This window comes from Corynebacterium striatum ATCC 6940, from assembly GCF_000159135.1.
Taxonomy (GTDB): Bacteria; Actinomycetota; Actinomycetes; order Mycobacteriales; family Mycobacteriaceae; genus Corynebacterium; species Corynebacterium striatum.
On record NZ_GG667522.1, the window covers coordinates 154,402 to 196,628 of the forward strand.

Genomic DNA, 42,227 nt, shown 5'->3' on the forward strand with positions numbered 1-42,227 from the left:
TCAGCACACATCGTCATCTGTGACGAAGGCTCCGGCTTGGTCTACCGCGGCAGTTGGTCCAGCGGCCCAGCCGTTGGCACTGCCTCGGGAAGCGGCACCTCCTACACCGCTACATTCAACAACGTCAGCCAGCTGCTGATTAATGGCAGCGAGTTCACAATCGTCCCAGACAGCACCTCTTCTGACTACAGCCAGCGAGACACCGGCCAGTTCAGCACCGTCTGGAGCGCCAACTAGCAAGCCGCTTTAGGCCACTTAACCTTTGCACCTGCGAATTCGGTGGCCAATGCACTGAGCATTTGTTGCGCCGAGCCATAGGCGCCGCTTGGCGACGTCGCGTAAATAGCAACTGCAATCTTCTCGCCACTGAGCTCTACCGTGCCCATCTGCCGTGCTTCATAGGCGCCCGAAGTATCTGGGCCCCAACCGCCCTTAAAAGATGAATTATCGAGGCTGCCTAAGCCATAGCTTTGGGCAGGATCAGAGGCGGCCATAGCAGTGAGCACTCCGCTACCCTGTGCGATACAACCCAACTGCCCCATAAAGCGCGCTTGATCAGCAACTGTCCATTGGGTCTGCCCGAAAGCGGAGAACCCCGGACGCGTAATCGTGGGCTGTACCTGTACGTCTAGCCCCGCTTCAGCCAGAACCGCGCTCGCAGCACTAGCTGCGGATTGTCCTCCACCAAGGGATTGCCAGATATTTTCTGCGGCCGCATTATCGGAATAGGTAATGGCCTGAGAAATCATCGAAGGATCTGCCGAACCAGCGCGCTCTGCGGCAATGGCCACCGGCACCTTCGAGGTAGACCATGCGGCTCGCGGTTCAGAAATACCAGCGCTATAGACCTTGTCTTGACCAGCAACGGCAATTCCTGCGGTACCGCCGTACTTGCTTTCCACGTCTTGGACGATCTTCTGCAGTGCTTCCTGGACGTTCTCCCCCGCTGGAGCAGGAACTGGGTCCTTGTCAGACTGTCCATCATCGCCTTTAGCATCTGCATCGGGCACCATCGTCTGCCCGCTCAAAGTGGGGCGTGGGTCCACATCCGTGCTGGTAGTCATGCTCACTTCCGTTCTTTCCTCCACATCACCGATAGTGCAGGCGCTTGCGGTCAAAGCCACGCATAGAAGGCCTAGGCCGCACAGGTTCTTTTTCTTCATCTAGTTGGGTCCTGTCTCTCTGCCGAAGCTGATTAAACGATGTACACAATGGCGTTGTTGCCGCCGGTGCAGGTGACATATTCGCCGTTGTCACGGCAATCCATCGTGTAGGTGATGCCAGTAACCGGGCTATATGCGGTGATGACCGCGTTATATTCCTTGGTAGATAGGTAATGCTCTACGTATGCACCGCGGACGGCGCGCGCGAACTCAGGAGAGGTCATCGTGGAATCACGGTAGACGTTGTTCAGGTCTCCGCCCGCAGCTCCAGACATAGCTGCCTCGTTTGCGGCCACCGCACCGGCCGGAAGCGAGGGATACGCTGGGCGTTTCGGAACCTTGGCCGCTTCTTCGGTTGGTGGCGCCTCGGTGGTTGTTGCTGCAGAGGTTGTCAGCATCGGGCTGGTGTTCTTCTCATCGCTGCCGCTCTTAAGAAGGAAAAATGCCAAAGCAGCGCAGAGCGCGATGACGGCAAGCACAATGAGAGCAATGATTGCCCACCTCGTACCGCTCGACTGCTTTTCTTGGTACACCAGCGCCGCCTGGCTGTAATCCGCAGAACCATACTCAGGACCATACTGCTGACCGTATCCGCCTTGCGCATAGTACGGCGCGGAGTCACCAACAAATGGTGAACCCATGTTGGACTGCCCGTATTGGCCGTTGTCCTGCGGCGGGTACCCCTGCTCTGAGTAGCCTTGCGGGAATTGCTGTTGTGGTTGATCCGCCGCGTTCTGCCCGTCTGACTGTATTGCCCAAGGGTTGGTATTGGGTGCTTCGTTTGCGCCTTGGTGGGGGCCAAAGCCATTGTTTTCGCCAGACAAAACGGTCTCCTCTATGCAGGGATACGGTAATTACTTAGATTTCTGATTATGACACACGCGTGCCCTTCGACCAGCTAATTTTTGTGCCGAACTCCCCCGAAGTAGGCGGATCTGGGGAAATTTCCTTGGCAGTAGGTGAAGTACCCAAATCTTCGGTTACATTGTCACTATTGCTATCACTGCTTATGTGATTCGCCACCGTCTTTGTTGAGGAAAGGCCGTTTTAGAAATCCCTATGACGAACTATCCAGGTTTCGGCTCGCAGCCTAATAACTCGCGTCCTAATTCATCGCCCCAGTTTGGCTACCCACAGTTTTCTGCGCCACAATCATCGCCACAATTTGGTTCCGGATCTTTTGCCCCCGGTACAAACCCCACGCACCCACCATCGGCTACGCAACCTAATAACTTCGGCGCGCAAATGCCAGCGCACAACGGCAAAGGATTGATTAGCGGCGCAATCATAGGTCTGATTGCCGCCTTCCTCTTCCTCTCCATTGTCTTAGGCGCCGCGGCATATTTTCTGCTGTCAAAAGACACTCCAGAAGCCCCAGCAGACACGGTGTCGACGCCAACCTCAACTGCGCCAACGACCATGAGCGACGTTCCATCCGAAAACGTCTAAAGGGGCCCAGCAACCATAAACTGCCCGGCCCCTCAGCTAATTAGCGCTGCGCCTAATTAGCGGCGCAACCTACTAATTCGCGATAGCGAATTAGTGGAAGAAGTGACGGGTACCGGTGAGGTACATCGTTACGCCAGCCTTCTTAGCGGCCTCGATGACTTCTTCGTCACGGATGGAACCGCCTGGCTGCACAACAGCCTTGACACCAGCGTTGAGGAGAACCTCCAGGCCATCTGCGAACGGAAAGAATGCGTCGGAGGCGGCAAACGAGCCGCGTGCGCGCTCGGCGCCATCCTCGGCTAGGGCGTTAGCGCGCTCGACGGCGAGCTTGGCGGAGTCAACGCGGTTGACCTGGCCCATGCCCACGCCCACGGAGGCGTTGTTCTTGGACAGCAGGATGGCGTTGGACTTCACAGAGCGGACGGAGCGCCATGCGAACTCAAGCTCAGCGAGGTCAGCGTCGTTGAGCGGCTCGCCGCAGGCCAGCGTCCAGTTCTCCGGATTATCGCCCTCGGCCTGGTAAGTATCCGGCTCCTGGCACAGAACGCCGCCGGAGATGTGCTTGATTTCCTCTGCTGGAGCCTCGTGCTCGGCAACGAGGATGCGGAGGTTCTTCTTCTCCTTAAGGATATCCACGGCGCTATCCTCGTAGGACGGAGCGACGATAACCTCGGTGAAGATGTCCTTGACCTGCTTGGCCATCTCGACAGAGACCTCGCGGTTGACGGCGATGACGCCGCCGAATGCGGAGAGCGGGTCGCACGCATGCGCGGCGCGGTGTGCCGCAGCGATGGACTCATCAGACACGGCGATACCGCACGGGTTGGCGTGCTTGATGATGGCAACACACGGACGCTCATGATCCCAGGCGGCGCGCCACGCGGCGTCAGCATCCTGGTAGTTGTTGTAGGACATCTCCTTGCCGTTCAGTTGCTGCGCGTTAGCCAGGCCCTTACCGGAGCCATCGCGGGTAACGGTGGCCTTTTGGTGGGAGTTCTCGCCGTAGCGCAGCGTCGTGGTGGCGCCGCCCTCGGTGAGCTGGTCCACGAACCATGCGGAGACGGCCGCGTCGTAGTCAGCGGTATGCAGGAAGGCGTCGCGAGCAAGAGCGCGGCGCTCCTCGAGGGAGAAGCCACCGTTCTTGGCAGCTTCAGCGACGTCGCCGTAACGAGCCGGGTCCACAACGATGGCCACGGATGGGTGGTTCTTCGCAGCAGCGCGGACCATGGATGGGCCTCCGATGTCGATCTGCTCAACGCAACCATCGAAGTCAGCGCCGGAGGCAACGGTCTCACGGAATGGGTACAGGTTTACAACAACCAACTGGAAAGCCTCGACGCCCAGCTCCTCGAGCTGCGCGAGGTGATCCGACTTGCGGGTATCAGCCAGGATTCCAGCGTGGACCTTCGGGTGCAGCGTCTTCACGCGGCCTTCGAGGCACTCTGGGAAGCCGGTGAGCTTCTCCACTGGGGTGACGTTGATGCCAAGGTCTGCGATCTTGGCAGCGGTGGAACCGGTGGAAACAATCTCAACGCCAGCTGCGTCGAGGGAACGAGCAAGGTCCTCGAGTCCGGTCTTGTCGTAGACGCTGATCAGGGCGCGCTTGATTTGCTTACGGTCATCGCTCATAGTGCGGAGAAAGCCTTCCTAAAAGTTTTAGAGCTGAATCGAAATGGTTTTGTCGGATTCCTGGGAAACCTGGGCGGAACGCAGGACCTTAACAATGAGTTGGCGTTCGACCACCTTGATGCGTTCGTGCAGGCTGGCCTCATCATCGTCAGCGCGGACCGCTACGGGTTCCTGCGCGATGATGCGACCGGTGTCTACGCCGGCATCGACAAAGTGGACGGTGGAACCTGTGACCTTCACTCCGTATGCCAATGCGTCGCGGACGCCGTGGGCGCCCTTGAAGGATGGCAACAGTGCTGGGTGGGTGTTGATGGTGCGACCCTCAAAGCGGGACAGGAAGTCTGCGCCCAGGATCTTCATGAAACCAGCTGAAACAACAATGTCTGGTTGCGCAGCATCCACTGCGGCAACCAGACGCTTATTCCATTCGGCGCGGTCTTGGCCCATCTCCACTACTTCTGCGGCAATGCCTGCGGCTTGGGCGCGCTCGATTCCCTGGCAAAGCACGTCAGCGACGACCTTGACCACACGATAGTTCTCATCCTGTGCATCGATGATGGCTTGCAGGAGTGAGCCGGTTCCGGAAACCAGAACCACGATTTCATTCGGACGGGAGTTACGGGCGTTTTCACCTTGTGGCTGATGCTGTGAAGTCACGGCACTTAGCCTAGTCCTTTGACCCCTTTTGCGGGAATTCTTCGACGATTTCTCCCTCCACTACTTCAAGATCTTCCTCTACGGCTTCGGCGCCTTCCTTGCTTACGCCCACGTCGCCCTGGGCTTGGTTCGACTGCTCGTCTGCCGGCTCCTCCGCAGCCTCTTCCACAGGTTCCCCGCAGCCTCTTCAGTCTCCGAGGAGGGAGCTCCCGCTTCGCCAACCGCGCTTTCCTCTATATCTTCTGTTTCTTCAGCATCGTCAGCACCTTCGGCTTTCCCTGCATCACCGGTATCACTGGCATCAGATTCCTCTATCTCTGCGTCCACTACGTCCGCATTCACGACGTCGTCGGGCGCTGCACTGGCCGCAGCTTCAGCCCCAGCGTCAGCCCCAGCGTCGACCCCAGTGGTGTCACCATCAGTCAGGGCCGCTTCCCCTGCAGCCTCTTCTGCTTCATCAGCAGCTGCGGCTGCAGAAGCAGAAGCGCTGCGGGAAGCATGCCATGCGCCGATCGCAAAGGCACAAGCAAAGGCGAACGCAATGGCCGCGAACCACAGTGCCACCAGCCCGGTAGTGGACCAGATGTTCAGACCGGTCGCACCATATGTACCGAGGGTGCCAGTCACAAAGTAGCTTGCAATCAGAGTAAAGAGAGCAACGAACACAGTCGCTGCAGCCGCGAAAGCAAAGCTCACGTGACGGCGTGCCCGCCAGACCACCACAATGGCCGCACAGATGGGCAGCGCCAACAAGCCGATTGCCCACGAGGACACAGCCCCCGGAACCACGCCGACGATAGGCAGCGGTGGCAAAGGCACCATGTGGATACTAAACAAGCTCACGCTGCTCTCAGGGCCAAACTGGAATTCGGAGCCAGCAAGGACGCCACTAGTCCCCACGATCGCATTGGGCAAGTAAAGCAGGCTCAGGCAATACAGAAGGAACGTTCCCACACCGTCGATTGCCGGGTAAGAATCCATCAACTGCCCTTGGCGGGACCAACCCACGATCCCCACGATGACAAAAACTAACGCGGCGACCGCACTTAGCGCGCCAAGGTAACGCAGGGCGGTAACCGCGGCGTCGACAAGCATGCGCGGAAAACCGAATCGCTTCGCCAGCGCCTTCCACAAGCGTGGGCCCATGCCGCCCGCCAAGGCCACAAGGTGTAGCAGCAACATGCGTGGCAGAACGGCGAAGAAGTTCGGCGGGGAAACGTCATAAACCTTGCCCGCGTCCCACAGCATCAGCCACGCGATGATCGTCAGAACCAATGGGACCGCCACCACGCACGCCAGCAGCACAAGGAGATCGTTGATGCTCACCTTGTGCTTGATGGCCTGGCGCACCCTATGCCCCACCACAAAAGCGAGAAGCCCCGCGGGCAGCAAAGGCATGACAGAGAGCTCAATGCCTCCTGCCGATACAGGCGCGAGATTAAAGACCATCAACGATTCCGCGACGATGGTGGGCAGCCACGCCAGCGGCGAGCTGGTCAACAACAACGCAGCCAGTGTTACCGAAAGCACGATGAGGACAACGACAACATTGGGGATAGCCACGGTCCAGAGCATGCGGCGAATGCGCCCGGCCATCGTGGTCGGCGCAGTGGCGCGGCGCGCTCGTGCCTGCGAGCCGACCTTGCTGGCAACGCGCGCAGCGGATTTAGAGCTAGCGGTTCCACCCCGCCCGCGCACTTGCGCGCGCGAGCGGGAGGCCGACCGCGTTTGAGGGCTGGTGTTTTTGTTCATCGGCTCCACTTTGCCACGGCACCAGGCGGTTATAAGGTTGGCACGACGACAAGGTACGCAAATCCTTTAACCCTCTACAAGAAGGCAGCGCTTTCGCCTGGTTTTAAGACGCCAAAACTCTCATGAAAATCATGAGATGCGCAATAGGCCTATATATAAGGAAAGGAAAGAAGAGACACACAGTGTGACTCTTCCAAGTGACGATTTATTTCCACCCCCGACAAATAGCAGCTGATGGAGCCAAATGTGATCCAAAATTTTTCTGCTATTTCCTGCGAATTTCACCGACTTTCCCGAAAAATCCAAAGAACGGGTTGCTGTTACTTTTTCGAGACGCTACTCTTACATCTCGTTGGTAACAGGAAGGTCACAATCGCATAACCAACCTCCCAAAGCTGTAACGCGAAACTTTGACTGATTTTATTGCGGGTGCGATTGGGTGATTGTGAAGATAATGGAAGAAGAATTCATGCGAAGCAAGACTCAGCGGAGCGCAGGCCGTCACCGCAAGATCACCACCTCGCAGACGGCGAAGGGTCGCCTAGCCCTGGTGACCATCGCTGCAGGAGCAGTGTCCACCGCAGGCGTTGGTGGCGCAGCAGCTGCAAACCTTCAGGCAGAAGATGCTGGCACCAAGGCACAGACTGTTGACTACAACTTGGCTAACGAGTCTGACGCCCTCGAGAACGTTCAGAACGGTGCCAAAGCGGCAGCTGATGCCGTGGCAGCCGCTACCCCACAGATCCTCGCTGTAGCTGAGGCTAAACCGGTCACTGACCTCACCGAGCAGCTCAACAAGGCAATTCAGGCTTCCGAGGCTCGCACCGCCGCTGACGAGGCTTCTCGCGCTCCGTCCGTAGCCCGCCCAGCAGAAGGCGCTTTCACCTCCGGCTTCGGCCCACGTTGGGGCTCTTTCCACTCTGGCATCGACATCGCTAACGCTGTCGGTACCCCAATCCTCGCCGCTATGGACGGCACCGTCATCGATTCCGGCCCAGCTTCCGGCTACGGCCAGTGGATCCGCATTCAGCACGACGATGGCTCCATGACCGTTTACGGCCACATGCAGACCCTCGACGTTGCTGTTGGTGAGCGCGTCCACGCTGGCCAGAAGATCGCCGGCATGGGCTCCCTCGGTTTCTCCACCGGTTCCCACCTGCACTTCGAAATCCACCCTGCAGGCCAGGGCGCAGTTGACCCAATCTCTTGGTTCGCTGAGCGCGGCATCGTTATCTCCTAAGACCGCTCAAGCCCCCAAAGTTTCTTCTTTTCCCACCCCTTCCCTTAATCTCGCAATGGCAATGAGGCACTTAGCTTCATTGCCATTTTTAAGCTTTCAGCCGCTTTCTTTGCCTTTTCTCTGCCATGAAATAGATCTCTTTTAGAGAATGTCTTTCAACTACAGCGAAATACTTGGAAAAAGCCCCCTTCCACCCTCATTTCAAAAATTCTGAAACCCGAGTTTGTGGGATCGTCCCCAAACGGAGACCGCTACCCTAATGATTGCCCCAAGAAGGCCGGACCATTGCCCTTTTAAAGCTTACCCGGTAAGCTCCAAAGTGATTACCCGGTAACCATCGAGTTTTTCAGATATCGCATACCAGCGCCCTCACTGTCCTTCCCAAAACTCTCCCAAGAACGGGCACCGACCATGTCAATGAAACATTCTTTGCTATCGCTTCTCAGCGCCAGGCCAGCCACGGCCAGCCAATTACAGCACGAGTTTGCCGATGCCATGGAGGGCCTGTGGCCCCTCAATATCGGCCAAGTTTCCCAAACCCTCAAACGTTTGGAACGTGACAGCTTCATCGTAGAAAGCGGCGAGGTTACCGGCCCCACGGGCAGAAAGGCCGTTGAATACTCCATCACTGAGGAGGGCCGGAGCGAGCTTGCAGCGTGGTGGACACGCAGCGTCGACAAGCAGCCCATCGAGCGCGACGAGCTCGTGCTCAAGATTGCACTCGCCGCCGGCCGCAGCGACGTTGATGCCCTAAGAATCTTGGATTCGCAGCGCTTTGCCACGATGAAGCAGCTTCGCATCCTCAATCAACAAGCCTCCGAAATGCCAGAAGAGCGCAGCGCACGAAGGTTGGCTCTAGAGAGGGAGATTTTCGACCTCGAAGCGCTCTCCCGTTGGCTCGATCGCGCAGAGTCTTTAGCCACTCCAAGATCTTTGTCCCCCACTACCAAGCCGGAAGAGGATTAACAATGAACGCCACCACCAACGCTCATGCACCGTTCCCCCTGGAGTTGCAGGAGGTCACCCGCGTCTTCGGCACGGGCGCCCGGCAGGTTACGGCCTTGGACAACATCGATCTCCAGCTGCGCCCCGGCGAGCTTGTGGCAGTCATGGGGCCATCGGGTTCCGGTAAATCCACTCTGCTCAACGTTGCCGGGCTCCTACTCCCGCCGACCTCGGGCAGGGTGCTTATCGACGGCGCGGATGCCGCCGATCTCTCCAAGTCAGCGTCTGCCACCATGCGCCGCCGCCATTTGGGTTTCGTATTTCAGAACTTCAACCTGGTATCCACGCTGACGGTCGGTGAGAACGTGACACTGCCTTTAGAGCTCGACGGCGTATCCCGCGAGAAGTGCCGGGAGGCCGCCGAGGAAGCGCTCGCAGAGGTCAGCCTCGAGGGCGTTGCTGACCGCTTTCCCGAAGAAATTTCCGGCGGCCAAGCCCAACGAGTGGCTATCGCACGTGCACTCATCGGGCCCCGCAAAGTGCTTCTGGCAGATGAGCCCACGGGCGCACTCGATACGAGTACGAGCGATTCGATCATGAAATTGCTACGCTCGCGCATCGACGCCGGAGCGTCCGGACTGCTGGTCACACACGAACCACGCTTTGCCGGCTGGGCCGACTCCGTGGTCATGGTCCGCGACGGCAAACTCAGCAAGGAGGGCAACTAGTCATGTCTTCGTTCTCGGCTGTCACGCGCCCCACGAGGCGCGACATGGTCAAACACCCGTGGCGCTCGCTCGCGGGTCTGTTACTGGTGGCTCTTCCGGTCGCGGCACTCATCGCGTTCGGAATCGGTACATCCTCTGAAAGCCAGTTCAGCTCGCTGATGTACAGCATGGATCGCACCATTAGCCCAGCTTCACCAGAATTCGACAACGGTTCGGAGCGAAACTTCCGCGACGTTGCGAACGAGGCCCTTCCTGGTGACCTGCAGGCTAGCCCTGTGGTCAATTTCTTCCATGGTCCTGTTCGCTTTGGCTCTAAGAGTGCTGGAACGACCTTTTCTCAGTTCGACGTAGACAATCCGCCCGCTGAGGCTGCGGTGCTTCTGGAGCACTATCAATTGCAACCTGGGCAAGTACTTCTTTCTGCTGATACGGCCAAGAAGATCGGCGCCGACGTTAGCGACGTGGTGGAGGTCAGTGGAGGAAAAGAAGCTAAGGTTGCGGGCATCGTTCCCGGCGTTGATAGCTACGCCACGGCACCGGCTTTGGTAAGCGACGAAGACTTGGACCACAATCCCGGCCAAGCCATGTGGGCGATCGTGGGCAGCCACCAGCTCACTGAGGATGACGCAAAAGCCCTAGCCAAGAAAGGCCTGGCGCTGTACGACAGCCACCTTGATTCCAACAGCGATGTGACACCCAGTCTAACCGGAGATGAGATCCTCTTCTTGCTTTTCGTTGCGAGCGTTTATTCCTTCGCAGCGTTGCTCGTTCTGGTCCTCGTTGCGCCAGTCTTCAGCTTTGCGTTGGGTAAGAACCTACGCCTTTATGCGCTCATGGCCTCGCAGGGTGCCTCACCGAAGCACATCGCCGCTGCCGTGCTGGCATATGGCTTCCTCACCGGAGTAGTGGGCGCGACGATTGGTGCAGTCTTGGGCTTTGCCATCGGTATCGCGGCCTGGTGCATTCGCTTCCCAAGTCTACCCCTCGATATCCCCTGGCTGATGTGCGCGGAAATCTGGGCGATTGCGGTCCTTGGCTCTACGTGCACTGCAGCAATTCCAGCTTGGTTGGCGGCACGCTCGGCGCTGACGACTGCAATCCAAGGCGGCAGACCTGACCGCATAGTGCGCTGGCGTAAAGAGATGGCGTACGGGCCAATGGCCCTGCCAATCTTGGTTCTCCTTTCCCTAACACCAGCAGGACAAAAGCTCTTCGGCCCTTTGGGGCTTTTGGCCTTCATCGCCGTCGGGGCAAGTGCGCCCGCCCTCATTTTTGCGGCTTCCCGGCTATGCAGCCACGGCGGCCTCGCTCTCCGCCTTGCCGGGCGAGGTCTACTGCGACGTGGCATGCGCACCATTCCCACTGCGGTGGCGCTCCTAGCAATCACGTTCACCGCAGCGGCGGGCTCTGTGATTTCCTTCCTCGATGCCGCCAAGTGGGAGGAGCAATCCACCTTGGTCAACCCAGGTTCAACGGCGATCATCGCCACCGATGACTATTCAAACGCCGTTGATAACCCCAACTCAAGTGCTGAAACAGCCGCAGCCGATGCCGCGCTTGCTCAGAAACCCGGCCACGCGATGGAGTTGCGCGGCTACGTGGACCCTTATTCCGCGCATCTGCCGGACTCGCAGGTACCCAGCGTCAAACTCACGATGGAATATGACTTCGTCTGCGAGCAGACGGATCCAACAGACAACGTCGAAGAAGCGACCTTCATCGATAGGCAAGGTCGAACAACTGATACTTCAGCTGAGGCTCGCGAGGCCTGTGCGCATGAAATGATGACATGGCTTCCCACCAGCGATCTGATGAAGTACGGAAGAACCCTTGAGGCAACGCCGGAGACACTCGATCTCTTCAACTTCGACAGTCCGGCAGACAAGGACAAGGCAGCTGCCACCCTTGAACAGGGCGGCATCGTCTTAGCCCACGGTCGCCATTTGGAGGGCCGCAGCGAAGCACGCTTCACCGCAGAACGCGCCGAGCAAAGAAATGGCAGCGTCATCGGCAGCGCTACTGCAAAGCTTCCGGCAGTTGAGGCATTGCCTATTTTTGCGCGCGACGTAACACTGATTAGCCCTGGCGCCGCGGAAAAGCTGAATATTAAAGCAGCTCGACTAGGAACCGCAGTAGCTTTTAACGAGACCCCTACGCCAAAGGAGCGGGAGGGCATCTCCTTTGATGTCGAGCAAGCATCAGGTGGAACCCACACTATTTCCTTCACCGGCACTCCGCAGAGTGATGAATGGGCCCCAGCTGCAATCCTCGCTGTGCTCAGCGTGCTGGCCTTGGTCTTCATCATTGCGAATACCGCCGTTGCCATGCGGCGCGAAGCAGATACCTATAACTCGCTGGGTGCGCCGCTGAGCTTGATGGCCAAGGTTAGTGCGTGGCAGACATGGATCATCGCCGGAGTCAGCATGCTGACGGGATATGTGTTGGGCCAAGCTGTCGGCGTGTTCCTCAGCGAAGCTCCCCGAAACCTCTATAACTCCAATCCATATTCAATTAACGGTATCGAGTACTTCCAACCGGACCGGTGGATGCTTCTGGTGGTTATTGCAGTGCCCTTGGCCGGTGCCGCAATTTCTGCGCTGAGCCAGGCACGGGGACGTGGCGGTGACATCACTGCCCGTGATCGCGACGAGCAGCGAGCCCTCGCCTAGAAAGCGGTCTAGGCACCAGCCTTGTCGCAGCTCATCCAGCGTTTCTCAGCACGTAGGAGGATTCACCCCCACAACACACCCCCACACATTAAACCCAAACTTCACAGTCGTAACTTCTTTCACATCAGTAACACGCGCAACATGCTGGCATGTTCGAATGATTTTCGAAAAATTCCGGCGTTTACCTGCAATTTCAGATATTGCAGTTCACGGAAAAGACCGATAGCTTTATCTCGTTGCCACAAACAGGCCGCCAAGCCGGGATTGAACTTTCCCGGCGTGTCGGACTTGAAATCAATGGCATCCCGCAGGCTTAACCGAGCCACCCCGAACATGCTCCGTCATGAAAAGGACTTGAAGTTATGAAGCGCAATTCCCGCGCACGCAAGATTGTGACGCTCACGGCTCTATCCTTGAGCACTGCACTTGCTACCACCATGGGCGCTAACGCCTCCGCCGCGCAGCCGGCAGCCAGCGTTGACGTCTCTGATGGCTCGTCAAAGCCAGAAGTTACAACTAATGCAGATAACACCACGCTTATCGACGCCTTCGTGGGACTCACCAAGTCCACCGCCGGCGTCTTGGCGGGCGCAGTCTCACCTGAGATTTCTAACAACGGCGGCGCCCTGAACATCGTTCTTGACCCATCCAGCATCCCAGGCCTCGCTGAGGCTTATGCCCCAGCGGGTGACCACTCCGGACTGACCCCAGTCAAGGGCCAGGATAGCTCCGGAAACACCGTTGTGTTCCCAACCTCCGGTACCTTCACCTCCGGCTTCGGCCCGCGTTGGGGCACCTTCCACAACGGTATCGATATTGCCAACCCGATTGGCACGCCGATTTACTCCATCATGGACGGTGAAGTTATCTCCTCTGGTCCGGCGCAAGGCTTTGGCCACTGGATCCGCATCCGGCACGACGATGGAACCATCTCCGTCTATGGCCACATGCCAGGTGACCAGCTCCTCGTAAACGTCGGCGACCGAGTCTCTGCTGGACAGCAGATCTCCGTCATCGGCAACGAGGGCCACTCCACCGGCCCGCACCTCCACTTCGAGGTGCACCCAGGTGGCGGCGCAGCCGTCGACCCGGTTCCGTGGTTCGCTCAGCGTGGAATCATCATCTAAGCGAGCTCCCCCTAGCGCCTAAAGCTTTTCCATCGGAACACCGCCGATAAGCATGAGGCGCACCTTGCCTGCCGATCCGAAGTCCACCGTCACGGTGGCGCGTGGACCGGAGCCGGAGGCATCGATGACCGTGCCCAGTCCGTATTTAGCGTGATTGACACGGTCCCCCACAACTAAATTCAACTGGTTGTTCTTTGGCATTGAGGTCGAAGAGGCAGGTTTCCGCGTGCGTTGCGAAGGGGAAGACGTAGCGCGCGGGGAGGTCCTGCCCCACCCAGACCAATCCGAACCATAAGAACGACCGTATTGGTAGGAGTCATCTCCACCCCATGCACTGGACAGCGAGCTGTCTGGTTCTTCACGGCGCCAGTCGATGAGGTCCTCTGGGACCTCGGCGAGGAAGCGGCTGGCCGGATTCGTCATCGGATTGCCCCACGACGAGCGAAGAATCGCACGGGTGAAATACAGCTGCTCACGAGCACGCGTGATGCCTACGTACGCCAGGCGGCGTTCTTCACTGAGTTCCTTGGGGTCCCCCAAAGAACGCATGTGCGGGAATTGGCCGTCCTCCCAGCCGGTGAGGAAGACGACTGGGAACTCCAAGCCCTTGGCGGTATGCAGCGTCATCAGCGTGACCACTCCGGACTCATTGTCTGGGATTTGGTCAGCGTCAGCTACCAACGACACCTTTTCCAGGAACGCCTGGAGCGAGCCGGGCAGGGCCTCCCCCTCGGCGAGCTCCGGGCTTATGTCGTTTTCAACATCGGCACCAGTGAATGCCAATTGGTTCGCGGCCTCGGAGCTAAACTCGCGTGCTACAGAAACCAACTCATTGAGGTTGTCCAAGCGGGCGCCATCTTGCGGGTCGTTGGAGTTTTCCAGCTCTGCGCGGTATCCGGTGGCGTCCAGTACTGCGCTCAACAGCTCGCCTAGGTCTGGCTGGTGCGTAACTTCATTGGTCATGCCCGGAATCTGGGCCCGGATACCTTCCATCATCTCGTTGAACTTCGACACCGAATTGACCGCGCGGGTACCCAGGCCCGCAACGTTGCCAGCTGCGGCATCATAAAGCGCCTTGCCAAAGCTGATGCCGAGGTTCTCCGCATGCAGTGCTATCTGGGCCTGGGCTTTGTCACCAATAGCACGCTTCGGCACGTTGATGATGCGGCGCAGGCTCACCGTGTCATCCGGATTATCGATGATGCGCAGGTAAGCCACCATGTCACGAATCTCCCGGCGCTCGTAGAAGCGCGTACCGCCAACCACCTTGTACGGAATGCCGGAGCGAACGAAGATGTCTTCCAGTGCGCGGGACGCGTTGTTGGTGCGGTACATGATCGCGATGTCCGAATAGTCGCGGCCCTTGTCAGACAAGGAATCGATCTCTGAGGCAATAAAGCGCGCCTCATCGTGCTCGTTGTCCGCAACGTAGCCGACGATCTTGGCGCCCTCCCCGTGAGCGGTCCACAGGTTCTTCTCGCGCCGGCCCTCATTCTTAGCAATCACCGCATTCGCGGCATTCAGAATGGTCTGCGTCGAGCGATAGTTCTGCTCAAGCAAGATGGTGTGCGCCTGCGGATAGTCGCGTTCGAACTCCTGGATATTGCGGATGGTGGCGCCACGGAATGCATAAATGGACTGATCAGAGTCACCCACCACGCACAGCTCCGGCGCGTCCGGCCCCAGTTCTCCCCTACCGACCAGCGCAGACACCAAAGCGTACTGTGCATGGTTGGTGTCCTGGTACTCATCGATCAGCACGTGCTTGAAGCGACGACGGTAGAAGTCCACCACCTGGGGATGCTGATTGAAGATGCGGACGACCTCACCAATCAGATCATCAAAGTCCACCGAATTAGCCGCGCGCAGGCGCCGCTGGTACTCGTCGAATACGCGAGCCACCGTAATGTCGAAAGGATTCTTGGTCTTCTCCGCCTCAGCCAAGGCATAGTCAGGGGAAACCAGCTCGTTCTTGTGATTCGAGATCTGGTTAGCCAGCACGCGTGCCGTGTACTTCTTCAAGTCCAGCTGCATGTCCTTGGCAATCATGGTCAGCAGGCGGCGCGCATCGTCCCCGTCATAGATGGTGAAGTTGGTATTCAGCCCTGGGACTAGCTGAGCGTTTTGGCGCAGGATGCGCACACAAATGGAGTGAAAGGTCGAGACCCACATGCGCTCAGCCACCGGACCCACGAGCTGGCCGACGCGCTCCTTCATTTCGGCCGCAGCCTTGTTGGTAAAGGTAATCGCCAGGATCTCCCACGGCGCCACGCCTCGGTTACGCATGAGATAAGCAATGCGGCGCGTGAGCACGGCAGTCTTACCTGAACCCGCGCCCGCCACGATCAGCAGCGGCGATCCTGCGTGCGTGACGGCCTCTATTTGTTGCGGGTTAAGCCCCTCCGTCAGCGGATCTGGGCCAGCTGGTCTCTGATCGGCTGCCGCGTGACTAGCGAGCCTCTGGCTGGCCGAGGCTGGTGGAGTGGCGGCGCGGGCAGGCTGCCCAAAGCCGCCGAAGAGATCCGGCTGCTGGCCAGCACCGAATCCACCGGCTGAATCGCCGGGGGCACCAGCACTGCCATGGCCTTCGGGGCGCGGGGCGGGAGAAAATGGAGACGCATCATTCATAATGCCTACCAACCTACTAGTCCCTCCGGACATTGCCCCATAACACGCCATACCCAGCACTTTCGAACACAACGGGAACGCCGCGTTGAAAGTTTCAATTTTAGTTTCCGAGTGGCACAATCGGTGTCTATGTCCACTGCACACGAAACTCCCGATCAGCACGGCGACGCCACCGCTGGTGTCGACGCTCATGACGTCAACGTCGTTGATAACGGCATGGAGATCCGCATGCCTTCCGGCACTGACGATCCCCTCACCGACGCGGAGATTCAAAACTATCGCCTCGAGATTAACCGTCTTGACCGAGTCATCCTCGATGCAGTAAAGCGCCGCTCCGAGATCTCACGCACCATTGGCCGCACCCGCATGAGCTCGGGTGGAACCAAGTTAGTACACACCCGCGAAATCGCCATCCTCAACGAGTTCCGCGACGAGCTCGGCGAAGAAGGGCCCGCAATCGCCACTGCCCTGCTGCGCATGGGTCGCGGCAAGCTCGGCTAATCACAATCAATAAATTTCAGTTTTCTGGATAAAATACCGTAATCTCATCAGCATGAATGCTGTTCTCATCGCGGTTATCGTCATGCTGGCCCTCGCGCTCCTGCGCGTCCACGTGGTCGTCGCGCTCTTTCTCGGAGCCCTCACCGGCGGCCTCCTCTCAGGCATGGGCCTCGATGCCACAATGCTTGCTTTCCAGGACGGTCTCGGCGGCGGTGCCAAGATCGCGCTAAGCTACGCACTCCTCGGCGCCTTCGCCATGGGCGTTGCCGCAACGGGCCTGCCCCAGCTGCTAGCTAACTTCCTTATCCGCCGCATCAGCCCGGCGACAGCCGGTACCGCGAATGGGGCGTCGCCAAGCGCGGCGTCTGCCACCAAATGGATCCTGGTGGTGGGTCTCATCGCCATGGCCGTGATGAGCCAGAACGTCATTCCCGTCCACATTGCATTCATCCCGCTCATCGTGCCGCCGCTACTTAAGGTGATGAACGCGCTGTGCATCGACCGCCGACTTATCACCTGCTGCCTGACCTTCGGCCTAGTCACCACCTACATGTTCCTGCCGGTGGGCTTCGGCTCCATCTTCTTGAACGACATCTTGCTGTTCAACATCAACGAGGCCGGCCTCGACACCGATGGCATCTCCATCATGAAGGTCATGGGCATCCCGGCACTGGGCATGCTGTCCGGCCTGCTCATCGCCATCTTCATCAGTTACCGCAAACCACGCGACTACGCCGACGCCCCAATCTCTGACGAAGAGCCCACCGAGGAAGCGCCCGCACCGTACAAGATTTGGGTCAGCATTATCGCAATTGTGGCAACATTCGCCGTGCAGATCATCATGCAATCGCTGGACTTCGAATCCGACGGCCTGATGGTCGGCGCACTGACCGGCCTGGGCATCCTACTCATCACCGGTGCGGTGAACTGGCGCAAGGCAGACAATGTCTTCTCCGATGGCATGCGCATGATGGCGCTCATCGGATTCATCATGATTACGGCCCAAGGATTCGCGTCAGTCATGAGCGCAACAGGTGAGGTCGAGGAGCTCGTCACCGCCACTGCGGATGCCTTCGGCAGCAACAAGATGCTGGCGGCCGGAGCCATGCTCTTGGTGGGTCTCATCGTCACGATGGGCATCGGTTCCTCCTTCTCCACCCTTCCCATCATTACGGTCATTTACGTCCCGCTGTGCATGTCCTTGGGCTTTAGCCCGGCTGCCACGGTGGCAATCGTGGGTACAGCAGGCGCGCTGGGCGATGCTGGCTCCCCCGCCTCCGACTCCACGCTGGGACCGACTGCGGGCTTGGGCGCTGACGGCCAGCACGATCACATCCGTGACTCGGTCATCCCGACCTTCCTCCACTTCAACATCCCGCTGCTGATCGCAGGCTGGATTGGCGCGATGGTTCTGTAATTTCTTGTCTTTGGGACAGCCGGCTAGCGACGGCGAAAGTCGCGACAGTGGACTACGGTGGATTGGGTAAAAACTCATGCCTAACTAATGCCAGAAAGGCCCTTGTAATGGACATCACCGCACAGCCCCAGTGGACCGCACTTGAGCAGCTGTTCCAAGAGAAGAAGAACCTCAACCTGCGTGAGCTTTTCGCCGCCGACGCGTCCCGCGCCACCACCCTGACTTTTGATGCTGCGGGCCTGCACGTCGATCTTTCCAAGAACCTTGTGGATGCTGACGTTCTCGCAGCGCTTGTCGACGTCGCCCGCGCCGCCGACGTTGAGGGCCGCCGCGACGCTATGTTCGCCGGCGAGCACCTCAACAACACCGAGGACCGCGCCGTCTTGCACACCGCGCTGCGAAAGCCTGCCGACGCCGAGCTCAACGTCGATGGCCAGAACGTCATCGCTGACGTCCACGAGGTTTTGGACCGCATGAGCACTTTTGCCGACGCCCTCCGCTCCGGCAAGTGGCTCGGCCACACCGGTGAGCGCATCACCACTGTGGTCAACATCGGCATCGGTGGCTCTGACCTTGGCCCGGCCATGGCGTCCAAGGCGTTGCGCGCCTACGAAGACGCTGGTGTCAAGGCCAAGTTCGTCTCTAACGTAGACCCGGCAGATATGGCTGCAGCACTCGATGGCCTCGACGCTGCCAAGACCCTCTTCATAGTTGCCTCCAAGACCTTTACCACCCAGGAGACCCTGACCAATGCGCACGCTGCTCGCGCATGGCTCATTGAGCAGCTGGGCAGCGAAGCCGCAGTGGCCAAGCACTTTGTTGCAGTTTCCACCAACGCTGAGAAGGTCGCCGCCTTCGGCATCGACACCGAGAATATGTTTGGTTTCTGGAACTGGGTGGGCGGCCGCTACTCCATGGACTCCGCGATTGGTCTATCCTTGATGTGCACCATCGGCCCGGATAACTTCAAGGCTCTGCTCGCGGGCTTCCACGCCATGGACGAGCACTTCCGCACCACCCCGCTGGAGAGCAATGTCCCGGTTCTGATGGGCATGCTCGGTGTCTGGTACTCCAACTTCCACGGCGCACAGACCCACGCGGTCCTGCCTTATTCCCAGGACTTGGGCCGCTTCCCGGCTTATCTCCAGCAGCTGACCATGGAGTCCAACGGCAAGTCGGTGCGCCGCGACGGCACCGCCGTGACCACCGGCACCGGTGAGATCTTCTGGGGCGAGCCGGGCACCAATGGCCAGCACGCTTTCTTCCAGCTGATGCACCAAGGCACCCGCCTCATTCCGGCTGACTTCATCGGTTTCGCTCGCCCGAAGCAGGACTTCCCTGCTTCCGACGGCACCGGCTCCATGCATGACCTTCTGATGGGCAACTTCTTCGCGCAGACTAAGGTCCTGGCATTCGGCAAGACTGCCGAGGAGATCGCCGCTGAAGGCGTGGACGAGGCAGTGGTTCCGCACAAGGTCATGCCGGGTAACCGCCCCACCACCACGATCCTCGCGGAGGAACTGACCCCGGAGATTCTCGGTGCGCTGATTGCGCTCTACGAGCACATCGTCTTCACTGAGGGCATCATCTGGGACATCAACTCCTTCGACCAGTGGGGCGTGGAGCTGGGCAAGCAGCAGGCGAACGACCTCGCTCCTGCCGTCTCCGGCAAAGAAGCCGCCAACTCCGGTGACTCCTCCACCGACGAGCTCGTGCGCTGGTACCGCCAGAACCGCTAAGACCACATCGCGCGTCCCGGCCTCGCCGGTAGCGCGCTACGGAGAAACTCTCAGTTCACCATCGCGGTGGAACTGAGAGTTTCTTTTTAGGACTGGGACGCGTCCTGCTGCTTCTTATCCCACACGTGCCTGCGGACCAAGTAGATAGGCAGCACGAGGACGAAGGAGAACGCCAAGAACCCCACGACGTTGAGAATCACTCCGTCCGAAGTCACCTCGCTCAACGGCACGCCTTCCTCATCGGAGGAGGCCACCCCGCCCCAGCCTATCCCCTGGCTTACATAAGACGTCGCAATGACCAGCAAAGGAAGGATGCGAGCTCCTCAAGCCTTTCTAGATCACTGACGGGAACGGTTGCCGCAACGCGTTTCCCAGTGCGGGTAACGATCGTCCGCTTCCCGGTACAGCGACTTTCATCAATAGTAACGCCCAATTCTTCGCGTCGGTGACGCAGCGAAATGGAGCTTTCGCGTTCACGTGGCGTCATATCGCCAGCCAAAGTAGTGCCAGTAGGTACAGAGTTTACAAAACACTGTGTGTACCATTTCTGATTGTTCTTCATTCTGTGGTCTTCGAGATAACCTTTAGGACGCTCGCCGAACGACAGTGGCGCATAATTCGTCGCCATGATCCCGCTGCGTACTCCGCCATGCAGGGTGCCATCGATGCTCTCGAGACCGATCCATTCCCCACGGGCTACGAGAAACTCCAAGGGCGAGAGGGCTATCGCATCCGCGTGGGAAGGTACCACGTGGGGTACATCGTTGACCAAGGACTACTCGTCATCAAGATTTTTACCCTCGGTGCGCGCGGAGGTGTCTATAAGAAATAGGGACGCCCACATCAACCGTGGCGTCCCTATATTTCCAGTGTGGTCTGCGTTTACGCTGCGCTCGATCCCTCATTCTTCGAGCTCAACGCAAAGCCGTCCACAGTGACCTTCTTCTGTGCGACGCCGGTCTCCGGTGCGGTCGCGCTGGCGGTGGCCGTGCCAGCCGGGCAGTCGAAGGTCACGTCCACGGTGGTGCCGGCTGGGGCGTCGAAGCCCACGGTGCCATTCTCCGCGGTGAATTTGAGTTCCTTGGTCTGGATCTCCGGCCACGTGCTCGTGTAGGAACACCGCATGGGAAGGCCGACGCGGTCCACGACGGTGAAGATGACGGTGCCCTTCGTCTCGGTCGGGGCGCTTGACCCGAGTCCCGGCACGAGGGAGGCGATCAGCGTGATGATGAGCGCGACCACCGCGGCGGCAGGGCCGGCGAGCTGTTGCAGTTTATCCAGGCTAAAACCAGGCATGACGAACTCCTTGTAAAAAATGAGAACCAGGTTATCCTCAGCCTATCCCATGTCCGCTGCCGATAACCGGTTTCTGGAGAAAACTCTTAGAGCTTGATCATGGGCTCCCAGCCGTGCGGGATGACATCCGAGTCCACGATCTTGCGGCCGAACGGGAAGCAGGTCACCGGGATCATCTTGAGGTTAGCCAGGGCCACCGGGATACCCACGATGGTCACGGTCTGCGCGAGCGCGGTGGCGACGTGGCCGATGGCCAGCCAGAGACCTGCAACGATAAACCACAACACGTTGGAGACGGCCGACATGCCGCCGGTGCCTCGGGCAGGCTGCACGACGGTCTTGCCAAACGGCCACAGGGCAAAGCGTGCCATGCGGAACGAGGCCACGCCCATGGGGATGGTGACCACGAAGATGCAGGCGAGGATACCTGCCAGGAAGTAGCCCAAGGCGAGGAAGAAGCCGCCGGAGATAAACCACATCACGTTGAGAATCGTCTTCATGAGCCCCAGCCTAGCCGCACAGACCTGCGGGGCGCGGGGCGGAACGCTCGGATCGGCGCCAGCGTCACCAGCGCCTAAGATTAAGCACCGTCATGAGCACACCGACCCCGCCCAAGAACATCCGCTATCCCCGCATCACTGCACTTATCGCTATCATCCTGGCCGCGGTGAATTTGCGCTCCGTCATCACGGCGATCTCCCCACTCATTCCGGAGATCCAAGCCTCCACCGGCATGAGCGGAACCATGGTTGGCATCATCGGCACGGTGCCCACGGCGATGTTCGCGGTCTCGGCATTCGTGCTCCCCCGTATCAAGGAACGCTTCACGCTCAGCGAGATGATGCTCCTCGCGCTCGGACTTACCGCCGTGGGCCAGCTGCTGCGCGTCGTCTATCCCAACGAGTGGCTATTGCTCGTCGGCTCACTCATCGCGCTGTTTGCCATCGGCATCCTCAACGCGACCATGCCGCTTGTCGTGCGCGAATACTTCCCGCGTCACGTGCCCAGCATGTCGCTCACCTTCATGATGTCGAGTCAGATCATGCTCGCCGCAGCACCCATTGTAGCCGTGCCCATGATGGACTGGGCGGAGAACATGGGCCTGCCCGGCTGGCAGATTTCGCTTGGCTCCTGGGGTGTGCTCGCCGCCATCGCGGCAGTGAGTTGGATGCCTCTGCTCATCCGCCGCGGCCCGAACCCCATCAACACCGCGCCCGAGCCCAACTTCCGTCTGCCGGTGTGGCGCACCACCATCGGCGTCGGCTTGGCCTTCATGTTCGGCTCCAATTCGCTCGTGGCCTACACGATGATGACGTTCATCCCGCAGATCTTCACCGACGCGGGCCAAACCGCGCAGTATGGGGCGAATATGCTCGCCATCTTCAGCGCACTGGGCATTCCTGTCACGATCGTCGGCCCGTGGCTGGCAGGTCGTTTGGCCAACGTCTTCCCCGTCGTCATCATGTCCGCGGTCTTCTTTTCTGCCGCGCTGTTGGGCCTTGCTTTCGCCCCGCTCGCAGCGCCGTGGCTCTGGGTCACGCTCGCCGCCGTCGGTACAGTCATCTTCCCCATGGGCATGGTGCTCGTCAATATCAGGGCACGCACCCTCGAGGGTGCCACCGCACTCACCTCTTTCGGCCAAGGTGTGGGCTACACCTTTGCCTCGCTCGGTCCCCTGCTCACCGGCGCCGCGCACGAGGCGACCGACTCCTTCTTCATTCCCCTCACGGTGATGGCCGCCATCGGCCCCGTTACCCTCGTCGCCGGCTACTTCGCATCCCGCCAGACCTACGTCGAGGATCAACTCCCCGCATAACGCGCGACCTCGCGCGCCATCACCCCGGTAATGAGCGCAATGTCCCGCTCCTCCAGCGGCCGCGACAAGCTAAAGCGCAGGGCTTCCTCCCCGTTTAGGCCCAAGGCCGTCAGCACCGGCGAGGTCCCCCGCCCGCACGCTGAGCCTGCCGATGCCGCCACTCCCGCCGCGTCCAGCGCCACCAGCAGCGCGTCGCCGGAGACGCCGTCGACGACAAACGAGGCATGTCCAGGCAGACGTTCCTCCGGGTGCCCCGTGAGCCGCGCACTCGGCACCCGCTCCAGCACCGCAGCGATGAGCGCATCCCGGCTGTTCATGAGCACCACCGCGCGCTGTGCGACGTCACGCCGCTGCGCTGCCACGGCCGCCGCAAATCCTGCAATGCCTGCGACATTCTCCGTCCCGGCGCGCCGCCCGCCTTCCTGAGCGCCGCCGTGGAGCAACGGCTCAAGCTCCACCGCCCGCTGCAGAAGCAGCGCGCCCACGCCCTGCGGGCCGCCAAATTTATGGGAGGCCAGCGCCACCGCATCCGGCCCCGGTCCCGGCCACCCGTCTGCCGCAAGGCTCAAGGGCAACGCGACCGCGGCTTGAACCGCATCGAGGTGGACCAGCGCCCCCACCGCATGAGCGCGCTCCACCACCGCAGCGACGTCCTGCACGGTTCCGATATCCGAGTTCGCCGCGCCCATCGCAACGAGCGTCGTCTCCGGCGCCAGCTCCCCCATCTCCACGCGTCCCGTCGCGTCGACGTCCGCGTAGTCGACCGCGAAGCCATGCATGCGCTCCAGGTAGGCGACCGACTGCCCCACTGCGGAATGCTCAATGCGCGTCGTCACAATCCGGCGCCCGCGTGGGTGCGCCAGCGCCAGACCGAGGACGCCTAAGTTATTCGATTCAGTCCCGCCCGAGGTAAAGACCACGTCTTCCGGAGCCACGCCGAAAGTTGCGGCGACCGTCTCCCGCGCATACTCGAGTTCCCGGCGCGCCGCCGCGCCCGCGGCATGCAGGCTCGAGGCATTCGCCTGCCCTGCGTCCCACACGCGCTCCATCGCGGCACGCGCCTCGGGGCGCAGCTGCGCCGTCGCTGCGGCATCGAGGTACATCACAGCTCGTCGAGCCCCAAGTCGAGCACGCCCGCACTGTGAGTGATTGCGCCGACGGAGATGACGTCCACGCCCGTCGCCGCGATCTCTGCGACCGTCTCGAGATTAACGTTACCGCTCGCCTCCACGGTCACACGGCCTGCGATGAGCTCCACCGCCGCCCGTAGATCCTCGAGCGAGAAGTTATCAAGCAAGATCGTGTCGACGCCCGCGTTCACAACGGCCTCGACCTGGCCCAGTCGGTCGACCTCCACGATGATCGACGTTGTATGCCCCACTCGCTCGCGCAGTCCGCGCAGCGCCGCCGTGAGTGCCGTGGCCGGGGCCTGCGCCACGCCGAGCGCCGCCAGATGGTTATCCTTCACCATCACCGCGTCCGAGAGCCCGAAGCGGTGGTTCGTCCCGCCGCCCACGCCCACCGCGTGCTTTTCGAATGCGCGCAGGCCCGGCGTCGTCTTGCGGGTATCCGCAATGCGTGCAGGCCCCGCGAGCTCCACGAAGCGCGCGGTGAGGGTCGCAATAGCGCTCATGCGTTGTGCGAAGTTGAGCGCCGTGCGCTCCGCCGTGAGAATTGCCCGCGCCGGGCCCTCCACCACGGCCAGGCGCTCGCCCGCGGCAAAGCGCGTGCCCTCGGGCGCGAGCTCCGCCACGGCGACGCTCACCTGGCGGAAGGCTTCTTCGATGACGGCGCCGCCGGCGAAGACGCCGGGCTCACGCGCGACGACGGCCACGCGCAGCGTTGCCTCCGCCGGGATCGCGGCCTCGGCCGTGATATCGCCCCACGGCGCATCCTCGCGCAGGGCCGCGGAGACCGCAGTACGGATGGTCTCGGAAGTTAGCATGCGGTGACCTCAGCTTTCAATCGCTGCGCGCGGGCGTGTGCCTGGCGCGGGTCGGTGTGCGGATAATCGGTGCGTTGATGGGCGCCGCGCGACTCGGTGCGCTCCAGTGCGCCCGCGGCGATGAGCTTTCCGATGCCCACCACGTCCGCCGCCGCCTCATCCGTCACGGTCGCCAAGGTGGCGGCGGCGTCGCGAATGCCCGCCCCATCGCGCTCGATGCCAAGGCCTGCCGCGATGGCGTGCTGGGCGTCAGCCAGCGTGCCGTTGCCGGCCCGTGCGGCCGGGGCGACGTCCATGACGGCACCGTGCAGTCGCGAATCGTCGAAGCGCCACTCTCCGTTTGCGGCCGCGGTGGGATCTGCGGCGGCCGCGTGGCCTGCTGCGTCGCCAAAGACGAGGCCTTCGAGCAACGAATTCGAGGCCAAGCGGTTAGCACCGTGCACGCCGGTATTCGCGGCCTCGCCAGCGGCGTAGAGTCCCGGCACGCTCGTGCGTCCATGGATATCCGTGGCGACGCCGCCCATTGAATAGTGCGCGGCCGGCGCGACGGGCACGGGTTCGCGCGTCCAGTCGTAGCCTTCGGCAGCGAGCATGCAGGAGATGCCGGGAAATTCAGCCGCGAGGCGACCAGGCTCGTTGCCCTCGACGGCCGTGGCGTCGAGCCAGATATGCCCGCCCGTCGCATTCTGCGCACGAAAGATGGCAGCCGCCACGACGTCACGCGGCGCGAGCTCCTCGCGCGGATCCACGTCGAGCATAAAGCGCCGGCCCGCGTCGTCGCGAAGCACGGCACCGGCGCCGCGCACGGCTTCGGAGATGAGGTGGCGCGTGCCTTCGAGCACCGTGGGATGGAACTGCACGAATTCCATGTCCGCGACGAGCGCACCGGCCCGCGCAGCGGCGAGAATGCCCTGGCCGGTGGCTCCGGGCGCGCCGGTCGAGCGCGGGTATACCCCGCAATATCCGCCGGTGGCGAGGACGACGGCATCGGCAAGCAGGATGCCCCGGTTCGTTTCCGCGCCGGTCACGACGCCGTCGCGCAGGACGAGCGAATGCAGCGCGTGCTCCGGTAGCTGAGTGATCCCAGGGGTCCGCGCGACCTCGCCGCGCAGGAACTCATGGAGCTCCGCGCCCGTGCGGTCACCGCTCGCGTGGACGATGCGCGAGAAGGCGTGCGCGGCTTCCAGCCCTTGGTCCAGTGTTCCGTCACTGCGGCGGTCGGCCGGGAAACCTGCGTCGAGCAGCGCGCGGACGCGCTCCCGGCCGCGGCGCACGAGCTCGCGGGCGGCGCGCTCGTCGACGAGACCTGCACCCGCGGCCAAGGTATCGGCGAGGTGCGACTGCCAGGTATCCGCCGGGGCGAGGGCCGCTGCAATTCCGCCTTGGGCAAGCTGCGTGCTGCCCGCGCTTCCCTGAATGGAGGGGCCAGGATAGGCGAGCGTGACGTGTGCGCCCGCAGCGTGGGCGGCGAGGGCCGCGCTTATGCCTGCAACGCCGGAGCCGGCAACGAGAACGTGACGCATCTAAGCCACCTTCGGATGGGCGGCGAGCATGCGTTCGAGGGCGACGCGGGCATCGGCTGCCACCGCGTCGTCGACCATGATGCGGTTGGGTATCTCGCCAGCGACGAGGGACTCGAGCGTCCACGCGAGGTAGGCCGGGTGGATGCGGTACATCGTCGAGCACGGGCAGACCACCGGGTCGAGGCAGAAGATGGTGCGGTCCGGGTACTGCGCGGCGAGGCGATTAACGAGGTTGATCTCCGTGCCGATGGCGAGCACGTCGCCCGGCCGGGAGGCTGCGACCTCGCGGCGAATGAGCTCGGTGGAACCGGCGGCATCGGCAGCCTGCACAACGGGTGCCGGGCACTCGGGGTGGACGATGACGCGCACGCCGGGGAACTCGGCGCGGGCGCGCTCAATCTGAGCGACGGTAAAGCGCTTGTGCACGGAGCAGAAGCCATCCCACACGATGACGCGAGCGCGCTCGAGTTCCTCCGGGGTGAGGCCCTTCCGCGGGTTCCACAGCACGATCTCCTCGTCCGGGATGCCCATGGCGTGCGCGGTATTGCGGCCCAGGTGCTGATCCGGCAGGAAGAGCACGCGCTGTCCCTGCTCAAAGGCCCACTCGAGGACCGTCGTGGCGTTCGAGGAGGTGCACACGATGCCTCCGTTGCGGCCGCAGAAGGCCTTGATATTCGCCGCCGAGTTCATGTACGTCACCGGGACGGGTGCCTCGATGGCCGCCGTGATGTCAGCCCACGCGCGCTCGACCTGCGCGAGCGTTGCCATATCCGCCATGGAACAACCCGCAGCGAGATTAGGCAGGATGACAGCCTGGTCCGCACCCGAGAGGATATCTGCGGTCTCCGCCATGAAGTGCACGCCACAGAAGACGAAGGCGTCTGCTTCCGGATGCGCCTTCGCGGCTTTCGCCAGGTTGAAGGAGTCGCCCACGAAGTCCGCGTATGTCACGACCTCGTCGCGCTGGTAGAAGTGACCGAGGATCTTCACGCGTTCGCCCAAAGTTTCCTTCGCCGCGGTGATCATGGCGTCGAGTTCCTCGGGGCTGGCTTGGGTGTAGCGCTCCGGAAGCGCGCTCTGGTGGGGCGCATGTTCAGGGAACGGGTCCGCGATGGAGGCGCCCGGGCCGTAGCTCGAGTTCTGATTAAGCGCCCATGGGTCTTGGGCAAGATCGCTGCCGCAGGCTTCGTCCTTTGTAGCAAGCCTGATGAGTTCGCGCACGCTGGGCATGGTGGTCTTCTTTCTAGTCTTCTTCGGGGCGGTATCTGTAGGTTTTTGCGGGTCGATGCTTCACGCCCGCCAGGGAGTGGCCGGTTTCTTCCAACGTCTTCGACGCCAGCATCTGTCTTCGGAAATTCGCCGGATCCAACGGGTGGCCGAGGATGATCTCGTGGACTTCGCGCAGTTGCGCGAGCGTGAACTCGGGGTCGAGGAAGCGGTGCGCCACGGCGGCATACGCCGTGCGCGAGCGCAGCCTTGTGAGCGCCGTCGCGATGATCTCCCCGTGGTCGAAGGCGAGATCCGGCAGGGCGTCGGCGCGGAACCACGCGACGTTGGTGTCCTCCCCGGCCGCGGCGGTGGCGCCTGCGGCATCGCGCGCGCTGTACTGCGCCCAATAGGCGATGGTGACAAGGCGCTCGGCATCCGCGCTGCGTTCGACCGAACCGAAAGAGTAGAGCTGCTCTAGATAGCTAGGCTCGATGCGCGTGGCCGCCACTAAGGTCGCGTGCGCGGTCTGCGTGAGCGTCTGGTTCCAGGCGGTGGGCCCGCCGGGCAGCGCCCACGCATCTTTAAAGGGTGCACGCACGCGGCGCACGAGGGGCAGCCACAGGCCCTGCTCCTCGTCTTTGGCGTGGACACGCGCATGCGCCGGGGGCCGCAGCGCAAAGGCCACGGTGGACACGGCGACGCGCGGCGACTGCCGCCGCCGCTCCGCGACGTTGAGTTTCTGCCAATCGCTCATGGGCCGCTCACCTCCACTTTTAGTTAAGGTCATTATGACTTTAAGTGAAAAGTAGTGTGGTCTCCCTCACGATGTCAAGCATTTTCTGCGGGCGGGGCTAGCGCCTACGCGCCGCGCGGGCCCGGCTGACAGTGCGGGCACCACCAGATAATGCGCTCCAACTCCCCTTCGTCGCCACCGGCATCGACGCCGCCCAGCACCCCTTTTTCAATGGGTGTTCCGCACCGCCGACAACGTGCGTTAGTGCGTCCGAAAACGTACGTCGTCTCCCCGGCGCGGCGTACCCCCGTGGTGACGCGAATGAGCGAGAACCGATTGGCCCACATGATTGTCCGCGAGACGTCCACGATCTTCTCGACGTCGACGTCGCCAACACGCTCCGCGGGATGCATGCCCGCGATAAAGCAGGCCTCTGCACGGTACTCGTTGCCAATGCCCGCGACATTCTTCTGATCGAGCAGCGCCGCACCGATGGCGCGTTCCGGGCGCGCTTCGATGCGCCAAATCGCCTCCTCGCGCCCGCCATTTATCTCCCAGTCCGGGTCGAGGATGTCTGGGCCCAGATGCTCGATGCGCCCTAGGTAATCCGACTCCGGATAGACCTCCACGAACCCGAGTGTATGACCGACGATCTCGATATCGCGCGGTTCATTAGCAAGCTGCAACACCACGCGTGCGGTATGCCCCGGCGCGCGCCACCTGTCCCCGGCGTAATGGATGTGCCACTGGCCTTCCATCTTCAGGTGCGTATGCAGGATGAGCGGCTCGTCCTCGTCGCCCGCGAATTCCATGAAGAGATGCTTGCCATAGGGCCACACAGCCACGCACTCCATCCCGTCAAAGCGTGCGAGCGCATAGCGCGGTACCCGCACCGAGGTCTTAGTCACCTCGCGGCCCACCATGAACTGCATGCGTTCGGCCAACTGCAGGACGGAATCACCCTCAGGCATGCAGCACCACTCCTTCTTTAACGACTGGCGATTCTACGCCAGCCCCACACTGAAACCGTAAGGAGTCATCATGACATTCAACTGGCTCAACGCCTACGGCGCCGGCCGACTCGTGATGTTGCTCGTGCCGAATATCATCGGGTGCTCGCCGGCGGCAACGGCGACGCGCAACCGCCGGTGGACGTCCCCGTCGCGCTCACGGTGGCTGAGAATATCGCCCGCTGTGCGTGCATAATCCTCGTGGTTCTCCCGCTCGGCGTGGGCAGAGTTGAGCTCCGCACGCGCGGCGCACGCTGGACCTATTTCGGTCTGAGCGCCGCCGCTCTCACAGTCTATTGCGCAACGTGGGTTCCGTACCTGCACACGCCGACCTTCGTCACCGGTCTGGAACTCGCACTGCTCCCCGCTGTCATGTTCATCAGTTGCAGCGCGGCGCTGCGTCACCACCTACTCACCGCCGCGGGCCTGCTCTTTGCTGCGGCGCACATCTGGATTACGGCGCTCGCCCACAACGGGCTTGCAAGCTAACTCGAAATCGCAGAACGCTCCAACATCCCTGGCGCGTTGTGGATAATCGCAACGGAGCAGAATCCGTGCGTCGTAGTGGGAATTTTAATGAGTCTCGTCGGGTGATTGAATTTTATAAACAACATCGTTAGTATCGTTCTTACGAAGCCGCTCAGCGGCAAATAGGCAACGGGCCCCGCACTTGATGCGACGGCCCGCCCTTTATTTTTCTTTCCCTAACCGTGGATCCTTTTCCAATGCAAGAAGGATCCATCGTTCGCTCTTAATCCACGCCCCCATTCCCGGATTCATCATTCTTGCGGTCTCGATGCACGCCTGATGCACATTGGCGATGGCCTTAAGATCAAAAATCAATGGCCGATGATGGGAGGCCCGATTCCTCCACCTAAGGATCTCAGCGCACCTTTTGGTAAAAACCACCCAATCATCTTGGTATAGGTGAGGTGCAATCGCTTCCTCCCAAAGAACGTGGCGTGGATTTTCAGGATTGCTGGCAGCTGCCTTATTTGGCAGCAACCGCACCCACGAACCAAAAAAGTCCCGCGACTAAATCATCATGGGTAGGGATACCCCGCACAGACGACACATCCGAATAACTAGCAAGTCCTCTGCTCCGGTTCCGTCTCCCCAGCACGATTTTCGCCAATTCCGCCTCGGGATATTCAATCCACTCCGAGGAACCACAGCGAGGCTCGCCAGAATTCCATTGCGCGAATGAAGTATCAATGACATTCCGCAGAAGCACCTCAACTATTCCGGTCGTGCGTTGAACCGTGGCAGCTAGGTACGAGTTCCATAGATACAAACGAGCCGCCAGCCTCATGTCGCCACGATCAACAATGTCCATATACCTACGCGTGCGTACTGCCGGAATGCTATCGAACAATAGTTGCGCTGTTCTTAGAGTCACTGGGAACGTAGAAACGTCCACAATGTGTACCCCCGAGTCAAAAGTGAGTCATGTACATTGACATGCCCACCTTAACCCATGTAGGTCTCGAAGCGTCGAGACATATTTTCCATAATTGTGCAGGAGACTGGCTGCACATAACGCGCCGCACTGCGCCTAGGAGCGTTGCGGTGTGACTCCCGGCACCGACGCCCCACGCTCCCACGGCGTGATGACATGCTCGCGCTTGAGGTCACGCACCGAGGACACGCCAAGCAGCGTGCAGGCAGTCTCCAGTTCAGAGGTGAGCAGCTCGATGATGCGGTCGACGCCCTCGCGGCCACCGGCCATGAGACCGTAGAGGTAGGCGCGGCCGATGAGCACGAAGTTCGCGCCGAGTGCCAGGGCAATCGCGATATCGGTGCCGGACATAATGCCGGAGTCGTAGACGATCTCGGCGTCAGGGCCGAGCTCCGCACGGATGGCTTCGAGAGCGCGCAGCGTATTGACCACGCGGTCGAGCTGGCGGCCGCCGTGCGAGGAGACCACCACGCCATCGGCGCCGAGCTCGATCACCGTGCGGGCGTCAGCAGGATTGACGATGCCCTTGACGAGCATCTTTCCGTCCCACTGCTCGCGAATCCACTCGAGGTCATCGAAGTTGAGACCCGGGTCGAACATCGTGTTGACGAGTTCGCCCAAAGTACCCGTCGTCGAGGTCAGCGACGCGAAGGTGACCGGGTCCGTCGTGAGGAAGTTGAACCACCACTCCGGACGCCACGCGGCGTCAAGAACGGTGCCAGCGGTGAGCCGCGGCGGGATGCGCATGCCGTTGCGCGTATCGCGCAGGCGCTGGCCCGCGACCGGGGTATCGACGGTGACGACGAGTGTGTCGTAGCCACTCGCTGCCGCGCGACGCAGCAACTCCGCGCTGGCCGCGCGGTCCTTCCACAGGTAGAGCTGAAACCAGCGGCGGCCGCGTCCGGAGGCCCGCTCGACCTCCTCCACGGAGCGAGTACCCATTGTCGACAGCGTGAACGGGATACCCGCCGCCGTTGCTGCCGATGCCCCCGCATCCTCGCCCTCGGCATGCATAAAGCGCGTAAACCCGGTCGGCGCAATGCCGAACGGCAGCGCGGAACGCCCACCCGCAATGTCGACGGACAGGTCGAGCTCCGTGGCACCCGTGAGCACGTTAGGCAGCAGGCGAATGGAACGGAAGGTCTCCCGCGATTCGTCATAGGTAACCTCGTCGCGCGCGGCGCCGTCCACATAGTCGAAGGCCGCCTTAGGGATGCGACGCTTGGCGATTTTCCGGAGATCCCACACGTCAGCGGCCTCCGCAAGGCGCGCGGCGCGACGGTCGAGGGTCGGCCTCTCAAAGCGCATGAGGTTCTTTAGTTCTGAGACTTGGGGCAGTTGGCGCTTGAGACGCATGGTGGGTACTCCTCTTCGTGGTTCGTAGTGCGGCCGCAGAAAGCGGTCCCGCTTTCCATTCCTACTCTTCTACAGAAATAGCGCCAAACTGGGGTCCTCCCCAGACAGTACGAAACCCCAGCGCCACCGAAGTGACACTGGGGCGCATGCGAGGAAGCCTAGTGGCGGATATTCACGCGCTTGTGGTTGTTGGAGCCAGCCTCGATGAGCGCGACCATGCCCACGGCGTAGTCAGCGTAGGAAATCTCATTGTTGCCGTTGGCGTCAACAGTAAACGCGTCGGACTCAATGATCTCGAACGCGCCGGTGCGCTCGCCCTCGGCATCGAACTCGGCAGCCAGGGACACGAAGGTCCAATTGAAGTCGTCGCGCGTACGCAGGTAGTAGAGTTGCTCCGACTGTTGGGAGTTCTCCTTCAGCAGGTTCAACTTTAACGTCGAAGCCAGCCTTACGCACATGCGGTAGCTTTACGGAAGTAGGACCAAAAAGTAACCATCGAGGTCACAGCCATAAAACAGCCGCTTGCCCCTTTGCCCGCCTGCCCCGTCGAGACGACACTCACGCTTCTGTCCAATCGCTGGCGCGCCATGATCCTGCGCGATCTGCTTGACGGCACCATGCGTTTTAACGAGCTGCGCCGCTCCGTGACCGGCATTAGCCAGAAGGTTCTCACGTCGAACCTGCGCGAGATGGAAGACACGGGCCTCGTCCACCGCGAGGTCTTCGCCGAAGTCCCGCCCCGCGTCGAGTACTCACTCACTCCGCTCGGCCAGTCTATGCGCCCCATCCTCGACGCCATGGGGGAATGGGGCGAGCACTACCAGCAGCAGGTTGCCAAGGAGATCGCCTAGCACCGGTATCCACGCTCCGCCGCCGACCCCGCCCAGTCAGCTTTGGGTTTATGGCGCTTCGCGCCGCCAAACCAGCCCCGAAACGCAACAAAACCAAAGCCAGGATGTTCTGCGGCACCAGTCGTAACCCTAGCGCCGGTACCCACGTGGCCGGAATCCACCCGGCGCGGACCGCCAGCCTTCGCGGGCCGCATCAGCAGCACTGTCTCCAGAACCGGGTTCAGGCTCCGGCACGGACTCCAGCGCATCGGACAGCGACCGGCCCCGCCGGCTCGGCGCCGCGGAGGTCGAAAGCTTGCCGGAGATCCGCACGCCCTTCGGCGTAATCCCCGCGCCCTGCTCGCGCAGCTGATTCGCCAGCGGGGTCTCGAAGACCGAGGCCCCGTTGGCCTTTTCGATGGTGAGCGGCGAGAGGCGCCCAGATGCGACGGCCTCAGTGAGCGCCGCCACGATATAGCCCACGACCTCGCCGTCATCGATGCCTGCGGTCACCGGGAAGGTTGTGAGCGTCTTGCCGCCACGCGTGAGGTGTGCGACGGGCAGGCCGTCCACGAGCACCACCAAAGCACCCGCCGCGCGCGTGGGCGAGCCTTCCGTTTCCGGCCAGGGCAGCGCCGCACCGTAGGGGTTCGCCGGATCCGCCGCGGCGAGCAGGTAAGTCTGCGGCTCCTGCGTGCCCGACGGCCAGCCGGTCACGTCCGGAGAATCCGCGAGCCCGCGCAGGCGGTCAATTACCGCCGGGGTGGAAAACTGCGCGGCGCCGAGCCCCTCAATGACGTAGCCGCGCATGGCCTTGCCGGACTCCTCGAAGCCGGAAAGCACCTTATACGCCAGCGCGAAGCCGCCCAGCACATCTTCAGCGACGACGCTCCCTCGCGTAACCACGCCGTAGCGGTCGAGCCATGCCTCGCCGTGCGCGACCGATCTGCTCGTCGCATCCACACCGTGTCCAGAAACCGACGCCGCCCAACGCCCGGCCACGTCCGGAGCCGCACTTGCGCCGCCGAGTCCCTGCGACTGGGCAAAAGACGTGCGGCCCATGCGCAGGCGGGAACGGGTGGGGCGTCGCTTAGCGCGGTGTGCAGTAGCCCCTGACCGCGAGCCCGCCGTGGCCACGTGCGTGCGAATCGGCGCAAAGGAATCCGGGCTGACCAGGCCCATCTCCACCAGCGACCACAACGCTTCGCGCAGCTCATCCGCGGTGCCGGGCACCTGAGAGAGAATGTCACCGAACAGGAAGCTACCGCCGCGCTGCAGGACCTCCAGCGTTGCAGACTGCAGCATGCTGAGCCCCAGCTCCTCTGGTTCGAGCTGCGGAGCCAGCTGCGCCGCGTAGTCGGCAGGCAGCAGCATGATCCACGGGTCATTCGCACCAGCCTTACCTGCACCGACGATGAGCACCTCGCCGTTTGCGGTGAGCTCATCGAGCATCGTCGGCGAATAGTCCCCCACTCGCGCGGGCAAGATGAGCGACTCCCACGCCGAGGCCGGCAAACGCACGCCCGCGAGCTGCTCAATCACGCTAAAGACTCCATCAGCACCGCGCAGGGCTGGGCGCTTGCCCACGGGGGCCACCTGCTGCCAGTCCGGCAAGAAGCGGCCAAAGGTCGCCGCACTGACAGGTTCCGTCGCGGCGCGCGCGGCGGCCAGGGAACGGGAGCGAATCGTACGCAGCACCTCAGCCGCGCAATACTCTGCTTCCTCGATGCCTTGACGGTAGCGGCCTTCTACGATGGTGTCGATGGACTGCAACGCTGTGTGCGCAGTCGATGCTGACAGGCCGAAAGCATCCTGCAGATCCCGCAGCACGAATGGGCCGCGGGTGCGTGCCCAACGCGAGACAAGCTGCTGCAGGGCATCTGTGATGGTGGCTTGCTGCGCCGGGACGCCGGGCGGGACGGGGACGCCGAGGGCGTCGCGAAGCAGCGGGGCGTCGAGTGGCTGCGCGAAGTGCTCGCGGCCGCCAATGCGTACCCGCATCACGCGCGCACCCAAGGATTCGATGGCGCTGAGCGGGACATTCGTGTGCTCGGCCATCTCCTCGACAGGAATGGGGCCAAGCAACCGCAGCAGGTCCGCGACCTCCTCCGTGGTGCGGGCGCGGCGGTCCTCGGCTGTACGCTGCAGCTGTGCGTGGACCTGAGCGATGATTTCTGGGTCGAGTAGCTCCCGCAGCTCCACCGTTCCCAGCAGCTTTGACAGCAAAGCTGGGTCGAGGGCTAGGGCAGCCGCGCGCTTTTCTGCCAGCGGGGAATCGCCCTCGTACATAAACGCGCCGGTGTAATTAAACAGCAGCGTGGAGGCAAAAGGCGAAGGCTGCTCCGTAGTGACCTCCGCAATGCGCACGCGTCGGTGCCCCAACTCCCGCATGGTCTCTGTCAGCGCGGGAAGATCGTAGACGTCTTGCAGACACTCGCGGACTGTCTCCAGGATGATGGGGAACGAGGGATACTTGCGGGCGACGTCGAGAAGCTGCTCCGCACGCTGGCGCTGCTGCCACAAGGGGGCGCGCTTGCCGGGGTTGCGCCGCGGCAACAGAAGCGCACGCGCGGCACACTCGCGGAAGCGCGAAGCAAAGAGCGCGGAACCGCCCACCTGCTCCGTCACGATGTCGGTGATCTCATCTGCGTCAAAGACGAACAACGAGCCATCCGGCTCCTTCTCCCCTTCGGGAAGGCGCAGGACGATGCCGTCATCGCCGGCCACCGCCTGTGGGTCCATGCCGGTCAGCTCCGCCACGCGCTGCCCCACGGCCAGCGCCCACGCGGCATTAACGCCGCGGCCAAACGGGCTGTGCAGGACCACGCGCCAGTCCCCTAGTTCGTCCTTGAATCGCTCGAGCACCAGCGTCTTTTCATCCGGGATGATGCCTGTGGCCTCGTATTGTTCTTGGAGGTAGGCCGCGATATTTCGCGCGGCGTTCTCATCGGCGTCCTGCACGACGGACGGGTCCTGGTGGACTTCGCGGCGGTACGCACCCAGTGCTTGGCCCAGTTCATACGGGCGCCCGGCTTGATCGCCATTCCAGAAGGGCAAGCGCCCAGTGTGCCCCGGTGCGGGAGTCACGATGACTTGGTCGCGGGTGATCTCCTCGATGCGCCAGCTCGTGGCGCCCAGAGTAAAGATGTCTCCCACGCGGGACTCGTAGACCATTTCCTCGTCGAGCTCACCCACGCGGCGCGGGCCGGTGTTCTCCCCACCCGCTGACAGGAAGACACCGAACATGCCGCGGTCAGGGATGGTTCCACCGTTGGTCACGGCCACTCGCTGCGCGCCTGGGCGCGGGCTCAGCATCCCCGTGATGCGGTCATAGACCACGCGGGGTTTGAGCTCAGAAAAGTCAGCCGAGGGATAAACCCCAGAGACCAAGTCGATGACCGAGTCGAAGACCTCCCGGGCCAGGTCACGATAAGGCCAGGCGCGGCGCACCATGGAGTACCAGGTATCAGCATCAAGGCCGCCCACGCTGTCGGCTTCCCCGAAGCCCTCAGCACCCGGCTGCACACCGCGCACAGTCACCGGCGCAACCTCGGCAGCAGCCACCGCCGCCACCGTCTGCTGCGCCAAAACGTCCAGAGGATTACGCGGCGAATGCATCTCCTCAATGAGGCCTTCGCGCATGCGGGAGACCGTCAGCGTCGATTGGACCAGGTCCGCCCGGTGCTTGGGATAGAAGGAGCCCTGCGAAACCGCACCGACGGAGTGCCCGGCGCGGCCCACGCGCTGCAGGCCAGAAGCCACTGAAGGAGGTGATTCTACTTGCACCACCAGCTCCACCGCGCCCATGTCGATACCGAGCTCCAACGAGCTCGTGGCCACCACAGCACGCAGGGAGCCTTCCTTGAGCATCGTCTCCGTAAGCAGGCGCTCGTCCTTGGACACCGATCCATGGTGTGCACGGGCGATAACGGCAGGCGCTGTGCCGGCGACGTCGACCTGCTTCATCAGCTGCGCCGGGTCCCGGCGCGTGGCCGGCGACAAGCTTTCCGGATCGTGCTCCTGCGCGTAGAGCTCGTTGAGCCGGGAGGTAAGACGCTCGGCAGTGCGCCGCGAATTCACAAAGACGAGGGTCGAGCGATGCTCCATGATTTCGGAGTAGAGGTCCTCCTCGATGAAGGGCCAGATGGACTTGGCCGTGGGCAAGGCGGAGTCCGAAGCCTGCAGGCGAGCCCCGTCGAAGGTGCCGGTGATACCCAGCGGATCGTCAACGGTCATCTCCCCAATGGTGGAACCTTGCTCCGGCGTCGGTAGGTCAGACATGTCCTCCACGGGCACATGGACATCGAGTTGCCAGCGCTTTAGCGCTGGTGGGGCCACAATGTCCACGGGGCGATCCCCACCCAAGAAGTTAGAGACCGCCGAAAGCGGACGCACCGTAGCCGAAAGTCCGATGCGCTGGAACTCGCCAGCCACCGCGGCCAGACGTTCCAGAGTCAACGCCAAGTGGACGCCGCGCTTGGTTCCGGCAAGCGCATGGATCTCGTCGATGATGACCGTATCCACGCTGGCCAGGATGCCCGCCGCCTTGGAGGTGAGCATGAGGTAGGCCGATTCCGGCGTGGTGATGAGGATGTCCGGGGGTTTTCGGATCTGCCGTGCGCGTTCGGCCGAAGGCGTATCCCCGGAGCGCACGCCCACGGTGATGTCCGGCACGTCGAGCCCCAAGCGCTCTGCCGTGCGCGCGATGCCATTGAGCGGCGCGCGCAGGTTGTTCTCCACGTCCACGCCGAGCGCCTTCAGCGGGGAGATATACAGCACCTTCACGCCCTGCGCCCCGCCCCGTACTGCCGGGCCCACGGGCAAGGCGGTTTGCCCTTCCTTTTCCACCAAGGAATTTAGTGCCCACAGAAAGGCCGCCAAGGTTTTACCAGAACCAGTCGGGGCTACCACGAGCGCGTGCGCGCCTTGGGAAATCTTGTCCCAGGCTTGTTCCTGAACAGGCGTGGGCGCTGCGAAAACATCCTCAAACCACTGCCCTACTTGCGGGCGGAAACGGCCAAGAATATTTTTTGACATGCCCTACTTTAACGCGCGCGGTAATCTGGCATACATGACCGTCGAGATTTCAGATTCCCGCCTTACCAATTCATTAGCCAACGGCTGTGGTGAGATCCTCAAGGGCGTGCGCAATGGTGGCCTGTTGCGCGGGCTTGCGCTTGGCGACGCCGGCGATGAAGCCGCCCAAGAATGGATCACCCGCGTCATCGCCCAGCACCGTCCGGCTGATGGCGTCCTCTCCGAAGAAGCGGCTGATGACCTCAGCCGCTTGAAGAAGGACCGCGTGTGGATCGTTGACCCACTCGACGGCACCAAGGAGTTCGCCACCGGCCGCCAGGACTGGGCCGTGCACATTGCGCTCGTCATCAACGGCATTCCGGAGCACGCCGCCGTGGCGATGCCGGACTTGGGCGTTACCTTCCGTTCGTCCGACGCCCGCGCGGTGACCGGCCCGCTGGCCAAGAAGTTCGTGGTCTCCCGTAACCGTCCGCCGCAGGTGGCCTCCCACATCGCTGAGAAGATGGGCTTTGAGACCGTCGGCATCGGCTCCGCTGGTGCGAAGGCCATGCACGTCCTTCTTGGCGACTTCGATGGCTACATTCACTCTGGTGGCCAGTACGAGTGGGACCAGGCTGCACCAGTAGGCGTGGCGATGGCAGCAGGCCTGCACTGCTCCCGCCTGGACGGCTCTCCGATCCGCTTCAACAACGAGGACACCTTCATCCCCGACCTTCTCATCTGCCGCCCTGAGCTGGCCGATGAGATCTTGGAGCACGCTAATGCCTACGCGGAGGCAAACGGCAGCTTCTAGCCTGCCAGCAGAAGTTAAAAACTTCGCGCGAGAGTAGCTACACTCGACACCATGATCCAGACCCCATATGAGGACCTCCTCCGCAAAGTTTTGGAAGAAGGCGCAGAAAAAGGTGACCGTACTGGCACCGGCACGCGCTCCATTTTCGGAGCGCAGCTGCGCTATAACCTGGCCGATTCATTCCCGCTGCTGACTACCAAGAAGGTCTACTTCCACGGTGTTATCGGCGAGCTGCTGTGGTTCCTCAAGGGCGACTCCAACGTGAAGTGGCTGCAGGACAACAACGTCCGTATCTGGAATGAGTGGGCTGACGCCGATGGCGAGCTGGGCCCTGTCTACGGCGTCCAGTGGCGCTCGTGGCCTACCCCGGATGGCACGCATGTTGACCAGATCCAGCAGGCTCTGGACACACTGCAGAATAATCCGGATTCTCGTCGCAACTTGGTCTCCGCCTGGAACGTGGCAGAACTAGACAAGATGGCGCTTATGCCCTGCCACCTGCTATTCCAGCTTTACGTGGCAGACGGCAAGCTCTCCCTGCAGGTCTATCAGCGTTCGGCGGACATGTTCCTAGGCGTGCCTTTCAACTTGGCTTCCTATGCCGCGTTGGCCCACATGTTTGCCCAACAGGCTGGTCTGGAGGTCGGCGAGCTCATCTGGACTGGCGGCGACTGCCACATCTACAACGACCACATTGAGCAGGTCAAGGAGCAGCTCTCCCGCGAGCCACGCCCCTACCCGCAGCTCAAGCTGCACAAGGCTGACTCATTGTTCGACTACACCTTCGACGATTTCGAGGTCGTAGGCTACGATCCCCACCCCACCATCAAAGCGCAGGTTTCCGTCTAATGCTGGGGGCTATTTGGGCGCAGTCCTTAGACGGCGTCATCGGCGATGGCGTGGCGATGCCGTGGCATGTTCCGGAGGATCTCAAGCACTTCAAAGAGGTCACCATCGGCTCGCCGGTGGTGATGGGCCGGCGCACGTGGGAGTCGCTGAACCCGAAGTTCCGCCCGTTGCCGGGCCGCGATAACTACGTTTTGTCCCGCAAGGCACCTGGCGCTTGGTCCGCTGGCGCCCAGGTCACCGCTAACATTTCACAACTTACGCACACGCTTGACGACGCCTGGTTCATCGGCGGCGGGCAGATCTATTCCTCCACTATCGATGATGTGGACATCATTGAGATAACCCTCATGGGAGTCAACATTGGGAATATTTACGGCGACGCCGCCGTTTATGCTCCTGAAGTGCCTGATTCTTTTGGATTGTCGGCAAGCACCGACTGGCTGACATCTGAGAAGGGCCACTTGACAATTCCGGGCCAACCGCCGAGTGAGTTGCCTATGAAGTACCGATTCTTAACCTACGAGCGAAAGGACGCCGCTTAAATGACCGTGGCAGCACCTGAGACTACCGAGCACGTCACCATCTTCTACGCCGACTGGTGCCCATTCTGCGCCAAGCTGCTCAAGGGCTTGAACCGCACTGAGACGCCTTATGCGCTTGTCGACGCCGAGGCCGAAGGCACCGAGGACATCAACGAGTGGATCAAGTCGGTTAACGACGGCAACCGCATCGTGCCCACGGTCCTCTACTCTGACGGCACCTACGAGACCAACCCGCCTGCTTCCGCAGTACGCGCCAAGCTCGCTGAGCTCGACGGCTCCACCAAGTAGAAGCCAGCTAGTCGCTATCGGCGAGCGACCCCGGATTAGTCGTCGTCCTCGCCGAAAAGCTCAACCATGTCCGCTGGTGACAACGTGCCACCCATCCCGGAGATTTCCTTCGAGTAGATGGTGTTGAGGTACTCGTCCAACGCTGCTTTAAGCTTCTGCGCATCGTACTTGTTGAGCAGCAGCAAGCGCTTGGAGGCCCCACCCGGGACGGTCTTCTCGATGGCAAGTGTTTCCACCCCGTCTTTGCTAATGGTCTCGGCGAATACCTCGCGTCGCTGCACGTCAGTGAAATGGACGATATTGTCATGATGATTTCCCATGGCTAACAAGCTATCCGATTTACCGCCAACTCGTGCGGTACTGGTAACCTAATTTCGTTGCGTTAAGCAACCCCCGCCCCAGTAGCTCAGGGGATAGAGCACGGCTCTCCTAAAGCCGGTGTCGGAGGTTCGAATCCTCTCTGGGGCACAATGTGTAGTCTCGTGACATCGTTCCTACGGTGTCTCGAGTTTTTCGTTTTGTTACTTAGCCCCCGGCTGATCTGCGTAACTGACGAGGAAGCCGCGTCCAGAGCAGAACCGGTGGGCTTCGTTGTCAGTTGTGCCCGTTTCAGCTTCTGCCGTCGGTCCTCGGCGCGATACGCAAGGCCTTGCGTCGTGTTTGTGGTCGGTGCCGGTTCCGCGGCGTCCTGCTTTGCCCGCTGGATCTACGTAACTGACGAGGAAGCCGCGTCCAGAGCGTGTCTGATGGTTTGTGTGTGGGAGGATAGAATCAAATTTTTATGGAGGTTCGAGCATGGGACCCTTTACGGGAGCATCGAAAATTCATCTGTAGACTACTGAACCAGTGATAAATACATTTCTTCAGCAAGGACTACGCTTTTACAAACCCCGTCGGCCCATCTCCCGAATCTGAGTACATTGATGCAGATCAGCTTGCAGCCGAATGGAACCCAGACGAGTTTCCGCTGGTTGATTTGAATGACCCAGTTTCCCTAGAGGGCATTCCAGAAACTGTGCTTCTTCAGCTGCAACAAGAACAAGCTAATCGAGATTCATCTACCCCCTGGAAAACCAGTGATACTAGTAGCCGTTCCCGCCTTGGCGGCAGGACTCATTTGGGGCCTAATTACAGGAATTATTTTCACCATAATAAACCACCGTCGCTACTTTAGAGGAAATGAAAAGACTCTGGACTCCAAAGTGAAGCTTGGCGCTTTTAGTTTATTCTGTTCCATTGTTTTCTTTATATGGATTAGGCCGGGAGGGTTTGAAAACTACCTATTAAGCGCAGCGCTTGTATCCCTCACTTTCGGCGTGGGAACATTCATTTCAGCAAAAACTATAATGTCAATATGGGACCCGGAAAAATTTCCACGACCAGGCACTGATAAACCCTCCACTTGAGCAAATTAAAAATAAGAAGGACTCTTCCCGAACCCAGTTGATAAATTCAGCATATGATTAGCCAAATTGGCGAGCTTCTCGAAGAGGCACAGAGGTCTGGCTTAGCTACAAGCGAATTAGGGCTATGTACACAATCACGCTTTTCGAAACCAGTCTGCTGAGTTGGCTTGAACAACATAGCTTTTCAGCCGCTGAAAAATCGGTCAAATGAGGGGCCGATTTTTGAACTAACACCTCAAACAGGCGAAATTGCCAGTCCACTCTCACTAAGTATCGCCACCGGCCTTAACCAACAGCCGATGCATGCAGACGGAGCTCATCTGCGGACCACACCAGACTTTGTGCAGCTACTTGCCACGACGCTTCGACGCTTGAGGCAGTGCGCTGCCGGCGGCCTTCTTCGCAGCCGCACTATAACTCTTGCCGCGCAGCACCTTACTGGACGCCTTCGCTGTAGACCTGCTGGTCTGCTTGGGGTTGCGAGCCACTCT

At 61.2% G+C, this 42,227-nt stretch carries 37 protein-coding genes, 1 tRNA gene and 1 pseudogene; 19 read left to right on the forward strand and 20 right to left on the reverse strand.

The genetic code is table 11. From position 1 onward, the window contains the following. Positions 1–237 (forward strand): annotated as a pseudogene (locus HMPREF0308_RS13900) (hypothetical protein); the annotation flags it as partial. Here HMPREF0308_RS13900 and HMPREF0308_RS07225 read toward each other — a convergent pair. Both HMPREF0308_RS07225 and HMPREF0308_RS13015 read right to left on the reverse strand, forming a co-directional pair. After that, a complete protein-coding gene (locus tag HMPREF0308_RS07225; protein ID WP_236251932.1) occupies positions 234–1,064 on the reverse strand; it encodes a serine hydrolase in 831 nt (276 codons plus the stop codon). The pseudogene HMPREF0308_RS13900 and the gene HMPREF0308_RS07225 overlap by 4 nt on opposite strands. A gap of 131 nt (positions 1,065–1,195) precedes the next feature. Then, entirely contained in the window at positions 1,196–1,987 is a 792-nt protein-coding gene (locus HMPREF0308_RS13015; protein ID WP_005530179.1) for a hypothetical protein, read from the reverse strand. Positions 1,988–2,222: 235 nt separating this feature from the next. Between HMPREF0308_RS13015 and HMPREF0308_RS13670 the strand changes: the two genes are divergently transcribed. After that, positions 2,223–2,612: a hypothetical protein gene (locus HMPREF0308_RS13670; protein ID WP_155115463.1), complete on the forward strand. Its 390-nt coding sequence runs from the start codon at positions 2,223–2,225 to the stop codon at positions 2,610–2,612. Between the two features lie 90 nt (positions 2,613–2,702). On the opposite strand, the gene purH is transcribed toward HMPREF0308_RS13670, so the two are convergent. The 3 genes from purH to HMPREF0308_RS07245 form a co-directional block, all read right to left on the reverse strand. Beyond that, the gene (purH, locus tag HMPREF0308_RS07235) at positions 2,703–4,241 is read right to left on the reverse strand and encodes a bifunctional phosphoribosylaminoimidazolecarboxamide formyltransferase/IMP cyclohydrolase (protein WP_005530183.1); all 1,539 of its coding nucleotides are present in this window, start codon (positions 4,239–4,241) and stop codon (positions 2,703–2,705) included. A gap of 27 nt (positions 4,242–4,268) precedes the next feature. Then, the gene (gene purN, locus HMPREF0308_RS07240) at positions 4,269–4,898 is read right to left on the reverse strand and encodes a phosphoribosylglycinamide formyltransferase (protein ID WP_005530186.1); all 630 of its coding nucleotides are present in this window, start codon (positions 4,896–4,898) and stop codon (positions 4,269–4,271) included. A 102-nt stretch (positions 4,899–5,000) separates the two neighbouring features. Further along, on the reverse strand, positions 5,001–6,650 hold the full coding sequence (locus tag HMPREF0308_RS07245; protein ID WP_115340864.1) for a cell division protein PerM: 1,650 nt from the start codon (positions 6,648–6,650) through the stop codon (positions 5,001–5,003). 469 nt (positions 6,651–7,119) lie between these two features. Here HMPREF0308_RS07245 and HMPREF0308_RS07250 point away from each other — a divergent pair, with 469 nt between their 5' ends. From HMPREF0308_RS07250 to HMPREF0308_RS07265, 4 genes are all read left to right on the forward strand, one after another. Next, on the forward strand, positions 7,120–7,890 hold the full coding sequence (locus HMPREF0308_RS07250) for a M23 family metallopeptidase (RefSeq protein WP_034657240.1): 771 nt from the start codon (positions 7,120–7,122) through the stop codon (positions 7,888–7,890). A 411-nt stretch (positions 7,891–8,301) separates the two neighbouring features. Beyond that, positions 8,302–8,856: a PadR family transcriptional regulator gene (locus HMPREF0308_RS07255; RefSeq protein ID WP_034657203.1), complete on the forward strand. Its 555-nt coding sequence runs from the start codon at positions 8,302–8,304 to the stop codon at positions 8,854–8,856. 2 nt (positions 8,857–8,858) lie between these two features. Beyond that, positions 8,859–9,563: an ABC transporter ATP-binding protein gene (locus tag HMPREF0308_RS07260; protein WP_005530194.1), complete on the forward strand. Its 705-nt coding sequence runs from the start codon at positions 8,859–8,861 to the stop codon at positions 9,561–9,563. Between the two features lie 2 nt (positions 9,564–9,565). Continuing rightward, positions 9,566–12,232 (forward strand): ABC transporter permease, encoded by a 2,667-nt coding sequence (locus HMPREF0308_RS07265; RefSeq protein WP_034657204.1) that lies wholly within the window; start codon positions 9,566–9,568, stop codon positions 12,230–12,232. Positions 12,233–12,351: 119 nt separating this feature from the next. Here HMPREF0308_RS07265 and HMPREF0308_RS07270 read toward each other — a convergent pair whose 3' ends face one another. Then, positions 12,352–12,558, reverse strand: a complete 207-nt coding sequence (locus tag HMPREF0308_RS07270) for a hypothetical protein (RefSeq protein ID WP_128088527.1) — start codon at positions 12,556–12,558, stop codon at positions 12,352–12,354. 36 nt (positions 12,559–12,594) lie between these two features. Here HMPREF0308_RS07270 and HMPREF0308_RS07275 point away from each other — a divergent pair, with 36 nt between their 5' ends. Then, positions 12,595–13,359, forward strand: coding sequence for a M23 family metallopeptidase (locus HMPREF0308_RS07275; protein WP_005530200.1), 765 nt, complete (start codon positions 12,595–12,597; stop codon positions 13,357–13,359). Positions 13,360–13,377: 18 nt separating this feature from the next. On the opposite strand, the gene pcrA is transcribed toward HMPREF0308_RS07275, so the two are convergent. After that, positions 13,378–15,987 carry a DNA helicase PcrA gene (pcrA, locus tag HMPREF0308_RS07280; RefSeq protein ID WP_005530201.1) on the reverse strand — a complete coding sequence of 870 codons (2,610 nt, stop codon included), beginning with the start codon at positions 15,985–15,987 and terminating at the stop codon, positions 13,378–13,380. A gap of 129 nt (positions 15,988–16,116) precedes the next feature. On the opposite strand from pcrA, the gene HMPREF0308_RS07285 reads away from it, so the two are divergent. The 3 genes from HMPREF0308_RS07285 (at position 16,117) to pgi (ending at position 19,644) form a co-directional block, all read left to right on the forward strand. Continuing rightward, positions 16,117–16,488 (forward strand): chorismate mutase, encoded by a 372-nt coding sequence (locus HMPREF0308_RS07285; protein WP_005530203.1) that lies wholly within the window; start codon positions 16,117–16,119, stop codon positions 16,486–16,488. Between the two features lie 52 nt (positions 16,489–16,540). Then, complete coding sequence (locus HMPREF0308_RS07290) at positions 16,541–17,905, forward strand: Na+/H+ antiporter family protein (RefSeq protein ID WP_005530204.1); 1,365 nt, start codon at positions 16,541–16,543, stop codon at positions 17,903–17,905. Between the two features lie 107 nt (positions 17,906–18,012). Continuing rightward, on the forward strand, positions 18,013–19,644 hold the full coding sequence (gene pgi / locus HMPREF0308_RS07295) for a glucose-6-phosphate isomerase (RefSeq protein ID WP_005530206.1): 1,632 nt from the start codon (positions 18,013–18,015) through the stop codon (positions 19,642–19,644). An 86-nt stretch (positions 19,645–19,730) separates the two neighbouring features. On the opposite strand, the gene HMPREF0308_RS07300 is transcribed toward pgi, so the two are convergent. Next, complete coding sequence (locus HMPREF0308_RS07300; RefSeq protein ID WP_005530208.1) at positions 19,731–19,949, reverse strand: hypothetical protein; 219 nt, start codon at positions 19,947–19,949, stop codon at positions 19,731–19,733. Positions 19,950–20,209: 260 nt separating this feature from the next. Between HMPREF0308_RS07300 and HMPREF0308_RS07305 the strand changes: the two genes are divergently transcribed. Next, positions 20,210–20,476: a type II toxin-antitoxin system RelE family toxin gene (locus HMPREF0308_RS07305; RefSeq protein ID WP_005530210.1), complete on the forward strand. Its 267-nt coding sequence runs from the start codon at positions 20,210–20,212 to the stop codon at positions 20,474–20,476. A gap of 50 nt (positions 20,477–20,526) precedes the next feature. Here the strand turns inward: HMPREF0308_RS07305 and HMPREF0308_RS07310 are convergent, their stop codons facing one another. Beyond that, positions 20,527–20,940 (reverse strand): hypothetical protein, encoded by a 414-nt coding sequence (locus HMPREF0308_RS07310; protein WP_005530212.1) that lies wholly within the window; start codon positions 20,938–20,940, stop codon positions 20,527–20,529. Positions 20,941–21,026: 86 nt separating this feature from the next. After that, positions 21,027–21,440 carry a YccF domain-containing protein gene (locus tag HMPREF0308_RS07315; protein WP_005530214.1) on the reverse strand — a complete coding sequence of 138 codons (414 nt, stop codon included), beginning with the start codon at positions 21,438–21,440 and terminating at the stop codon, positions 21,027–21,029. Positions 21,441–21,532: 92 nt separating this feature from the next. On the opposite strand from HMPREF0308_RS07315, the gene HMPREF0308_RS07320 reads away from it, so the two are divergent. Then, positions 21,533–22,756: an MFS transporter gene (locus HMPREF0308_RS07320; RefSeq protein WP_005530216.1), complete on the forward strand. Its 1,224-nt coding sequence runs from the start codon at positions 21,533–21,535 to the stop codon at positions 22,754–22,756. On the opposite strand, the gene HMPREF0308_RS07325 is transcribed toward HMPREF0308_RS07320, so the two are convergent. The 6 genes from HMPREF0308_RS07325 to HMPREF0308_RS07350 form a co-directional block, all read right to left on the reverse strand. Beyond that, the gene (locus HMPREF0308_RS07325; protein WP_005530218.1) at positions 22,741–23,859 is read right to left on the reverse strand and encodes a cysteine desulfurase family protein; all 1,119 of its coding nucleotides are present in this window, start codon (positions 23,857–23,859) and stop codon (positions 22,741–22,743) included. The genes HMPREF0308_RS07320 and HMPREF0308_RS07325 overlap by 16 nt on opposite strands. Next, entirely contained in the window at positions 23,859–24,701 is an 843-nt protein-coding gene (gene nadC, locus HMPREF0308_RS07330; protein WP_005530220.1) for a carboxylating nicotinate-nucleotide diphosphorylase, read from the reverse strand. The genes HMPREF0308_RS07325 and nadC overlap by 1 nt, the downstream gene beginning before the upstream one ends. Beyond that, positions 24,695–26,224 carry an L-aspartate oxidase gene (locus tag HMPREF0308_RS07335; RefSeq protein ID WP_005530222.1) on the reverse strand — a complete coding sequence of 510 codons (1,530 nt, stop codon included), beginning with the start codon at positions 26,222–26,224 and terminating at the stop codon, positions 24,695–24,697. The genes nadC and HMPREF0308_RS07335 overlap by 7 nt, the downstream gene beginning before the upstream one ends. Then, entirely contained in the window at positions 26,225–27,454 is a 1,230-nt protein-coding gene (gene nadA, locus HMPREF0308_RS07340; protein WP_005530224.1) for a quinolinate synthase NadA, read from the reverse strand. Between the two features lie 13 nt (positions 27,455–27,467). Continuing rightward, positions 27,468–28,187 carry an NUDIX hydrolase gene (locus HMPREF0308_RS07345; RefSeq protein WP_005530226.1) on the reverse strand — a complete coding sequence of 240 codons (720 nt, stop codon included), beginning with the start codon at positions 28,185–28,187 and terminating at the stop codon, positions 27,468–27,470. Between the two features lie 104 nt (positions 28,188–28,291). After that, complete coding sequence (locus HMPREF0308_RS07350) at positions 28,292–29,137, reverse strand: DNA-formamidopyrimidine glycosylase family protein (RefSeq protein ID WP_005530228.1); 846 nt, start codon at positions 29,135–29,137, stop codon at positions 28,292–28,294. A gap of 177 nt (positions 29,138–29,314) precedes the next feature. Between HMPREF0308_RS07350 and HMPREF0308_RS07355 the strand changes: the two genes are divergently transcribed. After that, positions 29,315–29,665 carry a hypothetical protein gene (locus HMPREF0308_RS07355; protein ID WP_046646878.1) on the forward strand — a complete coding sequence of 117 codons (351 nt, stop codon included), beginning with the start codon at positions 29,315–29,317 and terminating at the stop codon, positions 29,663–29,665. 1,066 nt (positions 29,666–30,731) lie between these two features. On the opposite strand, the gene HMPREF0308_RS07370 is transcribed toward HMPREF0308_RS07355, so the two are convergent. Both HMPREF0308_RS07370 and HMPREF0308_RS07375 read right to left on the reverse strand, forming a co-directional pair. Then, complete coding sequence (locus HMPREF0308_RS07370; protein WP_005530237.1) at positions 30,732–31,991, reverse strand: alpha-hydroxy acid oxidase; 1,260 nt, start codon at positions 31,989–31,991, stop codon at positions 30,732–30,734. A gap of 158 nt (positions 31,992–32,149) precedes the next feature. Next, a complete protein-coding gene (locus HMPREF0308_RS07375; protein ID WP_049062785.1) occupies positions 32,150–32,419 on the reverse strand; it encodes an NAD(P)-dependent oxidoreductase in 270 nt (89 codons plus the stop codon). Positions 32,420–32,521: 102 nt separating this feature from the next. Between HMPREF0308_RS07375 and HMPREF0308_RS07380 the strand changes: the two genes are divergently transcribed. Further along, entirely contained in the window at positions 32,522–32,842 is a 321-nt protein-coding gene (locus HMPREF0308_RS07380) for a winged helix-turn-helix transcriptional regulator (protein ID WP_034657206.1), read from the forward strand. A gap of 129 nt (positions 32,843–32,971) precedes the next feature. Here HMPREF0308_RS07380 and HMPREF0308_RS07385 read toward each other — a convergent pair whose 3' ends face one another. Next, positions 32,972–37,858, reverse strand: coding sequence for an Lhr family ATP-dependent helicase (locus HMPREF0308_RS07385; protein WP_005530243.1), 4,887 nt, complete (start codon positions 37,856–37,858; stop codon positions 32,972–32,974). On the opposite strand from HMPREF0308_RS07385, the gene HMPREF0308_RS07390 reads away from it, so the two are divergent. The 4 genes from HMPREF0308_RS07390 to HMPREF0308_RS07405 are packed head-to-tail and all read left to right on the forward strand — an operon-like array spanning position 37,857 to position 40,330. Then, positions 37,857–38,651: a 3'(2'),5'-bisphosphate nucleotidase CysQ gene (locus HMPREF0308_RS07390; RefSeq protein WP_005530245.1), complete on the forward strand. Its 795-nt coding sequence runs from the start codon at positions 37,857–37,859 to the stop codon at positions 38,649–38,651. The two genes, HMPREF0308_RS07385 and HMPREF0308_RS07390, sit on opposite strands and share 2 nt — an antisense overlap. Positions 38,652–38,702: 51 nt before the next feature. Beyond that, entirely contained in the window at positions 38,703–39,500 is a 798-nt protein-coding gene (locus HMPREF0308_RS07395; protein WP_005530247.1) for a thymidylate synthase, read from the forward strand. After that, positions 39,500–40,042 carry a dihydrofolate reductase gene (locus HMPREF0308_RS07400; protein ID WP_005530249.1) on the forward strand — a complete coding sequence of 181 codons (543 nt, stop codon included), beginning with the start codon at positions 39,500–39,502 and terminating at the stop codon, positions 40,040–40,042. The genes HMPREF0308_RS07395 and HMPREF0308_RS07400 overlap by 1 nt, the downstream gene beginning before the upstream one ends. Further along, a complete protein-coding gene (locus tag HMPREF0308_RS07405; protein ID WP_005530251.1) occupies positions 40,043–40,330 on the forward strand; it encodes a glutaredoxin domain-containing protein in 288 nt (95 codons plus the stop codon). Positions 40,331–40,365: 35 nt separating this feature from the next. Here HMPREF0308_RS07405 and HMPREF0308_RS07410 read toward each other — a convergent pair whose 3' ends face one another. Continuing rightward, a complete protein-coding gene (locus HMPREF0308_RS07410; RefSeq protein ID WP_005530253.1) occupies positions 40,366–40,650 on the reverse strand; it encodes a cg0963 family protein in 285 nt (94 codons plus the stop codon). A 75-nt stretch (positions 40,651–40,725) separates the two neighbouring features. Between HMPREF0308_RS07410 and HMPREF0308_RS07415 the strand changes: the two genes are divergently transcribed. Beyond that, positions 40,726–40,798 (forward strand) — tRNA-Arg (locus tag HMPREF0308_RS07415). The last annotated feature ends 1,429 nt before the right edge of the window (positions 40,799–42,227 follow it).

Coding starts and splice junctions, on each gene's coding strand:
- HMPREF0308_RS07250 (WP_034657240.1), top strand. CDS start 7,120: ATGCGAAGCAAGACTCAGCGGAGCGCAGGCCGTCACCGCAAGATCACC.
- pgi (WP_005530206.1), top strand. CDS start 18,013: ATGGACATCACCGCACAGCCCCAGTGGACCGCACTTGAGCAGCTGTTC.
- HMPREF0308_RS07335 (WP_005530222.1), bottom strand. CDS start 26,224: ATGCGTCACGTTCTCGTTGCCGGCTCCGGCGTTGCAGGCATAAGCGCG.
- HMPREF0308_RS07275 (WP_005530200.1), top strand. CDS start 12,595: ATGAAGCGCAATTCCCGCGCACGCAAGATTGTGACGCTCACGGCTCTA.
- nadC (WP_005530220.1), bottom strand. CDS start 24,701: ATGCTAACTTCCGAGACCATCCGTACTGCGGTCTCCGCGGCCCTGCGC.
- HMPREF0308_RS07245 (WP_115340864.1), bottom strand. CDS start 6,650: ATGAACAAAAACACCAGCCCTCAAACGCGGTCGGCCTCCCGCTCGCGC.
- HMPREF0308_RS07285 (WP_005530203.1), top strand. CDS start 16,117: ATGTCCACTGCACACGAAACTCCCGATCAGCACGGCGACGCCACCGCT.
- HMPREF0308_RS07315 (WP_005530214.1), bottom strand. CDS start 21,440: ATGAAGACGATTCTCAACGTGATGTGGTTTATCTCCGGCGGCTTCTTC.
- HMPREF0308_RS07260 (WP_005530194.1), top strand. CDS start 8,859: ATGAACGCCACCACCAACGCTCATGCACCGTTCCCCCTGGAGTTGCAG.
- HMPREF0308_RS07405 (WP_005530251.1), top strand. CDS start 40,043: ATGACCGTGGCAGCACCTGAGACTACCGAGCACGTCACCATCTTCTAC.
- HMPREF0308_RS07385 (WP_005530243.1), bottom strand. CDS start 37,858: ATGTCAAAAAATATTCTTGGCCGTTTCCGCCCGCAAGTAGGGCAGTGG.
- HMPREF0308_RS07395 (WP_005530247.1), top strand. CDS start 38,703: ATGATCCAGACCCCATATGAGGACCTCCTCCGCAAAGTTTTGGAAGAA.
- HMPREF0308_RS07350 (WP_005530228.1), bottom strand. CDS start 29,137: ATGCCTGAGGGTGATTCCGTCCTGCAGTTGGCCGAACGCATGCAGTTC.
- purH (WP_005530183.1), bottom strand. CDS start 4,241: ATGAGCGATGACCGTAAGCAAATCAAGCGCGCCCTGATCAGCGTCTAC.
- HMPREF0308_RS07325 (WP_005530218.1), bottom strand. CDS start 23,859: ATGTACCTCGATGCCGCAGCGACGGCGCAGCTGCGCCCCGAGGCGCGT.
- HMPREF0308_RS07390 (WP_005530245.1), top strand. CDS start 37,857: ATGCCCTACTTTAACGCGCGCGGTAATCTGGCATACATGACCGTCGAG.
- HMPREF0308_RS07320 (WP_005530216.1), top strand. CDS start 21,533: ATGAGCACACCGACCCCGCCCAAGAACATCCGCTATCCCCGCATCACT.
- HMPREF0308_RS07290 (WP_005530204.1), top strand. CDS start 16,541: ATGAATGCTGTTCTCATCGCGGTTATCGTCATGCTGGCCCTCGCGCTC.
- HMPREF0308_RS07255 (WP_034657203.1), top strand. CDS start 8,302: ATGTCAATGAAACATTCTTTGCTATCGCTTCTCAGCGCCAGGCCAGCC.
- HMPREF0308_RS07310 (WP_005530212.1), bottom strand. CDS start 20,940: ATGCCTGGTTTTAGCCTGGATAAACTGCAACAGCTCGCCGGCCCTGCC.
- HMPREF0308_RS07265 (WP_034657204.1), top strand. CDS start 9,566: ATGTCTTCGTTCTCGGCTGTCACGCGCCCCACGAGGCGCGACATGGTC.
- HMPREF0308_RS07400 (WP_005530249.1), top strand. CDS start 39,500: ATGCTGGGGGCTATTTGGGCGCAGTCCTTAGACGGCGTCATCGGCGAT.
- HMPREF0308_RS07370 (WP_005530237.1), bottom strand. CDS start 31,991: ATGCGTCTCAAGCGCCAACTGCCCCAAGTCTCAGAACTAAAGAACCTC.
- pcrA (WP_005530201.1), bottom strand. CDS start 15,987: ATGAATGATGCGTCTCCATTTTCTCCCGCCCCGCGCCCCGAAGGCCAT.
- HMPREF0308_RS13670 (WP_155115463.1), top strand. CDS start 2,223: ATGACGAACTATCCAGGTTTCGGCTCGCAGCCTAATAACTCGCGTCCT.
- HMPREF0308_RS07225 (WP_236251932.1), bottom strand. CDS start 1,064: ATGACTACCAGCACGGATGTGGACCCACGCCCCACTTTGAGCGGGCAG.
- nadA (WP_005530224.1), bottom strand. CDS start 27,454: ATGCCCAGCGTGCGCGAACTCATCAGGCTTGCTACAAAGGACGAAGCC.
- HMPREF0308_RS07345 (WP_005530226.1), bottom strand. CDS start 28,187: ATGAGCGATTGGCAGAAACTCAACGTCGCGGAGCGGCGGCGGCAGTCG.
- HMPREF0308_RS07410 (WP_005530253.1), bottom strand. CDS start 40,650: ATGGGAAATCATCATGACAATATCGTCCATTTCACTGACGTGCAGCGA.